This is a genomic window from Dyella sp. (genome assembly GCF_036746095.1).
Taxonomy (GTDB): domain Bacteria; phylum Pseudomonadota; class Gammaproteobacteria; order Xanthomonadales; family Rhodanobacteraceae; genus Dyella_B.
Genome location: NZ_DAIOEU010000014.1, coordinates 1 through 57,671, shown reverse-complemented (window position 1 = coordinate 57,671; position 57,671 = coordinate 1). Strand labels below are relative to the sequence as shown.

Genomic DNA, 57,671 nt, shown 5'->3' with positions numbered 1-57,671 from the left:
CAGCGTGACCTGCCGGGCCACCGCGCGCTGCAGCCGGGCGACCACGCCGCCGAGGTTGCTGCTGGCCGTGTCGATGTAGACGTAGGTCGCCAGCTGGCCGTCCTCGCTCTTCAGCATCGACGGCCCCGCCGCAACGGTGATGTCGGCGACCTGGCTCAACGTGAGCTGGGCGCCGTTCGCAGCCACGATCGGCAGCTGCCGCAGTGCCTGCACCGAATCGCGGTCCACCCGCGGGTAGCGCACCACGATCGGAAAACGCTCGCGTCCTTCGATGCTCTGGCCAACCGGATCGCCGCCGACCACCGTGGCGATCAGCTGCTGCACGGCTTCCTGCGTGAGTCCATAGCGTGCCGCCTCGTCGCGGCGGATATGCACGTCGACATAGCGACCGCTGGTCGGACGCTCGGCCACGGCCGAGCTGACCCCGGGCACGGTCTTGGCGACTGCTTCGATGCGATCGGCGACCGTCTGCAGCGTGGTCAGGTCGGTGCCCAGCACCTTGATGCCGATCGGGCTCTTGATGCCGGTGGAGAGCATGTCGATGCGGTTGCGGATCGGCGGCACGAACAGGTTCGTCAGACCCGGCACATGCACGGCCTGGTTCAGCGCGGCCTTGATCTTGTCCATCGTCATGCCGGGGCGCCACTCGCTCTTCGGCTTGAACGTGATGGTGGTCTCGAACATCTCCAGCGGCGCCGGATCGGTGGCGGTGTCGGCGCGTCCCGCCTTGCCGAACACGTGCGCGACTTCCGGCACGGTCTTGAGCATGCGGTCGGTCAGCTGCAGCAACTGCGCGGCCTTGCCGGCTGACAACCCGGGCAGTGCGGTGGGCATGTACAGCAGCGTGCCTTCGTCCATCGCGGGCATGAACTCGCTGCCGAGCTGGCTGAGCGGCACCAGTGCGGTGAGCAGCACCAAGGCGGCCAGCCCCAGCGTGGCCTTCGGAAAACGCAGCACCACGTCGAGGATCGGCCGGTACAGCGCGATCAGGCCGCGATTGATCGGATTGGCGTGCTCGGCACGCAGGTGTCCGCGTACCAGGTAGCCCATCAGCACCGGCACCAGGGTCACCGCCAGCCCCGCGGCCGCCGCCATCGCGTAGGTCTTGGTAAACGCCAGCGGCTTGAACAGCTTGCCCTCCTGGCCTTGCAGCGCGAACACCGGCACGAACGACAGCGCGATGATCAGCAGGCTCACGAACAGCGCCGGACCCACTTCCACGGTGGCCTCGGCGATCAGCGCCCAGCGGGCGGCGCCCTGTGGTTCTTGCCCATCGTGCGCGTCGCGCCAATGCTCCAGGTGCTTGTGGGTGTTCTCGATCATCACGATCGCCGCATCGACCATTGCACCGATCGCGATCGCGATGCCGCCCAGCGACATCAGGTTCGCGGTGACGCCCTGCAGGTTCATCACGATGAAGGCGGTCAACACGCCCAATGGCAACGTGATCACGGCGACCAGCGCCGAGCGCAGGTGACCGAGGAACAGCGCGCAGACCAGCGTGACGACGAGAAACTCCTCCAGCAACTTTCGCCAGACGTTCTCCACGGTGGCGTCGATCAGCTGGGAGCGGTCGTAGGTGGGCACGATCTCGACGCCCGGCGGCAGGCTGCGTTGCAACTGCGCCAGACGCGCCTTCACCGCCGCGATGGTGGCCTTGGCGTTCTGACCCGAGCGCATCACGATGATGCCGCCGACCACTTCGCCCTGGCCGTCCAGTTCGGCGAGGCCGCGCCGGAAGGTCGGACCGCGGCGCACCGTCGCCACGTCGCGCAGCCGCACCGGCACGCCGTTCGCGTTGGCGACGATCGGCACGTTCTCGAAGTCGGCGCGGGTCTTGAGATAGCCCTCGCTGCGCACCATCAGCTCGGCCTCACCCTGCTCGATCACCGAGCCGCCGTTGGCGCCGTTGGCGGCGCGCACGGCATCAACGAGCTGCGCCACGGTGAGGCCGCGCGCGGCCAGCGCCTGCGGATCGGGCACGATCTGCCAGGCGCGGTCCATGCCGCCCAGGGTGGCCACCTCGGCGACACCCGGCACGGTTTTCAGCTGGAAGCGCAGGTTCCAGTTTTGCAGCGCGGTGAGCTGGCCGATGTCGTGTCGACCGGTGCGGTCGACCAGCGCGTATTCGTAGATCCAGCCCAGCCCGGTGGCATCCGGACCCAGTGCGGGATTGACGCCGGCCGGCAGTCGATCGCGCGCCTGGCTCAAATATTCCAGCACGCGTGAGCGTGCCCAGTAGAGGTCGGTGCTGTCGCTGAACAACACATCCACGTAGGAGTCGCCGAAGAACGAATACGCGCGCACCGTGGTCGCGCCGGGCACCGACAGCATGGTGGTGGCCAGCGGATAGGTCACCTGATCCTCCACCACTTGCGGCGACTGGCCGGGGTAGCTGGTGCGGATGATGACCTGGGTGTCGGAGAGATCGGGTAGCGCGTCGATGGACGTATGCCACGCCGAGAACACACCGACCGCCGCCAGCGCCAGCGCGGCCAGCAGCACGAACACGCGATACCGGATCGAAACGCGGATCAGCGCGGCGATCATGGCCGCTGCTCCGGCATGGGCATACCCGGCATAGCGCTACTCGCCGTATGCGCCGGTTCGCTGCTCTGCAGGCGTTGCAACGCGCCAGACAGGCTCGCCTCCGAGTCGATCAGGAACTGGCCAGACACCACCACGCGCTCATCGCTGGAAAGCCCCGCGAGAATCTCTGTGTCGCCACCGGCCGAACGGCCGAGGCGCACCGCCACCGGCCGGAACTGTCCGTTGCCCTCGGCCACGATCACCCGTGGTGTGTCGCTGCCGGTGGCGATCACGGCGCCATCGGGCACCACCAGCTCGGGCCGGGCCGGTGGCGGTTGCAGCTCCACCGTGACGAACTGACCCGGACTCAGCGCGTGATCCGGATTGGGCAGCACGATGCGCGCACGCTGGGTGCGGGTCATCGGGTCGAGGTCGGGCAACAGGGCTTCCACCTGTCCACGAAACACCTGGCCGGGCAGCGCTGTCGCACGCACGGTCACCGGCGTGCCGGTGCGCACCGTCCCCGCCGCGGCCTGCGGCAGCGCCGCCTCCACCCACACCGTGGACAGGCCGTTGAGCGTCATCAGCGTCTGCCCGGCGCCGACTTGCTGGCCTTCGCGCACGTCCAGCGTCGTGACCACGCCGCCCTTCGGCGCGTGCAGGGTGATGTGGCCACCCCGTTCCGAAGCGATGTCCTGCGCGGTCAGGCCCAGCACCTGCAGCCGTTGCCGCGCGGCTGCGCGCAACGCCTGCGCGTCAGGGGACTGCGCGTGTTGCAGGGCGCGGTATTCGGCAATCGCGCTGCTCCACTGCGGCGCCAGCAGTTCGGCCAACGGCTGCCCAGCCTTGACGGCGGTGTACGGCGCGCGCACGTCAAGCCGCTCCACCGTCGCGTCGACGCGCGCGCTCACAGTAACGGCGTCGCGCAGGTTCCAGCTCACGGTGCCCGGCACTTCGAGTTGGGCCGCCAATACCCGGCGCACCACGGGTACGGTTCGCACACCCAGGTTCTGCACGGTGGCCGGATCAATGCGCACCACGCTCTTGTCGGTGCTGCCGTCATCCGCATACTTGGGCACCATTTGCATGCCCATCGGCGACACGCCGGGATGGTCGAAGTGCTGGTCGGGCACCATCGTGTCGTACCAGTACAGCACCTTGCGTTGCGTGCCTTGCAGGCCCGCCGTGGTGCTGGCCGGCATCGATGCCGAGCCCACATGGCGCCCACCGACATACCCCAGTGCCAGCAGCACGGCGGCACCCGCCAGCGCGCCGATCACGATACCGATCCGTTTCATGGCAGGTTCTCCGAAGATGGGGTGGATTCGGGCAACAGGTAGGCCAAGGCGGCCCAGGCGCGGGCGCGAGCTGCCAGCGCATCGGCGTAGTCGAGGCGCAGCGCGATCTCGTCGCGGCGCGCATCGAGCCACGGTTGCAGCGTGCCGCCGCCGCGGTAGGCGGCCAGCGCCACCCGGCTGCGATCGCGGGCCAGCGGCAGCAGCGCCGTGCGATCGCGTGCGATCTGCCGCCCCCAGCCCTGCCAGGCGGCGACGTCGCGCGCGACGGTTTCGCGTTGCGCACGGCGGGCATCCTCGTGCGCCGACTCGACCGCATCGCGTTGCGCCTGCTTCGCGCTGATGGCGCGGTCTTGCCGGTTGCGGGTGAACAGCGGCAGGCTCACACCCATCTGCACCATCACCATGTCCGACAGATACGGCGCGCGGCGGCCGTAGGTCACGTCCACGCTCCAGTCCGGATGCTTCGAGGCGCGCGCCTGCGCCAGTGCGGCATCGGCCACCTGCTCGCGCGCCTGCCACGCCTGCATTGGCGCCTGCCGATCGGTGTGCTGTTCGAGTTGATCCGGCGCGACCGGCAACTGGTCGAAGTCCGGGGCGTCCGCCAGCGCCGTCGGTGCGTCGCCCAGCCAGCGCTGCAAGGACGCGTTGGCCGCCTGCAGATCGGCGTCAGCGGCTTCGATCCGGTTGGCCAGCGTCAGCGCCTCGGCCTGTGCCGCCAGCACGTCCGCCGCACTGCCGGTGCCGCCGTGCAACCGCGCCGTGGCGACCTGCACCGCGAGGGTACTTTCGTCGCGCAAAGCTTCCAGCAAAGTGCGCTGCTGCGTGGCCGCCCATACGCCGATCCAGGCGTTGGCGATGCGCTCGCGCACATCCTGTGCGGTGGCGGTGCGCTCGGCCTCGGCGGCATCGACCTGCGCGGCGGCCAGCGAACGATCCGCCGCGCGCGCCGCGTGCGAAGGAATCGCCTGCATCACGCCGATCGTGCGCATGGTCATCGTGTCCGAGCGCAGGCTGAAAGCGCCCGGATCGGTGACCGGGTAGTTGGAGACGCCGAACGTCAGCGAGGGATCGGGCAAGCGTCCCGCGCGCACGGCCTCGTCGCGCATCGCGGCGAGATCGGCATCGCGCGCGGTAAGCAGCGGTGCGCGGGTCACGCCTTGCCGAACAGCGGCGTCAAGCGTCAGAGGTGGAGAGGCGGTTTGGGCAGCAGCAACGGTCGCCGATCCGCCCAGGACGATAAACAGCACCCACACGCGAGGGCGTTGGGCCAAACAGGAAAACAGCATGAGGGTTCACTCCCGTGATCGAACAAGCGTCGCGCCACGCAGGCACGACGGCACCTCGGCGATGGCCGGGAGGCGCTAGATCAGCAGGGAGCAGAACAACAACGTGGCCGATGGCGGTGGCGCTCGCAGCCGGTAGTAGCGTTCGGGGACGAAAGCCGCCGGCATGGGCGGGACGACGAACGGCACCGCAGACGGCAATGCCGCCAGCAGGTTGGGCGGCACCGTCAGAGGGCGGCTATCACTGGGCGCGGACACTTGTCGGACGCAGTGCTGGGCGCACAGGACGTGGTCGCTCGCCGCATGTTGCATCTCTGGGCAGGTGCCACGCATGGCGGCGTCTCCCGCGCCCGTGCCCATCGCCATGACCGACCCCATCATGGCCGGCGGCATCGTGCAGGCGTAGGCCGCCAGGGCCGTTTGCAGGCCCAGCATGAACAGCGCACCGACCAGCAGCAGCCCGCGTGTCAGCCCTGCGCGACGTAGGTCGCGCAGGCGCCAAGGGCGCGGTTTACGTGGCGTGGATCGGGTGCGTGCCATGTGAAGTCCGTTACGGATGGGTGTGCCCGTCGCCAAGGGGCTTCGTGCCGACCGAGCCGACCGTCGCGGGCGAGGGTGCGGAAGCGGCGCCTTGGCCAGACATGTCCATGCCCTTCATGTCCATGCCACCCATGGCTGCCGCATCGTGAGCATGCGCATCGCTGTCCCCGTGACTGTGGCTACCGCCTTCATCCATGTCCATGTCCTCATCCGGCGGCGCCTTCGCCACAATCGCCTTGTATTCGGCCGGCGTCATGCCGGGCAGCTTCTCCAGGAAGGCGACCATGCTCCAGATGGTGGGATCGTCGTGGCCCGCCTTGCCCCACGCGGGCATCGCGCTCATCTTGATGCCGTGCTTGATGACCCAGAAAGCGTCCTTCGGATCGACGTGCACCTTGGAAAGGTTGGGCGGCTGCGGATACATACCGACCCGCAACTCGGAGTCGTTCACGCCGGGCGACAGATGGCAACTGGTGCACATCGCCGCGTACTGGCCGGCGCCTTTCAGGATCAGTTGCGGATCGTCGAGATTCGGCACGGTCAGATCCTCCGAGCGCACGTGGATCGAACGATCGCGCAGGGTCTGCAGCACGGCGAACACCGGCTTGGTGTGGTGATCGTCCGCCCCGATGTTGTAAAGACCGGACCAGGCGAACACGCCGGCGCCGATGGCCAAGACACCCAAGGTAACGGCGACTGTGATGACGTGTGCAGTGTGCTTTTTCATAGGTAATCCCCTCAGAACCAGATGCGGACGCCGGCCACGAGCTGCCGGTCGAGTACGGGTTGATGATCTTGCCGGGCGTAGTCGGCGGTGGTGCCGACGCGGCGGACCCAGTTCACGCCGATGTAGGGCGCGAACTGGCGGTGGAACTCGTAGCGCAGGCGCAGGCCGAACTGCACGTCGGACACGCCGCTGCCGATGCGGCGCTGCGGGTCGTCCTTGCCGTACAGGTTGACCTCGGCCTCGGGCTGCAGGATCAGCCGCTGGGTGAACAGCAACTCATAGTCAGCCCGCAGGCGCGCGGCGGTGCGGCCGTTGGCACCGGCGTAACCGGTGGCCTCCAGCTCGAACCAGTACGGGGCCAGCCCCTGCACGCCGAACGCCGCCCACGTCCGCTTCGGGCCCTCGCCGAGATCCTGGCGCACACCGAGCTGGGTGCCCCAGTAGGTGGCGATGCTGTGGTTCCAGAACGCTTCGAGGTCACCATCGTCCAGCTTGCCGCGGCTGCGCCCGCCTTCGGTCCGTACCCACAGCTTGTTCGTGTCGTTGCCGTACCAGCCTTCGGCTTCCCAGGTCTGGCCGTTCGCGTCACGGCCGTGGAAGGCCTCCAATTGATCGATCAACACCATGCCCAGCGGCGTGTTGTCGGCCATGTCCATGCCCTGCATGGAGCCGTAGCCAACGCCGTCGGAGTAGTCGGGGCTGCGCGCATTGGGTGGTGGGCTGCCGCCCTGCATCGGGCCCATCGTCATGCCCGGCATCGCGCCCATGCCGGCCATGCCAGCGTGATCCATCCCCTTCATGTCCTCCGGACTCATGCCGGGCATCGACGCGTGATCCATCCCCGACATGTCGCCGGCGGGTGCCGCCGACGAAGCCGGCGTGGCGGGCATCGGCATGCCTTGCATCGCACTGTGATTCATCCCCTTCATGCCCTTCATGTCGCCCATACCGGAGCTGGCGGCGGGCTTGGGTGGCATCGGCATGGCGGGCATCGCAGGGTGACCCATGTCGTGCGACGACGACGCCGGCTGCGTTGGCGAAGACTTCTTGCCCGACTGTTTCACCTTCGATGGCGTCGCGGGTCTGGGCGCGCTGGACGAGGCCGCCGGCATGCTCATGCCGGGCATGTTGCTCATGTCCATTGGGGCGGTGCTGCTCGACGCGGGGACACTTTGCGCGTTGGCCGCCAGCGGTAGTGCCAGCCACAGCGCCGCGAGCAGCGCGGAGCGATTCAAGTGAGTGGTTCGCGAGGTCGGGCTCATGACACCACCACCTCGCGGAACATGCCCGCTTCCATGTGATACAGCATGTGGCAGTGATAGGCCCAGCGACCGAGGTTGTCGGCGCTCACTCCGTAGGTAATGCGCTGCGCGGGTTGCACGTTGATGGTGTGCTTGCGCACCTGGAATTTACCGTCCGGGCTTTCCAGCTCGCTCCACATGCCGTGCAGGTGGATCGGGTGGTTCATCATGGTGTCGTTGACCAGCACCACGCGCAGTCGCTCGCCGCTGCGGAAGTGCACTGGCGTGGCGTCGGAGAACTTCACGCCGTCGAACGACCACATGTAGCGCTCCATGTTGCCGGTGAGGTGCAGCTCGATCTCGCGGCTCGGTTCGCGCGGGTCGATGGAGCCGCCGATGGTGTGCAGGTCGGCATAGGTGAGCACGCGTCGGCCGTTGTCGCGCAGGCCAGTACCCGGGTCATCGAGGTTGGTGCGTGGCATGTCCACGTGCATGTCGACGCCCGGGTTGTGGTATTCGGTGCGGGCGTGATGCACCACCGGTGCGGCAGCTGTTGCCATGCCGCTCATGTCCATGCCGGGCATGTCCTGCATCCCGGCCATGCCCGCCATCCCGGACATGCCGCCGTGTCCGCCGCCCTGGGCCATCGCCCCCATCATGTCCACCATGCTCACAGGCATGCGCGGATCCATCGCCGGCACCACCGCTTCCATACCGGGCCGCGGCGCCAACGTGCCACGGGCGTAGCCGGTGCGGTCGATGGACTGGGCGAAGATCGTGAACGCCCGGTCTTCCTGCGGCTCGACGATCACGTCGTAGGTTTCGGCCACCGAAATGCGGAACTCGTCGACCGGCACCGGTGCCACATCTTGGCCGTCGGCGGAGATCACCGTCAGCTTCAGGCCCGGAATGCGCACGTCGAAGATCGTCATCGACGAACCGTTGATGAAGCGCAGCCGGACCTTCTCGCCGGGCTTGAACAAGCCGGTCCAGTTGCCGGCCGGGGCGGCGCCGTTCATCAGGTAGGTGTAAGTGTAGCCCGAGACGTCACTGAGATCGGTGGAGTTCATGCGCATCTGATTCCACATCTTGCGTTCGGCCAGCGCCTGGCGCAGGCCCTGTTCGCGCACGTCGCGGAAGAACTCGGGCGCAGTGGGCTGCGCGAAGTTGTAGTAATCGCTCTGGCGCTTCAGCGTGGCGAGGATGTGCTCGGGGTTCTGGTCGGTCCAGTCGTTGAGCATCACCACGTAATCGCGGTCGCTCGGGTGACGCTCCGGTCCGGCCGGCTCGATCACCAGCGAGCCGTACAGGCCGGTCTGCTCCTGGAATCCCGAGTGCGAGTGGTACCAGTAGGTGCCGCTCTGGTGTACCGGGAAGCGGTAGGTGAAGGTTTCACCCGGTGCGATGCCTGGGAAGCTGATGCCCGGCACGCCGTCTTCTTGGAAGGGCACGATGATGCCGTGCCAGTGAATGGACGTGGGCACCCGCAACCGGTTAGTCACACGCATCGTGACGGTGGTGCCTTCCTTCCAGCGCAGGGTCGGCCCCGGGACGCTGCCATTGACGGTGGTGGCCAAGCGCGGACGGCCGGTGTAGTTCACCGGCGTCTCGGCGATGTCGAGCGCAAAGTCGGTGCCGCTGAGGATGGCAGGTTGCCCTGCAGTGTTCAGTGCCCAGGCCTTTGACGGGCGCAGCAGCCCGAGGGCAGCGATGGTGCCACCGAAGGCGACACCCTGGACGAAACGACGCCGCGACAAGTCCATCGCGGGCGGGGGAAGGATTTTCATGGGGCCTCTCCAAGACAGGCGGCATCCTCGTGGTGATGCCGATCACAGCCGATGGCTACGAGGGTCGACACGCGACCGGCGTGAGCCATGCTCATCGAAACGATGGGAGAGTCAGACCGCCGGCGGTCGGAGCGGGGGCGCGTTCGTCCCCGAAGGGGCCGTCATGCCCGAGGGCATCGCGTAAGTTGCCGCTAATGCGATCGAAGCCGGCATCAATGCCGCCCTCGACAGAAGCGCCGTGGCACACATCGCAGCACAGGCGCACTGGCCAACCGCACCGTTGCAGCAGTCCGCCGAGTGATGGCAGCAGGAATCAGCGGCGGTGGACGTTGCCGCGTGATGGCAATGCATGCCGTGTGCTGCGGCCGCGGCGACCATCGCATGCTCGGCCTGGGCATGAGATGCCATCGGCATGCTCATGGGCGCGGCCGCCACGGATTGGATCACGAGCATCAGCCACGCCAACACGCTCATCGCCCGGAGGCGACGTGAACGCGCAAGCTGACGCAACGAGAATCTCATAGGCCGAGCTTACTCGGGCGATCTGGCCCCCTCAACTCTGGAGGTGGGTTCAAGGAGATTCACGGCTTGCTGAAACCCATATGCAAGGTGATTTTGTCGCCGGCTTTCAGGCCGGCCATGGCGGACGGTGGGAAATGCACCTTCAGGGTCATGCCCTCGGTCGTCACATCAACCACGCCGGTCTTCGCATCCGCTGCCGTCACGGTCGCCGGCATCATGTGCATGCCCATCATGTTGTGGTGCATGCCTTTCATGTCCGAGTGCATCGCACCCATCTTGTCCATGCCGCTCGTGGGCGTGCTGTCCTGAGCCACGGCGACACCACTGAGGGCCGATACGAGCGCCAGGGCGCCAAGCGCCGAAAGTAATGATTTGCGTGAAATGGTCATATAGCCGTCCCAACGATGCGTTGCCAGACGCAACAGTGGGAGCGTGCGCCCCATCGTGTGTACGGACGTTGAAATTCCGGCCGATCGTCCACTTTGCTGCAGGCCATTGGGTTACACCTTCAAATACTCCTCACAGGCCACGATCAGTTCGCGTATCTCGGACTCGGTGGCGTCAGGTCGTGCCCGAAGGATGGTGCGCAGCTGCGCAATCTGATCGTTATTCGGGATCAACTCCGACGGGCTTTCCCACATCCAGTCGATCACGATCGGCAAGAGCTGGGTGGCAGGCAATGTCGCCACCTCTTGGTGGGTGGGTACGTACATGCCCATCCGAAAAACCGGGCTATCCCAACCATGGCTATCCCGGGCAGCCTGGAATGCGCTCGCCGGCATGCCAAAGCGATCGTCGGGGTCGGTCATGGCACGTCTCCGTGAGGCATCGAGTTCCCGATGCGTGTTTTGGTGGTACTGGCATGTCGCGCATCTTCCTCCGCATGAACGTAAATCGACGTCGTGCCGATGGAGCTGTGGCGGAGGTTCTGCTGGATGTGGTGAATGGGGGTGCCGTCCTCGGCTTGGTGCGTGGCGGCCGTATGCCGCAGCCAATGCGTCGATGCGCGGCGCACGCGTGTGGCTTTGACCTCATCCTGCCGTTGCAGTGTCTCTGCGACGCGTCGGAAGGTGTCCTTGACGATCTGGTAGACCGCCGTGGGCGTCAGCGGGGACGAGCGTCCGGCGATGCCCAGAATGGCCGGGATGTTGCCGTCGCCCGAAGGCACTGCGGGCAGACCGTGGAAGCGCCGATAGCGTGCAAAGTCCTCCATGAGGCCATCGCCCAGGGGAATGGTGCCTTCAACGCCACCTTTCCCAACGGTGTGCAACCACCATCGGCCACGGAGAAGCTGGAAATCACTTTCATTCGCCGCTGCTGCTTCGGCGGCCCGCAGTGCGGTTTCGTAGAGGAAACGAAGCACCCAGCGAACGCGTTCGTAGCGTTGCCGTTCCCGCGCCGTGTCCTGTGGCCAACCGTCGACGACGCGCAGCACCTCTTCCCAGAGAGCCCGGTCCAAGTAGCGTTCGATCGTGCGCCGGGTGCCGCGGCGCGCCCGTCGCCGCTGCAGCACAAACGGGCTGCCGGCGAGATAGCCGGCGCGCACGAGGTAGTTGAACAGTCCGGCGAGGATGCCCAGCGCCTGGCGGCGACTGCGGTCGGCCAACGGCCCGGCGAACAGTCGCCGATGCTCACCGCGACGGGCGAGACCGGCGTCGCACCATGCCGCCGGTGGCTGCGCGAGGAAGGCTTCGTAGGCGATCACATCCTCGCGGGTGAGACTCGACACCGGCTTGCCACGCACTTGCGTGCCCCAGAGCAGCAACCGCTCGGCCTCCTTGCGGTAGCTGCGGAAGGTATGCGGCGAGTCGTGGTATTCCGCCAGCCACAAGCCGATCGCGGCCACGTCGTCGTTGGCGGCGATCTGCCGTGCCACGCTGGCCGAGGCGCGGTTGGTGCCGGCGCATCCCGAGAGGGTGGGCGGCAAGGCTTGGGGCAACGCCAAAAGGCTCGCTGCAGGCTCAGTCATGCTTTCCGATGTCCGATGCCACGGGAAACGCAGCGTACAGCCAAAAGACTTTCGATTATGGGAGTTATCGTAAATTTCCTGATCTTATCGTTATGAATATAACGTAATACTGTGATATACATGCTGCGAGTTCTGCAAAATTGACCCGCCGAGCGACTGGAGCCGCCATGAGCCGTGTCAGTGATACCCGCCAACGTACCCGCGAAACCGCCGCTGCCTTGGTCGCGGACGGTAGACGCCCCCACGAGCTGACCGTCGACCTGATCTATGCCGCCATCCAGCAAGGTAGCCGCACCACCATCAACGACGAGCTGAAGCTGTGGAAGGACGAACGGGCCAAGGCTGATGCGGTCGGCGCCGATCTACCGCCGGCGATCGCCGATGCCATGCGCTCACTCTGGGTGGCCGCTGTGGAACAGGGGGAGAAGGTATTCAACGAGCACCGCCAGGCGCTGGAATCTGATCTGGACGCACAGAAGCGTGCGTACGATGACGTTGCTGTCGAACGGGATGCGGCACAGGCCACGGTTCATCAGCTGCAGCACGAGGTCAGTCAACTACGCGAGCAAGGCATCGAGGTGCAGCAGCAGCTCACCCGGGAAACCGAGGCCAAGCGCGATGCCCTTGGCCAGGTTCAATCGTTGCAGCACGAGGTGGCGGCCGTTCGTACCGACATGGCTCAGCAACTAGAGGCCGCACGGCAGGCCCACGACCGATTGACCACCGAATTCCAAGCGACCGTTGCAGCCCGCGATGCTACCTTTCAGGTGGAACGGGACAAAGCCAACGCGCGCGTGGAGGCCGCTCAAGCCCGCATGCTGCAAGAAACCGATGCAGCACGGGAAGGACAGCGGCAGGCAGAGCAGCAATTGGCCAAGCTGCGGCAACGTAGCGAAGACCAGCAGACCAGCCTCACGGAATTGCGATTGAACATGGCGCGCATTCGTCGAGAATTGGCCGATGGCGAAGCGCGCTTGGCGGCGATGACCAGCGTCACCGGCGAGCGTGACCAGCTCGCCTTGGAGCTGGCTGCCACGCGAGGACAGGTCAGTGGCCTGACTTTGGCGCTTCAATCAGCGGAAGCCCGCGCAGTGGCCGCAGAGAGTCAGTTGACTGTGGGCCACAAACGCCGTCAATCCAAGCAAAAATGAGAACATGGTCAATACGAAATACTATGATCCGTAACGACTTTTCGTTCTTATCCCGGTTTTCCGTTCCATTGCTCCCCAAACCCCTATCCGGAGGGGTAAACCCCTCCACCCCGTCAAGGCAAGTTTTCGTCACGCGTGACTAATTAGCATGACGCTTGCCCAACTCTTTCAGGATCGCCCTCACCCCTTCCGGGTTAGCACGCAAGATATCGTCGCGGAGCGCGTCCAACAGCACCACATCGGAATAGTCGGCAATACGCCAATACTGGAAACTCTGAACCTGTTTCGCGTTCACCAGGCGATACATACGCGTGCGCTAATCGCGCCATGTACCGCTCGATCGGGAAGAGGAACAGCCCGCGGAAATTCACGAGGCTTTCCTGGATCGGCGCGATATGGCGCAGGTTCTCGGACACCGCCAGGGCTGCGATGTCCACGGGTAAGGTCGCGAGCGATTGCTGCATACGGGTAGCGACCGCAGTTGACCTGAGTGTCGAAGTCTCGACCCTTCTCATGGGCGTCCTCGCCACGGCGGCCAGGGCGAATTCTTCTCGGCTAGAGCTCGCCTAGAAGCCACCGCACGCTCGGAGCGTGAAATGGCCATCAGCCAGCACGCCATGGCGACTTGAAAAGGATTGCAGCTGGATTTGTATGGGCGAGGTGCGCCATCGACGCACCAGGGTTGGACCTAATACGTCCAAAGGTCTCCAGCGCGGTCAACTCGAATACGAGGCCTTGTCGATTAAATGCAACGAACCGGCAGGTGTAAGTTGCAAGCCCGCTAGTGTGCCCATCTTTTGTGACGGTGGCACAGCTCCCACCCATGGCACGCCGGACTTCGGGGGGAATCGATGCATAGGGGTGCCAGTCGGCGGTGAAGTCGAAGGCAAAGTCTTTGAGTGGCCGTGATTGGCGTCGAGGCACGCGAAAACTGTACGCCGTGCCAGTCTCAAAACCTTGGAGCGAGGCATATTGGCCGGTGCGTTGCACGCATCCAGTCGAAGACGAATATTCACCCTACCCTCGATAACGCGCCCTAATCGCCCATCCCTGTGGCCGCAGAGGGATGAACGGCGCGGCTTGGCCACCGTGCGCTTGGGGTGACGACATCAATCCGTGGCGTGCAACGGCCATGGCTATCATCGACACGGTCGTCCGCCACAAACCGACTAGCCAGTGCGGATGTACCCCAACACCTCGCAATGCGCTGGTCACTTCCTCTTTTACTCGCGCGTTCAGGGGCGACATATCTATTGCATGCGTGCGCGATGGGGGACGGTTGCAGTATGGCGAAACCGTTTATCTGCCCATCTGCCGCAGCCAGCGATAGTGCGAGGCGATTCCCGCGCCGAATGAGCGATTCGTTTGGTAGGGCACGCCGTATTCGCGGCAAGTTGTCTCGACCACGCGTGAAATGGCCGGATAGTGGACATGGCAGATGCGCGGAAACAGGTGATGCTCGATCTGAAAGTTCAGGCCACCGACCAACCAGGTGACCAGCTTGTTGTCGGGCGAGAAGTTCACCGTGGTCTCAAGCTGGTGGATCGCCCATGGCGTGTCTATGCGCCCAGATTCATCCGGAGACGGGAACGACGCTTCTTCCACGGCATGCGCCAGTTGAAACACCAGTGCGAGTTGCAGCCCCGTAACCATGGTGACCACGGCGTAGTACAGCAGGACGACGCCAATTGAATGAAATACCAGCGGTAACCCGAAAGCGAGGGTGAAGAAGACGACCTTGCCGAGTATGAAACCCATCAAATCCTTTCCACGTGGCCGTGGCATCTTGCGCTTGCCGATGGTGGCCGTGAGGATGTCGCGGAAGTCATCATGCAAATGCCAGCTGATGACCGTGAAGCCGTACAGCAACCACAGATAAATGTGCTGCCAGCGATGGTGCCAATAACGCTTTTGCTGCGGCGAAAGCCGCGCCAGCCAGCCAAGGCTTATATCGCTGTCGTAATCGTCAATGTTGACGTAAGTGTGATGGAAGTGAGCATGCTTCCAATGCCAGATGTACGAACTTCCACCGACCATGTCTAGTGTCCTGGCCATCCATTTGTTGACCGAACGGCGTTCCGAATACGCGTGGTGACCAGCATCGTGCTGGATGTTGAAACCGATCTGCGCCGTGGCGACACCAAGCACAGCGCTTAGGAATAGGCCCTGCCACCAGTTTGCTGCGAAAAACACCAGCAGTACATACGAGGCGACGAAAGAAACGAGGATGATCGTCGTCTTCAGATACATGCGCGCATTGTCGCGCTGCTTGTGTTCGTTGCGCTTGAAATAAGTATCGACTCGTCGCCGTAACTCGCGATGAAACGTGTTGTCGCCGCTAAACTTCAATCTGTTCTCGCGGGCATCCACAGGCTGGTCTCGAACGGCATCGGCCATTCGATGGGACGACTCAATGGGCATCATATGCACTCGGGGAAGTTAGTGCATGTTAATCGATCCTAGATCTTTTCGTTCATAAATTTAGATCTAAGCGCTTACCTGAACCAGGAGTGTTTGAGCATAGGAGGAAGTCCGATGAGCACCACCGCGTTTTACGCCGGCATTTAAATAAGAAGCCGTTAGACAGATCATGGATCGGAAGATGGCCGAAGGCCCAGCCGCCTGCCCTACCCTCGATAACAGTCCCTAATCGCTAGCCAATCCGCCGGAGGCAGGACTCGCCTCTGCATCATCATGAGGTTTCCTTGAAGTGTCCGTAGTGACGGGGTAGACCCAGGGTGTTGGTGAGTCAAGGCGAGTGCGCTAGCTGTCGTGGCTCACGAGCGATCGCTGGCGACGATTGTCGCTGTGCCCTACTCCGTTGTGCCTTTTTATCCACTCACATAGGCCGCCAGTTCATCCGGCGTCCCTCTCGGAAACGCTTCTCTCAAATAGTCCAGAAAAGCCGAGACGCGTGCGCTGAGGAGTCGACGCGTTGGATAGAGCGCCCACAGTTCGATCTCCGGTCCGTCCACCCTGCCCCACTGCACCAACGTGCCGGCGGCAAGATCGGGGCTGGCGAGCGACAACGGCAGGCGGGCGGCACCGGCGCCCATGCGCGCGGCATCGCGAATCATGAGCAGCGATGACAGGCCGATCACCGGCTTGGCGATGAGCGTGGACGGCCCGATGGGCGTGGTCATCGTCCAGGTTTCCGTCGGCTGCACCGCGCCACGGACGATGACTGGCACGGGCTCGTTGTCTGCGGTCTTGGCCAGGTTCGCACTGGCGACGACTACCAGTCGATCGCGCAGAAAGATACGTCCCACCAAGTTGGCATCGGGTTCGGGATTGACGCGAATGACTAGGTCGTAGGCCTCTTCGATCATGTCCACGGCGCGGTCTTCGGCAGTGATCTCCAGTTGCACCTGCGGAAACCGGAGCGCGAAGCCGGCCGCGAGCTTGCCCATCGCGGTCTGTGAAAAGAGAAGCGGCGCGCTGATGCGCAAACGCCCGCGGGCAGTGTGGCCGCCGGAGGCGATGGCCGTAGCGGTCTCATCGAGCTCGGTGAGCAGGAGCGCCGTGCGTTCGTAAAGCGCTCGGCCCTCTTCGGTGAGCTTGAGCGATCGCGCGCCACGCTCGAACAGGCGCAGATCCAGGCTGGCCTCCAGTTCGGCCACACGCCGGGACAGCGTGGCCTTGGGCCGGCCCGCTTCGCGCGCGGCCCGGCCGAGCCCACCATGGCGGGCCACGAGGTTGAAATCGGCGAGCGCGAGCAGATCCATGTGTTCCATCTGTGAGACGAGGCGTCCCACTTTAGCGGCTATGCCTGCGAATTTGGGTCGATAGCATGACGAGTGTGTTCCCAACCCACCCACTCGGAGTACATGCCATGACCATCCTCGTAACTGGTGCCACCGGCCGCGTCGGCCGCCACGTCGTCGACCAGCTCGCCCAGCGCGGCGCCCCGGTGCGGGTGCTCACCCGCGATCCCGCCAAAGCCACCTTCCCCGCCGGCGTGGAGGTGGCGAAGGGCGACCTGCTCGACCTCGACGCCCTACGCGCCGCTTTCGACGGCGTCAGCACGCTGTTCCTGCTCAATGCGGTGACCGGCGACGAGTTCACCCAGGCGGTCCTCACGCTCAACCTGGCCCGCGAGGCGGGCGTGAAGCGGGTGGTCTACCTGTCAGTGATCCACGCGGACCGCTACGTCAACGTGCCGCACTTCGCGGTGAAATTCGGCGCCGAGCGCATGCTGCAGCAGATGGGCTTCAGCGCCACGATCCTGCGGCCGAGCTATTTCATCGACAACGAGCACATGATCAAGGACGTGGTGCTCGACCACGGCGTCTACCCGATGCCGATCGGCCACAAGGGTCTGGCGATGGTCGATGCGCGCGACATCGCCGAAGTCGCTGCGATCGAACTGATCCGTCGCAGCGAAAGCCCGGACACCCTGCCGATCGAAACGATCAACCTGGTCGGCCCGGACACGCTCACCGGCGCGGACGTGGCGGCTATCTGGACGGACGCGCTGGGACGCCCGGTGGTGTACGGCGGCGATGACCCCGCCGCGTTCGAACAGAACGCCGCCGGTTTCATGCCTCCCTGGATGGCCTACGAGATGCGGCTGATGGCCGAACGCTGGGTCAGCGACGGCATGATCCCGGAACCGGGCGACGTGCCGCGCCTGACCCAGCTGCTGGGGCGGCCGCTACGGTCGTATCGCGGGTTTGTAGCGGAGGTTGCCGAGGCTGTTGCCTGAGCTTCCCCACGATGCTCGCGTGGCAGGGATTGGGATTCCCACCCGCTGCGCGGGCATCGATCAAAGGGATTGAGAAAATCGCCTTTGAGGCATTTCGTATGCAGCTTGTTGTCGGGTCAAGCGCTCGATGTAGCCGACCGACTGGCCGACTTCAGGACGACTGGCGCTCTTGTGGCGCTTATTCGCTTCGCGAGGAATGAACGCACTCTCTGCAGAGCGTTCGACGCAGGATGCGCCCTCGCTCAAGTGCTCAGCTACCACTCCGTAAACCCCTACTATTCAGCAATCGCGCCGAGACTTTGGAATGTCGTTTCTGAAGGCGTCCTTGAAGATCTCCACAAAGATCGCTTTCAATTTTCGCGATGCCGAGACGGATTTCAAAAATTTTCGAGTGTGCTATGCGAGCGCTTGAATAGCGCGGTAGCGCTTTATGGAGTCCATCGTCTTGCCTCCGGGCCTAGTTTCACTTGGGCAACGATCGTAGATATGAATCGCGAATGCATTCGTGGCTTCGCAACCCCTGGGCTTGAACGCCCCGACGCCCTTCAGTCTTTCTTAGATTTTGGCCCTACGAACCAAAGATCAACGAATGCGCTAGACAAGGATCCACTCTTCATCTTAACTGGCTCACAGCGTCCAGAAGAAAAGTGCAATTATGAAAGTCCGCACGAAAAAAAGTGAATGTTCTGAAGATTTCAACTGAATGCGAAAATAATTTCTGGCGAAAGATAAATGCATGCCATTTATTCATATGACTTTTTAGCGGCCTTGTGTTTAGCGCATCAAAACACCATGCCTTAAGAAAGAAACCTGACAACTTTTCATCTAGCTGGCCAGCATGCCGATGCAAGCACCGCCACCAGCTCATCCATTGAATAACGCATGTAAACGTTATCACGCGCCATCGACTTCCCTCCGAATAAGCTCTTTGTTGGGAATGACCGCTTGGATCACGACATGCCGCAGCATGCGGTGTGGGAGAGCGGTGTTCGCCCGAACCCTTGTGCGGCTTCCAGGCGAGGGTTTGATCACGCGAGCCAGCAGCGTCTAGCGTCATCACAAAGGGGACAATTAACGGAGGCAATCATGAAGGCGAAAAAAAGCTTGTATAGCTTGCCACTGCTTTTGCTACTCCCATGCTTCGCCCACGCCGGCGACGTACCCGGCACCTATGCCAAGTATCAATGGAGTTCCTCGGTTACCGGACTAACTTCGGTGGACTATGACATCAACGTGCAGGCCGATCCGGGTTATCGCGCGAATGTGCGTTTTGCCGACCATTTCCGCCTGGTCGGTAGCAGTAACGGCGGCTATGTCGGCATGGAGGACAACAGCCGTCTCGGCCCCAATTTCGTGTTTACAATACGGGGCGCAACGCAGTATCAAGCCGGCGATCCCGGAAGCAGCTGCGTAGTTTACAGCGGCGAAAATCCCCGTGTTACCTGCCGCATACCTATGTGGTCCACAGTCACTGATTATCAATTCCACGTTGCCTATGAAGGCGGCCAGTGGCTGGGGGTTACGGTTACCGACCTCTACAACCCCAGCTTGTCCTTAAAGCTAGGCAGCATCCTTACTGACGCCACCAGTCTTTCACCGCAGGGCATGGTGAGCCGGACGACATATCTTGAAGGCCGCTCGCCCAACGCGAACTGCTACAACCAACCCTACAGTGACGTGATATTCGACGCACCCAGCAGCAACGGTGTCCAAGCCACTGTTTCAAGCACCGGGACCAACACAACATGCAGCAACTTCAGCGAAGTCCTGAACGGTGAACAGTTCAATGCCTCGGGCAATTTGCTGCGCGGTTTGTATCAGGGCGACGATAACCTTTGCGTGGATGCGGGAAGTGGCCAAACCAACGTGCCGGCTACCACTCAGAGCTGCAACAAAAAGAAGGAAGCCCAAGCCTGGGTGCTTGGGAGGGACGGCACTATGCGGCTGCAGAGCAATCTTTGCCTGGACGTTGCCAATCCCGACTCGCCATCCGGCGCGGCGGTGATTGTGGATCAATGCACAGGCAGCGCCAGTCAGCAGTGGTCTATCGGGGGCGCCCGCAATCTTCTATTTAGCAATCTCGGCGGCAGCCAGTATTGCCTGGCGGAGGGGGCTGCCGGTACGCAGTTGACGATCCAGGAATGCACGGGAGCGGCCGGTCAGAATTGGTCTATGCCGGTGTTGCCGGTGCTGCCGTAGACATGGTTTTTTATATGATCGATTGCTCGAAGGAAGCAATGCTGGAAGATTGACCTTTTCTTGCAGTTGTTGGATATGGCGATTCGCATTAATTGATAGAGAGCCGTTCGTCATTCCCGTGAAGGCCGGAATCCATTTCCAATCCGGATGGATCCCGGCCTTCGTGCATCACCCGCTTTCCTGATGGCCGTACGCTATGTAAACGTTGTCACGCGCCATCGACTTCCCTCCGAATAAGCTCTTTGTTGGGAATGACCGCATAAATCACGACATGCCGCAGCACACGGCGTGGCAGCGGCGTTCGCCCGAACTCTTGTGCGGCTTCCAGGCAACGGTTGATCGCGCAAGCCAGTAGCGTCATCAACAAGGGGACAATCAACGGAGGCAATCATGAAGGCGACAAAGAGCTTGTACAGCCTGCCCTGGCTATTGCTGTTTCCACTCATCGCCCACGCCGGCGACGTACCCGGAACGTACGCCAAATACCAATGGGATTCCACGGTCACCTCGCTGACTTCAATAGATTTCGGCATCAACGTGGAGGCGGATCCGGGTTATCGCGCGAACGTCTTGTGGAGCAACCGGTTTGTTCTATCCGGCACCGGCGACATTGGCCGTGCGGGCATGGAGGACAATGCCAACCTGGGCCCCGGTTTCGTCTTTACGGTGCAGGGTGCCACGCATTACAAGAGCGGCGCAGCCGGCAGCTATTGCACCGTTCACGGTGGAGCTTCCCCGCGCGTCACCTGCCGCCTGCCCTATCACTGGCTAAATACTCTGAACTATCAGTTCCACGTTGCTTATGAAGGCGGTCAGTGGCTTGGCGCTACGGTTACCGACCCACATACCCAGCAGTCTTTCAAGCTGGGAAGCATCCTGACGGGTGCCACCAGTATTACGCCGCAAGGCATGGTGGGCCGAACGACCTATCGGGAGGCGAAATCCCCCAATTCGAACTGCTACAACCAACCCTATAGCGAAGCGGTGATCGGCGCGCCGACCGGCAATGGTGGCCAGTACGCCTCTACCGTCTCCAGTGCAGGCACCCTCGCGACGTGCGCTGGTTTCAGCAACACCAGCATCATCACCTACACACCCGGCAGTGATCAGCTCAACGGTTTCGGCAATTTGCCGCGCGGTGAAGTCGTGGGTGCACTGAGTGGCCTTTGCGCGGATGCGGGTGACGGCAAAACCAGTGGCGCGGCGATTACCACCCAGACATGCGACGAGAAGTCAGAGGGACAGGCCTGGGTATTTGCGAAGGATGGCACAGTGCGGCTACAGAGCAATCTTTGCCTGGATGTCGCCAACGCAGATCCATCGCAAGGTGCCGTGGTGATTGCCGATGCATGCAACGGTAGCGCCGGGCAGTATTGGACACTTCAAGGGTTCGGCAATCTGATACAGAGCAATGTCAGTGGGTATTGCATGACGGAGGGGAGTGCCGGTGCGCAGTTGACGATGCAACCTTGCACGGCCGACAACATCTGGCTCGTACCGCAGATCCCGGTGCTGCCATAGGTGGACGGAGCTACCCGGTGATTGATTGGACAGTAGTGGGCGAAAGCCAGAGCTCAGTGACTTTTTGGGGGCGCCTCAAAAAGACGCTGGGCCCCGGCCTTCGCCGGGCGACGATGTTTACAGTGGCTGTCACTGGCGCTACCCCCATGGCACTCACTCATGCATATCGCTGGCGGGCCGCTTCCATCACACCTGTCTGTCGATATTCATCAGCGCGCTAAAGCCCAAGCAACCCCACCCCAACCCTCCCCTACTGCCGTAAGGGAAGGGGTCGATCGCGATAAGCATCAAACGTTTCGGCTACGCGAAACGTGGCGTTGGCTGTTGTTTTAGACAACCCACCCATCGCGATACTCGCGCCGCAGAAACGCATTCGCATCCGGCTTGTTGGTGATGCGCATGTTCGCCGCGTCGTACTCGATCCTGCCGCCCGCGCGAAGGGAGACGATGCCCAGCAGCATTACCTCCGTCAGCCGTGCAGCGTACGAGAACGGCGAAGATGCTTCCGCCCTCCCCTTGCACGCGTCCACCCAATTCATCTCGTGCGAGGTCTTGATGCGCGCGAACAGTTGCGGAGGCGTGCCCACCGAATCATGCAGCGACTTCGGCAGCAGGCGCGGGTTCGCGCCGTAGGTCTCGTGGATCAGCTTGCCCTTGTCGCCAACGTACAGCACACCGCCGTCCTTGCTCATCTGCCCGGCTCCCAATGCTTCCAGCCCCGGCGGCAGCAATGCGCCGTCATACCAGGTGAGCTTCACTGGTGGCCTGCTGCCGAGTGCGGGGAACTCGTAATACGTCATCGTCGCCATGGGATACGACGCGCCGTTGAATGGCGTTGAGACGGTTTCCACGGACGTGGGAAAACCCAGGTCCAGCGACCAGAACGGGGAATCAATCAGATGCGCCCCCATGTCGCCGATGGCACCCACGCCCCAATCCACCCAGCCGCGCCAATTGAACGGGTGATACACGGGGTGGTAGTCGACAACGGGACCGGGGCCGAGGAACAGATCCCATGCCAGCCTTTCCGGCTTCGGATAATTGCCGGCCATGGCATTGGCGAGCCTATCCATCACTGCGTCTTCGTTCCAGTTCGCGTCGTCCGGCTGCGGCCTGGCTTGCGGACGTGGAATACCCTGTGGCCAATACGCCAGCGGACGATTCGTCCAGACGTGCACCTCGCGAACGTCGCCGATCGCCCCAGCCGCGATGTACTCGTTGATCAACCGGGCATCGTCGGTCGAGTGCCCCTGGTTTCCCATCTGCGTGACGAGCCTGGGATTGTCTTTCGCCTTCTTGGACAATGCGCGGGCTTCGCCGATCGACCAAGTAAGTGGCTTCTGCAGATACACATGCTTGCCATGGCTCATCGCCGCGCTGGCAATCACCGCATGCAGGTGATCCGGTGTCGCAATGACCACCGCATCGATGTCCTTCTGCTGTTCGAGCATCCGGCGGTAGTCGGTATAACGCCTGCTCGAATCGAACTTGCTGGCAAGCAGCTTGGTCTGCTCGATCTCGTCGTGCAGCTCCTGGCGTTCTTTGGCGGTTTGCGCCTTGTCGAGGCGTGCCTGCGTTTTCGCCAGGCCCTCGACCATTGCGCGAAAAGATTTCTCCGCATAGCGCCAGTCCACATCGCACAGGGCGACGATGTTCTCGCTGGCCAGAGCGCGCATGTTGTGCATACCCATGCCACCGACACCGATGCCGGCAATGTTCAATCGATCGCTGGGCGGCGTATGGCCGGGCCCGCCCAGAACGTGGCGGGGCACGATCATCAGTCCGGCTGCGGTGATGGCCGTACCGGTGAGGAATTCGCGGCGTGAGATCTTGCCGCTCGCCTCCGTATCTTCAACGGTGTCGTTGGCGCGGTGGCCGTGCTTCTGTTTCGCGATTTCATTCGTCATGGACGCTGCAACGCTGGGTTGGATATCGGTATGCGCTGCGCAGCATCCTGGCCGCAATGTGATCAGGCGGTCAAGGCCATCAAGATCGCGAAAGTCACTGGACCTCGGCCTTCGCAGGGGCGACGACTCGGTAGCGTTGCATTTGCAGGCGGCATGCGGACAGACAGGGCTGGTCCCAACAGGTTGAATTCAAAGTGATGGAGTGATGTCTGGAAGGCCCGCAGGCTGCACCGCGCGGCTTGGCAATACGGCCAGTCTTCCTGGCGCCACACAACACATGCTGCGAGCCGTCCCGACATCATGACGACGGCGATACTTAATCAATATTGCCTTAAAGAGCAGAACCCATTTTCTCCGGACAGCAGTGAGCGAAAGCGGGCATCCATTTGCATTGATGCAAAAGCAAAGTAAGGTTCCTGCTTTCCCGTGAATGGCGACCATGGGATTACGCGAAGAAGCGTTCGACAACCTCCGGCAGCATCGGCTCCACGGGGAGTGTGTAATGCGTGGTGTTGGGCAGGATCGCCAGCGCGTTTGCAGGTCGCAATGAGCCATCTTGCCCGGCATCGCGCTGGCCGCCTCCCAGTGCTTTCCAGAACTCGACCATGTGTTCGGGCCGGATGGCATCAGCGTCGGCAAAGACCAGCAGCGTGCGTGCCTGAAGCTTGGCGACGTCGGCGCTCCAGTCGAAGGGGCGTTTGGTCATGTCGCCGATCTTGCTGAAGAGCCTGGTCCAATCGACACCGGGATAGGTCCTCCCCAATGGCGATGCCTTGACGCCAGCGCCGAGCGTGGCGGCATTCGTCTCCAGTTGCTTGAAGGTTGTGACTACCTCCGGATAAAAGCCGTCCTGCTTCATCGTCGCGGAAACGAGTACGAGCCGGTCGACGGCGTCCGGATGGCGGATAGCGGTCTGCAAGGCGACGTCGGCGCCCAGCGAGTAACCCATCACGTCGGCCTTGCCGACATTCAGATGGCCGATCAAAGCGGCAACATCGTCGCCCATCGTTTCACAACGCAGTGGCCGGTCCGAATCCGGGGTGCGTCCATGTCCCTGCAGATGCACGGCGATCACCTGCCGGCGTTTGGCCAGTTCGGCCAGATTGCTTCCGAAGCAGTCCGGGTCGATGCCACCGTGGAGAAGAATGAGCGGCTTGCCGGTGCCATGCACGCTGTAAAAAACATGCTGGCCATTGACGTCGGCAAAATGCTCGTTCGAACCGGCAAGAATCTTCTTGGCTTGAACCGGAAGGACCGCAGTCAGCACTGCGGTCGCCATGGCGGTCTTCAGGAAATCACGTCTGAGCATATCGTCCTCACGTGGTGCCGAACTGGCCAGCGCGGCGTTACACGCCGGTGGCCGTGGTGTGGTCACGATCTGCCTGCGAGCAACTCATCCAGCTGCGCAAACTGTTCGGGCAGGCCTTCCGCCGAACCGGCGAGCGCTTCCTCGAGGGCCGCTGTCGTGGGGTAGAGCTCGTGAAAGGTGACCAGCGTCTTGCCGTCATTTTCTTCGAACGTCACCGTGGTCAGGGCACCCTGATCGTTTTCTTCGTTCGCCCATACGATGCGTTTGTGCGGCGTTACTTCTCTGTACGTGCCGAAGAACGCCATCGGTCGATCGAAGTCCGGATGGCTGAAGACGAGGCGATACGCGCCACCAGTGCGAACATCCATCTCGCACGAGAGCAGCGACATGCCCACCGACTTCGGAACCCACCAAAGCTTGAACAATTCGGGTTTGCTCCACGCTTCGAAGACGATGTGCGCTGGCGCATTGAATGTTCGCTTCACGACAAGTTCGAGATCGGACTTGCGTTCCACGGTGGTACGGTTCGTGGCGGAACTACCTTCTTTTACGTTGGGCATCTGCCTTCTCCTTGCGTTTCAAGTGTTCGACAAGCTCGTCCAGCGCATCGAAGCGTGCGCTCCAGAGCTGACGGTGTTGCTCGATCCAGGCGGCCTCTTCTTCCAGCCGGCGCCGTCCAAGCGTGCAGGTGCGAACGCGCCCGACCTTCTCCGTGGCAACGAGCCCCGCCTCTTCCAGGATGCTGATGTGCTTCTTCATGCCCGTGAGGGTCATGTCAAATCGCTGGGCAAGGTCGCTGATGGAGGCGTCTGCACTCCCGAGCTGTTCCAGCACGCCCCGCCGGGTAACGTCGGAGAGCGCGGCGAAGGTTGCGTCGAGGCGGGCTTGATAGTGAACCATATGGTTCACTGTAGAGCGCGCGTGGGGCATTTACAAGTGGCTGACCCCACGGACGCAAATCGCACCAATTTCTCCCTCCAGGTGGAAAAGCAGACCTAGGCCCTCCCCCCCGATTCCCTTATCACTACTACTCACCACGGTACGGCGACACGCCCGGCATCGACTAAACCTCCGGTAGATTTGGTTGAGGCGAACCCGAAACCCACCGTGGGTATCATCGCGGCGTTAGGATTCGTTACGCTCAGCCCCACTACTTGGATCCGCGAAATCCCACTGGAAAACGCTTGGGCGAGCGCTACCAAGCCCAGCAAGACGGTCTAGTTCGAAGTTATGGCAATGGTTTCATCACTACTCTGGAGCCCCATCTATGACCCGCGCTCTTTTGGCTGCATGCTTGGCGCTAGCCTTCAGCCTTCCCGTTTCAGCGGCCGTCAAACCATACCCGTCGACGTTCCAGGTGCGTGACATCAAGGCGAATGGTGCGACGATCCATGTCCGCGTAGGCGGCAAAGGTCCAGCGGTGGTGCTTCTTCACGGCTTTGGTGACACGGGCGATATGTGGGAGCCGCTTGCGGCAAACCTCGCTCGCGACCATACGGTAGTGGTGCCCGATCTACGTGGCCTCGGTCTTTCGTCACACCCCGATGGCGGATATGAAAAGAAGAACCAGGCAGCCGATGTCCAGGGCGTTCTGACGCAACTGGGCATCGGCCATGCTGTGATCGTGGGACACGACATTGGCACGATGGTCGCCTATGCCTACGCCAAACGATACCCCGGCAATACCGACCGCTTGGTGGTTATGGATGCCCCGGTGCCCGGCGTGCCGCCGTGGGACCAAATAGTGCGCTCTCCCTTGCTGTGGCACTTTGATCTTGGCGGCCCCGACATGGAGCGTCTCGTGGCCGGTCGTGAACGCATCTATCTGGATAGATTCTGGAACGATTTTGCGGGGGACCCGGCAAAAGTCGACGAAAGTACCCGGCAGCACTATGCCGAACTCTACGCTCGCCCCGGCACGATGCATTCCGCTTTTGCCCAGTTCCGTTCCATTCGGCAAGACGCCGAGGACAACAAGGCAACGTTGAGCCCCAAGCTGACCATGCCCGTGCTTGCTATCGGTGGCGCAAAGTCGTTTGGCTCAAACGAAGCCATCGTCATGCGCAGCGCGGCCGACAATGTCACGGAGCTGGTGGTGCCGAATGCCGGACACTGGCTTATGGAGGAAGCACCCGAGGCTACGATATCTGCAGTGCGCAACTTCATCGATGGAAAGCCCGTTTCAAGTGAAGGAAATGAATCTCCAAAAATCTAGGCAGTGATCTGTCGACGCATGCGCACAAAATTCTCGATGGCATCGATCGCGACGGCGCTGCCGTCTTCTGCTGCCATCTGGTGACCTAGCTTCGCGGCGCAAGCGCGCGCGTGAGCGCTTTCGGCAAACTCGATACTTTTTGCCAATGCCGAAACTGAAATTCGCTTCGCGCCGGTCGGCCGGTCTGCGATACCTGCGCGGTGGAGTCGCTCTCCCCAGAAGGACTGGTCACCAGCAAACGGTATGACAACCGACGGAACGCCTGCACGTGTCGCCGAATGCGAGGTGCCCGAGCCTCCATGGTGAATCACCAGCGACATCCGAGGAAGAAGCCAGTCGTGCGGCGTCTCGCCGATGACAAGGAAATTATCAGGCAACACCGAAGTACCCATGCCGCTCCACCCTGGATAAATCAAGGCCCGCCTCCCGTCGACGGCAGCAATGATCATGTCAAGCAACTTCTTTGCATCAAACCCCACCATGCTGCCAAACCCGACATAGATCGGCGGTGCCCCGGCATCCAGGAAATCGACGAGATCTTGAGGCGCGCGCCACTCTGGCGTTGCGTTGATCCACTGTCCACAGACGCGGGCGTTCGCTGGCCAATCCTCAGGTTGCGGCAAGAGGCTGGGAGATACGCCGTACAGCATGGGATGATCAGCGAAGACTTTACGCCGCGGCGGCAACCCGCAAATACTCATGCGCGCTGCATTGGTGGCCTCGCTGAAAACGCGCCATACAAGCGCGTTGACGAAGCGATGGCTCCATCGATTGAGCACGCGCGGCAGCAGCCTCGGCGGGAGAAAGGGCGAAGCGAACTCCGCAGTCGGAGTGATCGGTATGAGCCCCAGCCCAATCGCCGGCACACCCAAATGCTCCGCCGCTGACAATCCCGCGAAGGCTGCAAGTCCCGACACAAGGATGGCATCGCAACCCCGCCCAGTATCGACGATGTCACGTAGCCATGCAGCTGTATTGGCATTTGCAATGCGCTTGAACGCAGCCGCCAGGCTTTGGACGCTGCCGCTGTCTGAGGTAGCGTTCGCCTCCTGCACCATCGCCTTGATGTCGCCGGCAAGCGCGACAGTTGGAATGCCAAGCGCGACAGCGGAACCCAATGTCGCACCGTCCGCAAGCAATCGGACGTCGTGGCCCGCATCCATCAGGGCTCGACACAACACGCCTAGTGGGCGTGTATCGCCTTCCGTACCGTAGGTCACCACAATAAATTTCATTGGGCAACTCTACTACGTCGCCTCATTAGGCTTACATCATTGGCCTGCCCGCTGTCTGGATTCGGTTTCATCGTTTTTGATCAAGTGTGATCGCGGCCGCCGAAGCGATACGGACTGCCAGGTCGCTAACATCTATGCAGCATGGGCAGCAGCCGACGTCCACCCCAAATATTCGCACCGAGACTCAAAGTCATGCCGCGCCGCCCATTAATGGCCCGGATGGCTGGTGACGTAACTGACCACGGTCGAGAACGGCGCCACCCAAATGGTGTCGGCATGGGCTTTCAGATAGGCAAGGAGTTGAGCATGGGCTTCCGTGGATACGGAGAGATAATCGCCGCCCACACCATGGAAACCGAACACGATCATCCCGCCCTTACGCTCGGCATCCTGGACTGCGGCGATCAGATCGGCGCCGGTTGCGTTCGAGGGGAAAAAGCGGGCCGGCACATTCATCGGATCGAAAGGATGCTCTGACGGATCTGCAGCTCGGGTGTAGCGTACCAAGCCACTAGCGCGCAGCGCCGGAAGATAATCGACACCTCCGGCCAGGTGCTGACCACAGGGCGTGGCATAGCTGTGCTGCAGTTTGCCGTCGATCGCCGTCAGCATCGTGTTCATCGTGCGGATTTCTGTCAGCATGGTGTCGACGTCGTACGTTTCGCTGGTGTCGATCTTTTTCGCCGGCGGATAGTTGGCCTGTGGGCAAGCATGGCGAATGGTGTGGTTGCCAAGTTCGTGGCCTTCGGCTGCGGCAGACCGCCAGCGCGTAATCTGCTCCGGCGTAATCTTGCTGCCGATCAGGAAGAACGTTCCTTTGAGGCCGACGGCATCGAGCGCGGGAATCGCGACGTCGAGCTGCGAAACAAGCGTATCGTCATAGGTCAGCACCACGGCCGCCCGCTTGCCATCCGGCCAGGACCCGGCCACAGCCTGGGTAGCCATCGTAGCCATCATGATGGTTACCAATAAAACCGATCCGATTCGCATCATCGTCCTCACCGTTACGCCGCCAATTCAATTGTGCTGCTGGTCACTTTAGCTACCGTCCGCTTTAAGGCAACACTGATCAAGTATCGCATGCAACTCATGGGTGCTCAGCTGATCCAAGCAATTGTGCGTAAGCGGGGAAGCGGCCGAAAACGGCTTGCACTCGAGGATACTGCTCGCACACCTCTTTTACCGACGTCACGATGCGATCCTCCTGCAGCAAGCGTTCTGCCGTCTGGTAATGGAAAAAGATTGGCGTGGGCTGATCGCCAAGCTCAAGACTCCAGCTTGGAAAATTCCATTGCATGGGAAGCATGCTTATTTCCAGATTCAGTCTGGCAGCTGCGATCGTAACGCCAAACTGGTCAAGAAATCGGTTGCGTATCTTGTTCGGGATCCCAGGTATCTCTCTCAGTGTTCGACAGCTTTCCGCCCAGGTCTCTCCAAATGCCGGCACGTTACGCACGACAAGCAAGCCACCATTGAAATATGGAGGGGTCGGCTCCTGCGAGATCAACGTCAATTGGCGCCACTCCGGCATGTCCAGGCCGTATGCGGCATAGAAGCTAGCCCATTCGTGTTCCTTGGCATGGCTCAAACTTGCGGGGACGGCGCATAGCGGTCGCTCTGGGAGCACGTCATCGCCAAAGTCGCGCATCATCAATATGTCGCTGTCGATATACACCGTAGCGGAACAATCCGTCGGAATCGACAAACATTCCATCTTATTGCCATAGGGGTAGTCGCGGCCGACGCTGTTCTGGACATGGCTAAGGCGAACCCCAAGGGACTCAAGCGTCTGAAGAGTTTGCGGTTCGGGCTGGGGCCATAACTCGGCCGGCCCCGGAATGGCCGCCGTCAAATGGTGGTATCCATTCGCACGGCACCGGAACGATGCTGCAAACAGCACCGATTTCGCTTCCAGTTCACCGCCCTGACAAATAAATACAAAGTGATGTGGTTCCATTTTCATTTCCCGAGAGCGTCATGTCGTATCTATCCCGCCAAAAAGTTGGGAAACGTCCCCGGCAAAATCATCGCTTGATGTAGCCTGGGGTCGATCCTGGCGAAGCTTCGCCAAAGGCGCCTTGCAAATTGCGGATCCGTCAGCTCCGCTTCCAGCAGCGGATCAGGCACGCGACCATGGATGGCCAAATGGCTGCCAGCCTGCGAATCGGTTTCAAAGACCCGATCCAGGGCACGCAGGTTGTCCGCATGGACACCGCAACCGGCCAACACGACACGCACCACCCCCAGCCCGTTGTGTACCAGTTCCTCATAGCGAAGGGCGCCAAGCCATCGTCCGGTTTCGTGCTGATGCAAATAACGCAGCACGGGTCCCGCCCAAAGGGATGCCAGCAGATCATATGCGTCGACCATTGGCCCAAGGGTAGCCAGCAGCGGCGTCAACAGCGACCAGACGCGGCGCTCGCGCTCGTTCAATTGCCAGCCCGAAAGCGAGCGCCTCATGATGCGTGCGGTCGAGATGGCAACGTCCAGCGCATTGCGATACAGGAACAGGCTCTTTGCAGCAGGCAGCGCAGCGGCCAAATAATCGGCGTGCTCGCACACAACGCTCCTGAACTTCAACACGGAAAGATTCTCACTGCCTCGGCAGAACAGCTTCAAGCAATGACGATACAACCGTACGAATGCGTCACGCGTAGCGCCGTTCTCCAAACGCCCGGACATGGCAAGCTGGGTGAAGATATCTGGCTCGGACAAGGCCCTGACACCGTTGACTGCGTTGAGCGCCTTCGTCAACAAAGTGGAACCGCATCGGCCCGTCGAATGCAGCAACAATACGTGCGCGGGCATGGGCAGCGTCTCACAGGCGGCATTGAACTCGTCCAGGCCGATTGTGTACACGCGCTTCGCAAACCGATATTGCGCCTCGTATAAGAAGGGATAGGCAGAGAGATCGACCTCCGCCGGCAGCTCAACCAGCACGATGCCCTTCCCGAACAGATCGATGCAATAGGGCGTGATGTGCGGTGCGATGAGCAAGGTGTCGATCGCGATCCCTTCACCATCTTGCACAAGCAGGAAATCATTGATGGATGCTGTCGCAAGCGGATCGGTCCGCCTCCGTGCTTCGATGCGATATGCGATAACCGGCATGGTGTTACGTCACACCTGCCGGAGACCGGCCTTTTGCGTTGAAATGAATGGCCTAGATGACATCAGCAGCGACCGTGCCCGTGCTTGCCGCGAGGGTTGTGCCATGTCGCGCGTAACGCCGCCGCAAGTAGCGATTGAGCGGATTGCCAAGAAAGCGCGCCGCAGCCCAGGCCACCAGCGTGGACAGGACGAAGAACAGCACGAACATCGTCAGCTTGCGCTCCATCGTCATGGCGGTCCTTGGCACAAGCTCCACCATGATGCCCAGCACCACAATGTGGAAGAGGTACATTTCATAGCTGTGCGATCCCAGCCAGGCCAGCGGACCGGCCAGCCGACGCGCGAACGTGCCCGCCTGAAGCCGGGATACAGCCACTAGAAATATGGCAGTGAAAAGGCCGAGCCAGGTTGCGCCTAGCGCTTCGTTGCCAGGAATGCCGCGCAAATAAATCCAACCGGCGGCTATCAGGGCCGCTACGGCAAGCGGCGCACGCAGCGTGGCTTTCCATTGCACACTGCGGCTGATGACGGCCGCGATACATCCATACGTCAGCATGTCGACACAGGCAAGGTTGCCGTACATGAAGAACAGTTCGTTGTCCTTATGTATCTCGCGGTAGATGGGCGCCACTACCAGGCAGATGCCAGCCAGGCACAGCAGCTGCCATCGCCGGCGGAGTACCAGCAGCACCAGTGGATAAAGCAGATAGAACACCTCTTCCACGGACAACGACCAATAGATGTTCATGGCGTAATTGAAGTAGCCAACCATCTCCATCAGTACGTTGTGCCAGAAGGTAAGCACCGACAGGTCGGCAATGATGAAGTAGGCATTGCCCAGCGGGACCTTGTGCGAAATGTTGGAGAACTTCGACAGTCCGGCCAGCCCCAATGCGGTGATGATGATCAGGGCAAGCACTACCAGCGGGTAAAGCCTGAATAGGCGAAGCTTATAAAAATGCAGCACGTCAATGCCGGACAACGACTGGTAGCGAGTGATGATGTTGGAAGTGATAAGAAATCCGGAAATCACGAAGAACATCGACACGCCATAGTTGCCGTTATAGAAAATGGCATGCAAGGTGGGAGCGGGAATCCACTTCCGTAACGGGCTGGACACCAACCGATAGGAAAGCGTGTAGTGCAATAACATCACCAGCAAAATGGAGACGCCGCGCAGCATGTCTATGTAGAGATTGCGCCCGTCGCGCTCACGGTTCGGAATTATTTGTCCATTCATGGAGTCTTGGCACCTTGTATGGGTTGAGCGGCAGCCAATCGCTGCAGGCGAGTCGCGGGGTAGGATCCATAGCATTGTGGATCGACGGCAAACAGAGCATCGGCCGGTGGCGCTCCGCAACGCAGCGCGAGCTCGTAATCGGCGGTGGCAGCCTGCTCGTCGTCGAGCATGAGATGAATGTCCCCGCGCAGGCAGTGCCCCTCGGCATAGCGGGAATCGGTCGCGATGGCTGCATCGACCGCTTGCAGTGCTTCATGATAGCGATCGCTGAGAAATTGGCACACAGCCAGGTAGTAACGCGAGTGAAAAGCTGACGCCGCACCCGGGCGCGCCACCTGTATACAGGTGCGATAGGCCTCAATCGCGGCGTCAAACGCATGCACGCGCCGATGCTCGTTGCCAAGATAGAACCAGGACCGCGAATCACGCGGGTTCTCTTCCAGTCCCATGCGCAGCAAGCGCAGGTTCCTGGCCGGAGACGATTCCTTGCCGGTCTTGTCAGGGTGATTTTCGATCACAATGTCGCGAGCGGCCACGTAACGTCCTTGGAAATCCAGGCGCTCGTGCACGCGCCCGATGTAACCGCGGGCGGCGCTGGCGCGAAAAAAGCGCGTTCCCACCCAGGCGGTCGACTCATTGCTCAAGGTAATGCCAAGCACGTCGGCATCGTCACGTCGCATGACTTCGCATAGCGCCCTGTGCCCTGAGCGCAATACCTCGTCGGCATCGATCTGCAGGATCCAGCTGCCGCGGGCCAGCCGCAAGCAGGTGTTGCGTGCTTGCGCGAAATCGACAATCAGGCCGTCATCGCCGTTGCACGAGGTATCCGTCTCGACCAGGGCGCCCAACGATTGCGCCACGTCGATGGTGGCGTCGCGCGAGCCGGTGTCAAGCACGCGAATCTCATCGCACAAACCCTGCAGCGAGGCGATGCACCGCGGCAATGTCGCTGCCTCGTCACGCGCAATGATGCATGCGGACAACAGAGGTTTGGCGCGATTCACTCCAGTCCTCCATGCACCGCCACACTGTCGGTAAAGTCGGCGTAATTTACGCAGTCCTTGCCGAAGCTCCCCATGAAATTGGCATCGTCATAGTTTGCCAGTGCCGTGCGGAACATCCGGTCGCGACTCTCCCAGCGCGAGGAGACTGGCGGGTAGGCCGCAATGCGCCCAACGTCATCATGCGAAATATGCAGGGCATGTCCTTCATTGATGCGCGTCAGCCCGGCGCCAAGTGTCAATCTGGAAATCATGTCCTGGTCTTCCCAGCCCCAGCCATGCAATTGTCCGTTGTAGCCGTTGACGCGGTGGAAGTCGTCCTTGCGCACAAACAACAGCCCGGGTGCCTGGCGCGTGCCATCGGTGGCGTCTTCTTCGTTGTCCACGATCCGCAGCCGGCGACCGTCGGCAGTCTTGATGTCCAGTTGATAGCCAAACGAAACGACGTGCTGGCCGCCACGGGAATTGGTTTCGGTTTCGCGCACGCCGGCAAGGGTAGCGAAATGCCCCGGCGAGGCCAGCACGCGCATGGTGAGCGCGGACACCAGTCCTTCCGGAAGGATGATGTCGCAGTCGCAAAAGAACAGCAGCGCGTGCTGAGCGAAATGGGCACCCAGATTGTTGGCCACAGCTTTGTGGAAATAACGCTGCGGCGGCCCGCTGATGACGCGCACGCGATCGGCAGAATTTTTCAGTTGTGCATCCAGGCGCTGCGCGTCTCCGCCGAAATTCACGATGATCAGCTCGCCGTTGACGCTATCTACGGAAGCGAGCATCGAAGGCAGCGCGCGAGTCAGTTCATCCCGGTCGCGCCAAGTGACGATGAGACTCAACATGCTTGCCTCCTTTCGGGTTCCACACAAGAAACGGCATGCAGCAGGCCTACGGCATCAAGCATGTGGGCACGGCGAAGGTCCTCATCGCTGCCAGACGCACCAGCAAAGCTGACCGGCCAGCCAAGCTTGGTGACCGCTCGCCGCGGAAAGCGGTCCTGCAAGAGAGAACCCAGCCCACCAAGCACGACGTGATCTTCGATGCTGATAAGCGTGTCGACGTCTTCGAGCAAAGGCTCCAGGTCAGGCAAGGGTTTCAGCTGCGGCAGGTGGATCAAGCCGATTGTTTCGCCTTGCGCAACCAGTGCCTTGACCAAGGTCGACGCCCAATGTGTGGCCAAGCCTGTGCTTATGATCGTGCGCGACGCGGGCGGTGCCAGCACTCGTATCGGTCCGGGCTCGCCGCCCAGCATGGGCAACGCATCGATATCGGCGCGTGGCAGGCGCAGGTAGGCCGCGCGCGGATGCATGCTCAGTTCTGGCACCAGCCAGGCAAGGTCCGCATGATCGGCCGGTGCGTACACATGCATGTGAGGCAGCGTGGACATCAGGGCGATGTCGTTCAAGGTGGCGTGTGATTTGCCGTTGCGTGCGGCGAGTGCGCCGGCATGTGAGCCAACCAGTACCACTGGCTGCCGGGACTGCGCGATGCCCACGCGGATCTGGTCGTACGCGCGATACACCAGGAAAGCAGCAAACGAGAACGCCCACGGCTTCATCCCGGTACTGGCCAGACCCGCGGCAACGCCCAGCAGGTTTTGCTCGGCAATGCCAGCCATCAGGAAGCGTTCCGGGTAGAGAACTGCAAAGCGGTCGGCACCATCGGAATCGGCCAGGTCGCCATCGAGAACGAAAAGCGCTTTGTCCTCGTTCGCACGTGCGCATAGCAGGTCGGCAAGATGTTCGGCGAGTTTCATGGCTGCTCCAGCCCGGCAAGGATGGCTGCATGCTCATCCGCGGAAACGTCGGTACAGTGAAAACGCGCCGGATCGCTTTGAGTCAATGCAGCACCCTGTCCCTTGCGTGTTGCCGCGAGAATCATGCATGGCCGCGCGCGCGCCATCGATTCGCTGCACGCCAGGTCGATGGCCTCTATGTCATGGCCGTCGCATTCGATGACATCCCAACCAAAGGCGCGCCATTTCTCGGCCATATCCGGTACTGGCTCGATCGGTGATGCGTGCTGCTGAGCCAGGCGCCAGCCGAACTCCTGGTACCGGTTCAAATCCACGATCACGTGCAGGTTGTCCGGCTTGAGCAGGCCTGCGAGCATCGCCGCCTCCCACACTTGTCCCTCCTGGCATTCTCCATCACCGAGCAGCGCCCACACATGACGGTTATAACGGCGCAAACCGATCGCCATGCCTAGTGCAGCTGACAGACCCTGCCCCAGCGATCCGGTCGACCAGTCGACCCATGGTGCCGCAGTCATGTCGGGATGCCCTTCCAGCGGCGAGCCAAAGGTGGCGTAGCTGTCAAGCGGCTCTTCCAGCCATCCCAGGCTGCGCAACACGGCATACAGCCCGATGGCGGCATGTCCTTTGGACAGTACAAAGCGGTCGCGCGCAGGATCGTGGAGACGTGCAGGATCGATGCGTAGATGACGCGTGTAGATCGTCAGCAAGAGCTCCACTGCACTGAAGCTACCGCCGTAATGCCCGCCACCCGTGTGATAAAGGGCTTCGGCAATGTCCCGGCGAACTGCTACGGCGCGGCGACGCAACGCGTCGGCCCAGTTTTCCTCGCCGACCAGATCTGACACTTTGCAGGCGATGCTGACCATCATCCGATCTCCTCGTTGCGAATCCATTTTCGATACCACGCCACGAGCGTGATCACCGCCCATAGTTGTTCGGCAGCCGCTGGTGGCGATGCGTGCGGATCGAGCGCTGCAACGTGACGCACCAGCGCATCTACCCACTTCCTATCAAGCAAACCCTCCGGCCACGCGCCATCGCCTTCCAGCGTGGCGTCGATCAGTTGCCGGAATGAGCGATCTCCCAACCAGGCCACGAAGGGTGCCCCGAACGTCATCGCCGCACGGTCGAAGACTTCCTGCGGCAAACGGGTAGCCGCGATTCGCCGTAACGCAACCTTGTTCTTCCAGACTTCGCCAACCAGATTGAATCGCTCCGTGGCCCCCAGGCGACATGCCAAACCGGCAATATGCGATGCCAGGAATGGGTAACGTACCGCCATACCCAGCCGCGCAGCATCCACATCGAAGCCAGACAGCAACAGGTCCGGCACGCGGTGCTGGCATTCGTAGGCCACCATCAATTCGAACAGATGCGCACGCGGGCGTATTTCACGTGCCTCACGGTAGAAACGGATGGTCTCGCCCACGTGTGTCCAACCGGCCAATTGCGGGCCGAGCGCCTGCTGCATGGCTTCGTCATCCAGGAAGCGCGCCACACCCGTGTACAACGTATTGCCAGCCACGTCATGCCGCGCGAGCACGTCGTCCAGGCATGCCTCGTAATCCTCGTCATCCTGCGCATCGAGCAAGGCGCGAAAGCGCAGATAGCTCCGGATGTAACGTGCGTAACCCCCGAATACTTCGTCCGCGCCAAGACCTGAGAGCAGCCGCCGGTGGCCATTCGCACGAATGGCGTCGAACAGATGCGCATGCGTCAGCGTCGACCATGCGCTGCGTGGCTGAGACCCGCGCAACACTTCCGGCAACCGTGCCACCGCATCGGCGGTGCTCATCGCTATGCTGTGATGGCGGATGCCTGCACTGGCTGCCGAACGTGCCGCCGCCTCGCACTCATGCTTTACGCCAGGCGTGATGAAACGTACGGTGTAGGCGTCAATGTCGTTGGAGGCTTGTGCGTCGCCCAGCACGTGCGCCATGTACCCTGAATCGATACCGCCCGACAACAACATGGCAGCGCGCCCGGTGACGGCATGGCGGATGGACGCATCGAGTTCATCGCGCAGCTCGTGCTCGTCATCACCTTCAAGCACCTTCACGCCGGGCACAGCCAGCGGCGACCAGTAACGGCGCAAGTAGGGTCCTTCACGCGAACGCACGTGCAACGCGTGCGCGGCTGGCAATGCACGCGTACCAGCTTCCAACGTGCGGCCCAGTCCGGCCGTACCGAATGCCAGGTAGTGACACGCGGCATTGCGGTCAAGCCTGCGCTGCCATCCCGGGCGCGTCAGCAACACATCCAGGCTGGTACATGCCACCAACAACTGCCCGTTGTCCTGATAGAACAAGGGAAATTGCCCTAGCGGATCGCGAAACAATTCCAGCGCATGTCCGCCACGACGCAGCACCATGGCCACAAACGGTTGCGTGGCGGCCGCGAGGGACGTCTCGTCCTGATCGGCGAGCGCCATAGCCAAAGCCGTGTCATCGGCATCGCTGCGCAAAGCCACCAGGTCGTCGCCTTTTACATGCAGCGCCGCGTTGGATAGCAACCCTGCTGCGCCCTGCTGGAAATGACGTGCATGACGCCCTTGCGACAGGCCCTCAAGCCAGGCTTGCGTCACCGGATCGATCGGACGAGTGCCATCGCGCTCGGCGCGGCGAAACCAGGCCAGGCAGAATGCAGGTGCTGCGCTCATGCGGCTAGCCGACTGGTCAGCAAGGCAACACGGGCCGCTTCGCTTTGTCGGGACAAAGGCTCGGCCAGTTCAGGGGCATGCATGGCGAGGCTGGCCTGCGCCGCTGCCGTGAAATGCACGGTACCGTCGGCATCGATCGCCGCAATACCGTCGCCCACGGCGGCACGGCGTTGATAAGCCAGACCCCGTTCGACATCGATGTCTGGCGGCAGATCCAGGCGGACTTGCCTGGCTGACAGTTGCACCGGCCATCCGCCCGGCAACCCCAATGGGCCAGGCGCCGACGTGCGCAGCACACTGTCCTCAGTCAGCAAGCTGCCGATGATGGCGATCGCGTGCGAGGCGGTCAGCGCGTTGAGCATGCGGCCCGAAGGCAGTGGACCGGTCACGAATTGATCGATGGATGCAGGTTGATCATCCAGGAACAACCAGGGCGCTTCGCCTGGCGCATAGCTTATATGGCGCGCAAAAGGGGTGACTTGTGCATGATGCGCGAACAGGTATGGCTTCGCGCTCAACTGACGCGCACGCAATTGACCACGCAGGGTTTCGTACAACATGCCAGCGTTGCCGACGCCGATGGTCGGCTGCAAACCTTCCGCGGCCAGAACTGGATGGGTGGCATCGGGATAAGAAGCATTGACCACCGGGCAATCGAGCTCGAGATCGCGCACGGCGCGCATCACGTTTCGGATCAACGGAAGCTGCGCGGGCAGCATCAGTGCAAATCCAGCTGACTGCAATGCTTGCGAAAGCGGTGATTGAAGTCCGGACAGCAACCACGGCGACAACAGGGAGGCCGCGTGGAAAATGATGTCCGGACGCTCACGGCCGAGCAGTCCAGCCACTCCGCCGGCATCGCGCAGGTCAAGCGTGGCGTGCCGCACGGACGCCGGCAGGCAACCGCCGAACAGGCGTGCCAGCGGTTCTCCCCGCGCAGTGTCGCGCGTAACCAACAGCACTTCGTGCACCGAAGCGACGGTAGGCAGCAACGCAAGTACACGCAGCGCAAGATCACCACCACCGAAGACAATGAGTTTCATACGGTCCCAAAAAACGAAATGGTGCCGGCAGGGCTGGCCGTGCAGGAACGCGAACGCGGAAGTGGGCGTGGCGCGAGGCCACGCCCGTTTACTTCACCAGCTCAACGGATACCTTATTCGGCACCCTTCCCCGTGCATTCCGGCACCACCAGCAGGCGGCCCGCCAATTCCCCCTTCTTCGTGGCGGCACCACCGCTGATGTGCTTGAGCAGGGCTTCTTCGATCACGGTGATCTTGTCGTTCTGGCTCACGTTCTTGTCGTTCATGACTACTCCTTTAAGTTCAATGACAACATGGGACGCGATTTACCTTTTCCTCAGGCGGCGGATCGCGTCAACGGGATATGCCTGAGGAAAATCGCGGTACCAGGTGAGAAATGCTTCTTCACCCAATTTTTCGTGGATGTCGGTGTATTTCGCGCGCTTGCGTACCATGGTCTGCGCGAGCGTGTCCTCGACGACATTGTCGCCCTCGGCAAGCACATACCGGGCGCCGTATTCCTCGGCACCGGCAAAACCCGGCGCGTGATGAATGTAACGGCCGAACATCTGGTCGCAGAACGCCATGTAGTCACGCGTGATCAAGATGAAGGTGTGCCACATCTCGTCGATGATGAACATGGGTTCGTCGATGGCATGCGCCTCCGGGTTCTGCTCCGTTGGCGTCGTGGTGGCGATGTACCAGAGCCAACGCTTGACCTCGAGGAAGATTCGCTCGGCCTCTTCCCTCGACACGTCCATCTTGCTGGTAAAACTGTTGATCACCAGCTCGTTGCGATAAGCCAGTACCTCTTCCAATGGCCGTGGAGGCTGGCGTACAGGAGTCTCAATCATCGACGCTCTCCGCATGAATGCGTGCAGATGCATTCGCCGGACCATGCCGGCGATGCCGTACTTGCGTAACTGCGCCATCGCGCACCTCGATGCGCGAGTCGGCGAAAGCAATCGTTTCAGGACGGTGCGCCACGGAGACACGCGTGATGCGCATGTGCGCTATCGCCTCCATGACATGCCGCTCGTTATGGATATCCAGATGGCTGGTCGCCTCATCCAGCACCAGCAGTGTGGGCGCGCGGTATAGCGCTCGCGCGAGGATTACCCGCTGGCGCTGTCCTCCCGACAAGGCAGAACCCATGTCACCGATCAAGGTGTTGTAACCCATCGGCATGGCGACGATCTCGGCATGCACCGCAGCGGCGCGAGCGGCAGCCTCAATCGCCTCCAGGCTCCCGCGCTCGTCGAAGAAGGAGATGTTATCGGCCACCGAGCCGGCGAAAAGATGGTCATCCTGCATCACCGCCCCCACGTGCTCGCGATATCGCCGGTGACCCAGCCGGCGCAATGGCACGCCACCGAACAATATCTCGCCTTCCTCCGCCTCCAGCAGCCCAAGCAGGAGCTTGGCCAGCGTCGTCTTGCCGCAGCCCGAAGGACCGGTGAATACCACCGACTCGCCGGAAGCAATCGTGAACGAGCAATGCCTGAGCACCCACGGTTCGTCTGGCGAGTAACGAAAGCTCACGTCACGAAATTCGATATCACGCCCTTCCAGCGTGCCCTCCCATTGCCCATGCGCATCACTTTCTGGCGGCGCAAGTGCAATGTCGGCAATGCGCTCCCCATGCAGGCGCAACATGCGGAAGTCCACCCATTTGTCCACCAGCCCCACAGCGCGTTGCGTAAACTGATCCGCATAAGCAACAAACGCAATCAGCATGCCGGCCGACAAAGCGTTGCTCAGTACCAGCGTCGCCGCAGCCCAAACCAGCACGACGCGGCCGATGCCGAAAATCAACTGACTGCCCAGGGTGAACTGGATCAGCAAGCCCTGGATGGACTGGCTGCAGTTCATTGCCGTAACGGTGGCGTTGGCAAAACGGGTATGACGAATCTCCTGCTTGTTCGCCAGCTTGATCGGCATGGCGCCACGCACCGATTCCAGCAACTCGCTCTGTTGCCGCGATGAGTGCGAAATCTGCTCCTCCGTCGCGCGCCGCAAGGGACTGAAGAAGATGATGCGAATTACCGCATATGCCAGGAACAGGCCGACGATCAAGAGACTCAGCGGCAAGCTGTACAGCGCCATTACGGTCAACGTCATGACTGACATCAACCCGTCCAGCATCGAGCCGATGAACTGCGTGGTGAGCACGCGCTGGATAGCCTGGATTGAGCCGAACCTGGAAAGAATGTCGCCAACATGGCGCTTCTCGAACCAATCCATCGGCAAATGCAGCAAATGCCCGAACAAGTTCGAAGTCCACTGCGTGTTGAGCGAGGTGCCCATGCAACTCATCGCCCACGCGCGCGCGGCTGTGATGAGTGAGGAAAACACCGTCACGCCCAGGAATCCGATCGCCAGCATGCCCAGCAAATCCCGATCGGCCGAAGTGAGAGCCTGGTCTACCGTCCATTGCATGTAGAAAGGCGCGACCAGCGTGAGCACTTCCAGGCCGAGCGACATCGCCAGAATCTGCGCGAATGAAGGAACCAGCCCGCGCAGGCGGCCAGTGATTGTCGCAAGGCTGATCCTGCGATGTTCCCGCGCAGGCGTGAAATTCGGCTGCGGGAATAGTTCAAGCGCTACGCCGGTAAAGTGTGCCGATGCGGCCTCGATCGTTATCCGCCGCACTCCGTGTGCGGGGTCATGGATCGTGATGTGCCGTCCCTTGACGCGCTTGAGCACCACGAAATGATTGAGATCCCAGTGCAGGATGCAAGGCGCAGCAAGATCCCGCAGCTGTTCCAGTTCCAGCCGCACCGGACGCGAATGCATGTTCAGGCGTGCCGCCATGATCACCAGTTGCTCGAACGTAGTCCCCTTCAGCGAAGATGGAAAACGCCGGCGTAAACTGGCGAGGTCGATCGCATGGCCATGGAAACAGGCGATCATCACCATGCATGCCAGCCCACACTCGGCCGCCTCGGTTTGCAGCACGCACTGCAGCGTTCCACGCCCCAGTGCGGACACCCTCATGCCTTGCCTCCCGCCCTGCGTGCGGCACCAAACACTGGTTCAAATACCCATTCCACCAGGCGGCGGCGCTCCATGAGGATATCCGCGTCCAATGCCATGCCCGGCATGAGGCTTTCTTCGTGACCGCTGACGTCGATCGCCTGCCGATCCAGCGCGACCTGAACCGCATACATGGGCTCATCGGTTTTGAGGTCGGCAACCGTACCCACTTCCGAGGGCGTCAAAGCGCTGCGCGATACTTCAATCACGTGTCCATATTGCAAGCCGAATTTCTGGTAAGGAAACGCCTGATAACGCAGCACCACACGATGCTGCTTCTCGACGAAGCCAATGTCCCGGCTAGGCACCAACAGGCGCGCAATCAGCGATGCGCCATCCGGCAGGATCGTCAGCAAGGTCTGGCCTGCAGCCACAGGCTGACCGGGGTGGCTCAGCAAGGCCGACACCACTCCATCATGCGCCGCACGCAAAACCACGCCACGATCGACCTCATTGCGTGCGATCGCCTGCGCCACATCCGCCAGACCTCGCTCCGTTTCGTTGCGCTTGGCCAGGCTCTGCATGGGCAATTGTGTGCGCTCACTGACTGCGGCGTTCAGATCCTGCCCTAGCGCGGTGCGCTGTCGCATCAGGTCGCGCAAACGGCTCTGCGCTTCCAGCAGCGTGGTTTCCTGTTGCTGGATCTGCGTTGCCGATATGTAACCGGGTATGGCAAGAGGACGGATTTTTTGCAGCAGATCCGCATTGCTTTTTACCAGATGCTGCTGCATCGCAATTTGTGCATCGATATCGGTAGACTGCTCGCGCAGCGAACGTATGCGGTCGTTGATGGCGGCAAAGCGATCGTTAGCGAGATGGCGCTGGTTGGCCAGATCCGATTCCAGCCCCGCACGTTGACGCTCCAGTTCGGCCGCCACGCGTCCGCCGGCAGAGCCGAGGCTTGCGCTATCGCGATCGCTGGAGATTTCCAGTAGTACATCGTTGGCCTTGACGCGTTGGCCGACATGTACGTGCACGCTGATCAAGGTGCCGGGCGCTACGGCCACGACATTCATCAGCCCCGTATCAGGAACGAGCACGCCCGACACTGTTTCTCGCCGCGTGTAATGCGCAAGGCAAAGAAAAGCAAAAATAAAAATACCCAGCGACAGAGATAATGCAGCGATGACCCAGAGCCGCAATGATCCGGCCAATAATACTGAACCAAGCCAATCGGCTTGGCGAGCCTGGGAGACTTCGTGACGAAAAAGGGGGCGACGGGAAGCAATATCAATGGCAACTTTATGGGCCATCCATAATCCCCTTCGTAAATGCCTTATCCCCGCGTTGCCCGAATATATCCAGCAGGCCGAATCGCGTCAATCACCCTTGCCATGTTTCGATTGCAATGGCGACACGTGCCACGGTCAATTAATAAGTTTGCATGACCCAAGCAACATATTTTGCGAAAATATATGCCTTGTATTCGAAAAACCTGGCAACCCGCTGCGATCAATTGCACAAGGAAGGCTGCATTTTCTAATAAGCGCAAAAAACCACCACGAAGGTTCGCTACAACCATTCGTGAAACTATTGCGTTTGTTCTTCCTGCCCGTTCGCAATGGATCAAATATCACCTGGATAATTGCCATTGGAAATCTGTCTAACGGGATCAGGAATGCCCCCTGCACTCTCCCCTTGATATTCATCCCAAGCGATGGACTATCGAGCGAGGAATGTGAAGACTATGTGATGCCCAGGCTTTGCCCTTGGCCGATGCGGGCGCCTCGCACGAGTGGGGTAACGTGCGAAAGCGGGAATGACGGCCAAAGAACCCGCCCTGCTCTCCGCATACCTCAACACAATCCCGTTCTGCTGCTTCCGAATTGCAGAAAAAAGAAGCGCCCCGGCCTTCGCCGGGGCGCTTCTCGTTTTCTAGATCACCCAAGGAACGACCGGAGTATTCCGGCCCTGTTCCGTTGCCTATCACGCTAGTTCCAGGGATTGGCGGATTGGTCGTTGATCGCCGTCCAGAACCGCGTAGTGCCGGCAGGAATCGCACCGTAGCCCCAATAGCTCCAGCCGCCACCGCCGTCGTGGAACTCCGCCATGCGCCAACCGCTGCCGAAGGTGGCGGAGCATTTGCCGTCCGCCACCGCGCGGCTGGTCAGCTGCGATCCCAGCACCGCCCCGGTGAACGCCAAATTGCCGCTTGCCCAGCCGTCGGAGGAATCGGTGGTGATGCCTGAAGGCACCGCAGCTCCGGTTACGTCGATGCACAAGATGGGCAAAGACGCACTGGGAGGCGTGTCGCCGTTGTACGGATTGGTGGTGTTGTCGCGCCCGACATGGATCACCGTGGATGTTCTTACTGTCCACGTCATCGCTTTTCCTGTGGTCGTATTCCACGGGTTGGCCGGCTGGTCGTTGATGGCAACCCAATAACGGCCCAGCCCGCCGGGAGTCATACCGTAGCTCCAATAACTCCAGCCGCCGCCACCATCATGGAATTCGGCCATGCGCCAACCGCTGCCGAACGCAGCGGAGCATTTGCCGTCCGCCACCGCGCGGCTGGTCAGTTGCGTCCCCTGCACTGCCCCGGTGAAAGCAACCGTACCGCCCGTCCATCCATCGTAGTAATCCGTGGTGATGCCAGAGGGCAATGCACTGCTGCCAACACTCACGCACATGATGGGCAGTGCCGTGCTTGTTGCGGTATCTCCGCTGTAGGGATTGGTGGTGCTGTCGTTGCCGACATGCACCAGCCCCGCTGTGTTGGCCGGAAAGAAACTTGCCCACGTCATGCCCAGATGGGTGGCGCTGCCGGAGCCGCCTGAAATGAAGCCAGGATTAGCCGTGATGAAAGCCTTGGCGGAATGGATGTCGAAGCTGCCCCAACCCGTTGCATTGTCGCGTCCCGCGGTAGCTGAGTAATAGCCGTTGTTGCCGGCCGTCACGTCGTGGAAAGGAAACGTGCCGGCATAGGCACTGAGCGATGGCGGAGCGAAACCCAGCGCATTGCCGTTGGCTGTTTCCAATCGCGCCCAGGCGCCGACGAACAATGGCGAGGCCAGGCTGGTGCCGCCATTGGCGTAGTAGCCGGACGAGTAAATGCCTGCCGAGGAGCTGGCGGTGAAGTAGGCAACGATCGGCGTATTCGTCCAGTCTGCGTCGAAGGCGATATCCGGCAACTGGCGATAAGAACCAGACAGCGAACTCTGCCAGGCAGGCTTGGCTTCATGCGCACTGATGCCGCCGCCGCTGTACGCCCAGGACGATTCGGAGATGTAGCTGTCCGCGGTACTGGTGTTCAAGGTCGTGCCGCCAACCGTCACCACATAGGGTGAAGAAGCCGGATACCCGACGCCGAGAGTGGTGCCGTAGCTGCCGTTGCTGGAAGCACCGCAGGCATAAGCACCGTTGTCGCCACTGGCCGCGGAGAAGGTCTGGCCCTGCGCGATGCCCAGCTCAAACGCGGAGTCCGCCCAACCGGTGCTGGAGTCTTCGCAGCCGGGCCAGCCCCACGACATGTTGATGACCCTGGCCGCGTTGTCGCTGACCACGCGATTGATCGTCTGCAACATCAGGCCCTGGTCTTCGTCGCCGCCCGCCGTGTAGAAGATCAGCTTCTGCACGCCGCCGCTGATGCCGACGATGGCTTGCGCATCCATGCCCCACTCGCCCTGGCCGGAATCGTCGCCATTGTCGCCGCCGAGGATCACCACCTGGGTCGGCACGGCCGCAAGGCCCTGCCCGCTTTCCATCTGAGCCAGATCGTTGACCGAATTGGTCATGCTGCCCCAACCGATGATGGCAACCGTCGTGTTGGTCGCCGCGGGTGCGCTGCCGGCGTCGTACACGGTGGCGAATTCCTGCGGATAGTAGCCATGCGCATTGGGATTGCCGTCAGGGCTCGTAACGATGTGGTAGCCGGGGGTCGGGTGCGATGCCGCCACAGGCTGCATCGGGCCATGCCAGGAAAAGGTCTGCGCATGATCCAGCGTTTGCAGGCCAAGTACGCGGTCGACCGTACTGCTTAGCGCGGCGGGCACCTGTATATCGAGAATATTGGCGATGCCACTGCGCCCATTGCGACTGAAGTGACCGATCTGCGTGCGAAACGCCGAGCGCGCATTGCCGACGGTGCCGTCTGCAGTAATGAGCAAGCGGTTCGGCGCGATCCTGACGTTCGTGTAGCCCTGCTGCCGCAGGTAGCTCGCTACCGCCTGGGCCTGTTGCTCGGTCGGTGCATAGGCGGCAGTGGTTTCCGCGCTATTGAGGAACTGGTGATAAACCAGACTGCCCGGCCGATGCAGCTCGCGGACGAATCTATCCAACCCATCCTTGTCGCGCAGCTTCAGTGTCACGGTGATCGAGGCCGGCTCCTGGTCTGCCACCAACCCATCGAATGTGGCATTGCCGGTTACAGCGGCGCGCGTTTGCGTCGCCGACCATGCAGCCGTGTTCTGGGCCTGCGCCGATGCTTCGTACGTCACCACTTGCGCACCCAATGCAAGCATCAACGCAACTGCCAACCGCGATCGCACCGAAGTAGATGGCAAGGCATGCTTTAGTCGTTTCATGATCAAATACTCCTTTATTCGCGAATAATCGGACATGGCGACATTGCGTCGCCCCTATTGATCGAACATCGCTTGCGGCAACAATTTTTCCGTTTGCAATCCAGCAAAAAGATCAGTGGCGCCAACCACGCACACGGACGTCAGACACGACGTCATCACTCATGACCGATCCGCCATGCGAGCCGGTTGCCATGATGGTTTCTGAAGATTCCCCGCCGGGCGCGGTTGTTGCAGGACTACCAACGCAGTGCACACATCCCGGTTGCCGCGTGTGGGATCTTACGACGGGAGCGTGGGGAGTGCATTCGAATTTATTGGTTGTCGCAGGAAGTTGCGATAGCCCTTGCCTGCTGGGATTTGCCGTTCGCTTTTGCACAACAATCAACTACGACAAGTGTGGCCATATGGCGTGCATGGCCCCTGGAACATCTGTATATGTCGTCGTCACCGTGGGGACATTTCTCAACGGCTTGGCTTTGCATTGATCCGCCGTCCGATTGCATAAGAAAAATCGAGTGTGATGCTGGCGTCCAGGAGCTTGACGGGTCCCCCCAATTCTTGTTCTCATCCCGATGACACGCCCGCCATCTCGGGACGAGTAACGGACAGGGGAACAACGGATGGTTATCAGTCGAACAGTCGGCGCCGCCGGATGCGTGCTAGCGTTTTTGGTCAGTGGGCTCGTTCACGCCCAGCAAAACGGCACCGTGACCTACGTCTATACCGATCCCCAAGGGACTCCTTTGGCAGAAGCGGATGCCAATGGCAACATTATCGCGACGTATGACTACACACCATACGGAACGACTGCGTTGGGCGCGTCACCCAATGGGCCTGGATACACCGGCCATGTGGATGACCCCGAGACCAATCTCGTCTACATGCAGCACAGATATTACGATCCAGCAACTGGGCATTTTCTTAGCGTTGATCCTGTCGTGCCTACAGCAGGTAACACCTTCAGCTTCAATCGTTACAATTACGTCAACGACAATCCAGTTAATCACATTGATCCCGATGGGCGCTGCATATGGGATGGCTGCATCGCCGAGGTTGCTTTAGCGGGTTTTATAATTGGAGGTGGGATTGATATAGGGGTTCAAAAATACTTCCATCCGAATCAACCCATCAACAAAACGGAGGTTGCGATCTCAGCAGTGGCAGGAGCGGTAACCGGGGGCAGCGGAGCAGCACTGACGGGTGCCGCGACGACAGGCACAATCACCGTTACGCAAGCTGTATTGCGTCAAGCAGCAGTATCCGGCACGGTGGGCGCTGCATCATCGGCCGCTAGTGACGTTGCTGGAGGCAAAAAAATATCGGGTCAAACGGCTCTAAATGCAGCCGGCGCCAACATCGTCGGCAGCCTCCTTAGCTCAGGCATAAGTGCAGCAGCGGGCGACTTTGCCGGAGCAATGGAAAGCAACATGATGAATAGCATGTCAAAAGCAGCAGTCAATGAACCGGCAGGGATTGGATCAACGATTGTTGACACCACAAAAGCAGTAGGAAACACCGCGGTAAAGCCGGGGATAATGCAGAGTATCGCTTCGCAAACGAGTAGGACCGGAGATGTTGTGGGTGCGGCTGGCACCGAGAAATTGAACGAAAATCAAGGCCAATAAATCCGCCTCATGCTCTCCACACTAAAACGAATTCTCTTTCTAGAAATACTCGCGATTATATGGGCGGTGGCAATAACCGCGATCATCGTTTTTATTTACAGCGAATATGACCAAGCTAGGAAGTTATTTGTATTCTGGTTAGTCGTCTCTCAGCTATTCGTACTTCTGCATTTCAGGCGCGTAAAAAAAACATAGAGCGCAAGCACAGCCACGATAGGTTACGCTGGTTTATAAGGCAGGGCGATCATCCAGCATGCGGGCAGCCGGATTAGCGGGCACGCCGCCAGCTTGGAAGTATCCGATCACACTGCCCCTCACCCGGTACCCGGTCATCGCCATGAGTGCTGGCGATGCAATACCCTTGCGGCCACCTTCGGTGACAATGCCCGAGCGCAGGCTGTGTTCACCAACCCTGGCTGAGATTGGGCGTGAAGTACCTTCACGATAGCTGCCCCTTATGCCATATTGGAGACTTGCTGTACTGCTCTCCCCAGAGTCCACGGACAACGCGCAACGTCAATCGTTTGAACTGGTTCTACGACCACAAACACCCCATCACCCCCGACTCTCCGCATACGTCAACACAATCCCATTCTGCCTTTTCCGAATCGCAGAAAAAATCCGCAAGAAATACGCCACCCCAATCACAGCCTCAAACATCGAGCCAATCACCCAGCAAGTGGGAAGAATGCCGGGGTTGCCAACGTGGGTAGTGGTGATGGCGTAGATGGTGGGGATGCTGATGAGCCACATCATCACCAGGCGGGTAACGAACAGGAAGCGGGTGAGGCCGAAGCTTTCCAGTACTGCCGCGCCGGTCATGGAGAAGGCGAAGGCCAGCGAGTAGGTCCATAGCACGCGGGCGGTGGCGATGGATGCCTTTTGGATTTCCTGCGGCTTGTCGGCCAGGCCGAAGGGGCTTAGCAGTGCGCCAGGGGTGGCGATCTGGAAGAACGAAATCACCACGATGTAGGTGAGTTCCAGCACCAGCGTCACCAGCAGGATCCTGGGTATCAGTGCGTAGTTGTTTTCGCCGATGGCGTTGCCGCATAGCACGCTGCAGCCTATGCCTAAGCCCAGCACCGGGATGATGCCCATGTAGTTCACGGTGAGGTTGATGTTGTTGGCGGCCAGTGCGATCGACCCCAGCACGGCGATTACCCACACGAACACCGCGTTGCCGAAATTGTCGATGCCGGCAGTGGTGCCCAGCACCATGCCCTTTTTCAGGCGCGGCAGCACGTCGGTGCGCAAAAATCCTTGAGGCCTGGTAACCAGGTGGCTCAGGTTGCGCCATACCTCGCCCGGCATAAAGGACACGTAGCACACCGAAATCGACAGTGCGCCGATCAGCGTGCCGATGGCGGCGCCGCGCATGCCCAGTTCCGGCAGGCCGAATTTGCCGAACACCAGCCCGACGTTCATGCCGGCGTCTACCGCCTGCCCGATCAGGCCGGCGACAAGCGTAATGCGCGTTTTGCCGATGCCGTTGAAGTACGACGACAGTGCGATGTTGAAGGTCATCACGCCGCCGAAGAACGCCGACCAATACAGGAACTGCGATTCCAGAGACGTGATGGCGATCGGCCGGTTGCTGAGAAACGGTATGCGCTCGATCAGCGGCGCCAACAGCATCAGCACGACGGACAGCGCCATGCCCACGAAGATGCCCACCGCGCCTTGATAGGCGGCTTCGCCCTTCCCTGCCCGCCCGAATGCCTGCGCCACGCACGAGCGTGAAAACCCCACCACGGCGAGAAAGAAGCCGGTGATCGCCGAGGCGGTGTAGATCGCTGGCCCCGACGCGATCAGGGTGTCGTTGGAATAGCGCGCCAGGCAAACGCGGTCGATGAACAACATCAGCAGGCTGCCCACCATCGAACCCATCAGCGGCAGCGAAACATTCAAGACACGCTTGGCGATCCCCAAGTCCAGGCTCGCATGGCCAATATCTTCCTTGTCGAGCGATGGGTCGCTCATCAGCGTTGGCCCGCCACGCTGCGCAGCTTGAGCTTCACCGGCACCGTGCTCGGGCCCATGAAGAAATTCATCACCTGCTGGATCGGCGGCGCATTTGTGTCGAATTCCAGTTCGAAGTTGTGCAGCAGCATCGAGATCACCAGCTTGATTTCCGTCATGGCGAGGAAGCGGCCGGGACACACGCGCGGGCCGTCGCCGAACGGCAGGAGTTTGCGTACGGGGTTTTCTTCCTTCTGCGGGCGATGATCGAAAATCCAGCGCTCCGGCTGGAAGCTGTCGTTGTCGGGAAACTGCGCTTCATCCAAACCTTCCGCCGTGGTTGAAACGACGAACGCGGTGTTTTTTGGAAAGAACGTATCGGCCACCACGCAATCGGCGTTGGAGACGATGCCGATGAACGGAGCCACCGTGCGCAAGCGCTGCGTTTCGCTGTGCGCCGCATCGATATAGGCGAACTGCTTCATCAGCTCCCAGTCGCGCACCAATGGTTCGTCGCCCAGCACCGCATCGGCTTCCGCGGTTGCCGCCGCGGCGGCTGCGGGGTTTTGGGCCAGCAGGTTGATCATCCATGCCATGGAATTGGCGGTAGTGTCCTCGCCGCCGATCACGCTGAGGATGGCGTTGCTGATCAGGTCCTGGTCGGTAAAGTCGGAGTCGGGATCGTCGCTCGCCGCAATCATCGCCTCCAGCATGTTGGTGGGCTTTTCGCGCAACTCCGGTTGCAGCGCCATGCGTTCGCGCGTGTTGCGGATGAAGCCGATCACGGCCTGCTCGATGTTCTCCGCGGATTGGTCGACTTCCCGGTCGGCCGGCAGCTTGAAGTGCCGCCAATACGGGAACAGCGCAAAGCTGCGCGCGCCCAGGCGTTGAAACATGTTGTCGACGTCATGCTGCAACGGGCTGCCGTCATGGTTGACTACATCCAGGTCGTGCCCCATTGCCAGGCCCACGGTGACGTCCAGCGCAAACGCCTTCAGGTCGCGGCGCAGGTCCACCTGCCGGCCTTCCGCCAGCGTGGTTTTCCAGCGCAGCAGCATGCGTTCGGCCATGGCCGACATTTTGGGAAAGAAGTTGCGGATCACTTCCGCATTGAGGCCGCCCATCACCAGCTTGCGTTGCCGCCGCCAATCGTCGCCTTCAGCGGTGAACACGCCGCTGATGTTCAGTTCGTTCATGACGGTCTTGAGGCCGCCGGTGCGGCGGAATTGTTCGGGACGTTCGCGCAGCATCGTGCCGGCAGTGGCGCGGTCGGCGATGACGACCATGGCGCCGCCCGGCACGCGCACCTTGAACATCGGCCCGAACTCGCGGATCCACTTGGCCAGCGTCAGGTGCCATTGGCGCCCGGTCATGCTCAGCGCGTTCCCCACCAGCGGCAGGCCTTTCGGGCCGGGAAGGTCCGCCATCATGCGCGCGTATTTCAGCTCGCTGATGGCTTGCTCGTTCAATGCTGAAGCTTCGATGGTCGAATTCATGATGGCTTTCCTTCCAGGCAAATGTGAAACAGCCAAGCTCTATGCATGTCCAAGATGCGCCACGTCATGCCAGCGACAGTTCGCCGCTCGGCGAATGGCTTCTGATCCTGCGTGTAATTTCGCGCGCTAGTTTTTCGATGTGCGGTGGTTTCACGATCGAGTGATGGCTGCCGCCAATTCGCACCACGTCCAGCCGTGGCCCGAGCAGGTCCTGCCAACCCGAGGTGAGATCCTCGCCCTCGTCGCGCTCCGCGGCGAAATAAGTCACCGGCACGTCCACCGCCTGCGCTTCGTATGCTTCGGCGGCGTTGGCGCCGGCCTGGTAGACGGCCAGCATCCGCCGCACCAGCGCCATGTCCAGGTGCGACGGCAACAGCGATTCGCGCTGGCAGGTCGCGATCATCGCGTCGACGTCCTTGCGCTCCATCAGCGCCATCAACTCGTCGTAGGCGGCATGCTGCCGCGCATCGGCAATGTCCGGATGCAGGTCGACCAGCCAATGCAGCAAGGCGCTGCAGGCATCGAGTTCGAAGATGCGCTCTGCGAAGACATGCTCCGCATGCCGTTGCGCGCGCAGCGAACGGCTGCTGCCGGTATCGACCAGGCCGACGAAGCGCACGCTTTCCCCGTCGTTGCGCAATTGCTGCGCCATGTCATAGGCGATCATGCCGCCCAGCGACCAGCCGCCCAGCTTGTACGGGCCGGATGCCTGCACCTGGCGTATCTGCTTGAGATAGCACGCCGCCATCGCACGGATGCTCTCGTGCGGCGTTTCTCCCACGGCAACACCGTTGGCCGCCAGCGCATACACGGGCTGGTTCGCATCCAGGTGCCGCGCCAGATCCACCGCGTACTGCACTTCGCCGCCGATGGGGTGAACCAGGAACAGCGGCGTCAAATCCCCGTCTTTCCTGATCGGTACCAGGTTTGATGAAGCACGCTGGCTTGACGGCGCAAAAGGTGCAGCACCGATATCGATATGCTCGATCTTTGCCGCCAATGCCGCGACGGTCGGCGCTTCGAACACGGCGCGCAGCGGCAGCTCCACGCGCAGGGTGCGTTTGATGCGCGACATCATCTGCGTAGCCAGCAGCGATTGCCCACCCAGGTCGAAGAAATCATCGAACACGCCGACCTTGCCGACGCCGAGCACATCCGCCCAGATCTCCGCCATGACCTGCTCGGTCGGCGTGCGCGGCGCAACGTAGTTGCTGTCGCTATGCGTCTGCGTGGGATCCGGCGCTGGCAGCGCCTTGCGGTCCACTTTGCCGTTCACGGTCAGCGGCAAAGCGTCCAGTACGACGAAAGCACTGGGCACCATGTATTCCGGCAAGCGCTGCGACAGGCCCGTGCGACAGGCCGCCACGATCGCGGCATCGTCCTGCGCGCGCTCCTGCACGGGCACCACATAAGCAACCAGCCGTTTCTCGCCGGATGCGTCTTCGCGCAACGTCACCGCGGCCGCTTGCACGTCTGGCAGCGCCGACAATTGCTGTTCGATTTCGCCCAGCTCGATGCGGAAGCCGCGCAGTTTCACCTGATCGTCGCAACGGCCCAGGAACTCCAGCTCGCCGTCCGTGCGATAGCGCACCAGGTCGCCGGTGCGATACAGGCGCGCACCCGCAACCCCACTGAACGGATCGGGCACGAAGCGCGCTTCCGTCAACTCCGTGCGCCGCAGATAACCTGTCGCCACGCCTGCGCCACCGATATACAGCTCGCCCACGCTGCCCAGCGGCTGCAGCTGCATACACTCGCCCAGCACGTACAACTGCGTGTTGCCGATCGCGCGCCCGATCGGCGCCGCCGTGCCATCGAGCGTGTCCAGCACCGCTGCATCCGACAGACACCACACACAGCAGCCCACCGTGGTTTCGGTAGGGCCGTATTCGTTGACGAAGGTCGCCGACGGCAACAGCTTGCCTTTCCAGCGGCGCAAGGTGGACAGCGTAAGCTGCTCGCCACCCACCACGATGCCATGCGCGGCTGCGCCCGGCATGCCCGTTTCATCTACCGCCACGGCTTCATTGAGATAAGACAAGGCTTCCAGGTGCGCCGGCGTGATCTTGAACAGCCATGGCGCGCCCGGCGTGAACAGGCGCGCCGACAGTTGCGGCAGCGTACGCTCGTCGTCCGGCAGCAGCACGATCGGCTTGCCCACCAGCAACGGCGGCAACAAGGTGGTGACGGTGGCGTCGAAACCGAGCGGCGAACTCACCACCGCGCCGGCGATGTCATCGCGCAGGTATTCGCGCACGCAATGCCAGGCATAGTTGAGCAGCGAACGGTGCGGCACCAATACGCCCTTGGGCTTGCCGGTAGAGCCGGAGGTGTAGATCACGTAGGCCGTGTGCTGTGGCTGCGTGTGGTTGGGCACCGGGTCGTCCGTGTAATCGCACAGCACGCCGGCGTCGTCATCCAGGCAGAACACCGGCACATCCGGCAACATCGGTACACGTTCGCGCACGTGCTGCAACGTCAGCACCGCCGCAGGCGCGGCATCGTCCAGGATCATCGCCAGCCGCTCCGGCGGATACGATGGATCGAGCGGCACGTAGGCAGCGCCGGCCTTGAGGATGCCGAGCAGCGCGACGATCATCTCGACGCCGCGTTCCATGCACAAGCCGACCAACTCGCCAGGGCCGGCGCCAAGCACGCGCAGATGTTGCGCAAGGCGGTTGGCGCGCGCGTTGAGTTGCGTATAGCTCAGCGATAGATCCTCATACATCACCGCGACTTCCTGCGGTGTGCTCGCGGCTTGCGCTTCGAAGCATTCGTGCAGGGTCTGCGGTTGCGCGGGATACGCCGTGGCGGTGTCATTGAGCGTGCGAAGCTGATGATGGCGCTCGGCCTCGCTCAGCATCGCCAGCTTGCCGACGGCGCAGCGCGGTTCGGCCACGATCGCCTGCAACAGGCGCGTGAAGTGATCAGCCATGCGCGCCATCGTGTGCCGTTCGAACAGGTCGGTGCTGTATTCCAGATGGCCCTTCAGGCCATCCCTGCCCTCCATCAGGCTCAGCGTCAGGTCGAACTTGCTGGTCACGCTTTCGTGATCCAGCAATTGTATGGACAGCCCCGGCAGCGCCAGCTCGCCCATGGGCGCGTTCTGCAGCACCAGCATCACCTGGAACAGCGGCGAATAGCTCGCGTGCCGTTCCGGTTGCAGTGCGTCCACCAGATGCTCGAACGGCACGTCCTGGTGCGCATACGCATCCAGCGTGTGCTGTCGCACCTGCTGCAGCAGCGTGTGGAAATCCTGCGTCAGGTCCACCTGCGTGCGCAGCACCAGCGTGTTGACGAAAAAGCCGATCAGGCCTTCGATGTCGCCATGGTTGCGGTTGGCGATGGGCGTGCCGATGCAGATGTCCGCCTGCCCCGCATAACGCGCCAACAGCACATTGAACGCGGCGCACAAGGTCATGAACAGGCTGGCGTGGGATTGCCGGCTCAATGCCTTCAGTTTTTCGCTCAGTGGCGCCGGTACCGCGAACAGCAGCGACGCGCCATCACGGCCTTGCACCGGCGGGCGCGGACGGTCCGTTGGCAAAGTCAGCAAGGAAGGGCTGCCTGCCAATTGCCGCTTCCAATACGCCAGCTGCTGCGCCAGCACGTCCCCGCTCAGCCACTGCCGCTGCCAGCTGGCGAAATCGACGTAGCGCATGGGCAGGTCCGGCAAGGCCAGCGGCACGCCGCGCGCATGGTGCGCATAGAACGCCGCGACTTCCCGCATCATGATTCCCATCGACCAGCCGTCCGACACGATGTGATGCATGGTCAGCAGCAAGAGGTGTTCATGCGCATCGCATTGCACCAGCGCGCCGCGCACCAGCGGCGGGGTTTGCAGATCGAACGGTACGCGCGTTTCGTCGACGATCAGTTCCTTCGCCCTGGCCTCACGTGCGGGTGGCGCCAGGTCACGCAGGTCGTGATAGGCCAGCGGCCATGCCATGCGCGACAGGATGCGCTGCACCGGCATGCCATCCACGCCTTCGAAGCAGGCGCGCAGCACGTCATGCCGCTGCACTACGTCGTTGAGTGCACGCTGCAGGGCGTCGCGATGCAGTTCGCCTTGCAGCCTGAGCGTCACCGGCATGTTGTAGGCGGCGTTGCGGCCTTCGAACTGATCCAGCAGCCACAACCGCTGTTGCGCGAACGACAGCGCAAAGGCCTCGCCCGCGGGCGCCGGTGTTTGTGGCGGCGTGTCGTCTTTCGTATTGGCGGGCGCCACATGCCGGACCATCTCGAGCAAGGTCGGCGCATCGAAAATCTCATGCAGTGATACGCGCACCTTGAACACCGCGGCAATGCGCGACGCCAGTTGCGTGGCCAGCAGCGAATGGCCGCCCAGCTCGAAGAAATCGTCGTGGATGCCGACCTGGTCCAGCTTGAGCAAGTCCATCCAGATGGTTGCCATCCGCTCTTCGTCCGGCGTGCGCGGGGCGATGTAAGGCTTGTCGCTTTGCATGAGATCAGGCGCCGGCAACGCCTTGCGGTCGACCTTGCCGTTGGCCGTCAACGGCATCGCATCGAGCATCACGATATGGCCCGGCACCATGTAGTCGGGCAGCTTGCTCGCCAGCAGCGCGCGCAGTTGCGCTTCATCCGGCAAGGCTTGTGCATCGTGCGCCACCAGGTAGGCAACCAGGTGCGCGATGTTGCGCTCGTCCGTCCGTGACAGCACCACCGCGTCGCGCACGCCCTGCACCGCGGCCAGCGTGGCTTCGATTTCGCCCAGTTCGATGCGCAGGCCGCGGATTTTTACCTGATGGTCGCTGCGCCCCAGGTACTCGATGCTGCCATCCGGCAGATAGCGCGCCAGGTCGCCGGAGCGGTACATGCGCGCGCCGGGCTCGGCACTGAACGGATTGGGGATGAACGCCTGCGCGGTCAGTGCGGGCTGGTGGATGTAGCCGCGCGCCAGGCCCACGCCGGCAATGTAGAGATGGCCGACCACGCCCACCGGAACCGGGTTGAGTGCGTTGTCCAGGATATGGATCTGGATGTTCGCAATCGGCCGCCCGATCGGTACGCAACTCAACGCGGCATCGTTGCGGCAGGTCCAGGCGGTAACGTCCACCGCTGCCTCGGTCGGGCCATACAGGTTGTGCAGTGCCACGTGCTGCCACTTGGCGAAGAAACGCTGCTGCAATTCCAGCGGCAGAGCCTGCCCGCTGCACATCACCTGGCGCAGCGAGCGCCCGCATTCGCCGGCTTCGTGCAGGAACACGTCGAGCATGGGTGGCACGAAATGCAGCGTGGTGATCGATTGCGCATCGATCAGCTCTGCCAGGTACGCCACCTCCTGATGGCCGCCCGGGCGCGCCACCACCAGCGTGGCGCCTTCCAGCAGCGGCCAGAAAAATTCCCACACGGACACGTCGAAACTGAAAGGCGTTTTCTGCAGCACGCGATCCGATGCGGTCAACGGATAGGCATCCTGCATCCATTGCAGGCGATTGACGATGCCTTGTTGATCGATACCGACGCCCTTGGGCTTGCCGGTGGAACCGGAGGTGTAGATCACGTAGGCCAGGTGATGCGGCTGCACGTGATGATCGAGATCGTCCGTGGCGTAATGCGAAAGCGAGGCCGCCTCGCCGTCCAGCGACAATACCTGCACGCCCGGCACCTGCGGCACTCGTTCGCGCACGTGCTGTTGGGTCAGCACCACGGCAAGCTTGGCGTCCGCCACGATCGTGGCAAGGCGGTCGGCCGGGTAGCCTGGTTCCAACGGCACATACGCGCCACCCGCCTTCAGGATGCCGTACAGACCCACGATCATGTCCAGCGAACGCTCCATGCACACGCCAACCAGGCTGTCCGGCTCCACGCCCAATGTGCGCAGATGCCGCGCAAGGCGGTTCGCCTGCGCGTTGAGTTCGGCATAGCTCAATGACACACCCTCGTAGATCACCGCGATGTGCTCCGGCGTTCGCGCGGCTTGCGCTTCGAACAGCTGCTGCAGCGTGTGCATGCCGGAGCGCACGTTCGGATAGATCTTGGCGGTGTCGTTGAAGCCATGGAGCAGTTGCTGGCGCGCGGCGTCGCCCAGCATATCCAGCTCGCCGACGGCGCGGTGCGGCTGCGCCACGATCGCCTGCAGCAGGCGCG

At 61.6% G+C, this 57,671-nt stretch carries 41 protein-coding genes and 2 pseudogenes (1 of these 43 running past the window's edge); 6 read left to right on the top strand and 37 right to left on the bottom strand.

All coding sequences use genetic code 11. From position 1 onward, the window contains the following. From V7M64_RS08645 to V7M64_RS08600, 10 genes and pseudogenes are all read right to left on the bottom strand, one after another. Positions 1–2,550: the 5' portion of a CusA/CzcA family heavy metal efflux RND transporter gene (locus tag V7M64_RS08645; RefSeq protein ID WP_333678595.1), read on the bottom strand. It extends 630 nt beyond the left edge of the window; the window shows 2,550 of its 3,180 coding nt (coding positions 1–2,550); the start codon lies at positions 2,548–2,550; the stop codon falls past the left edge of the window. Then, a complete protein-coding gene (locus V7M64_RS08640; protein WP_333678594.1) occupies positions 2,547–3,827 on the bottom strand; it encodes an efflux RND transporter periplasmic adaptor subunit in 1,281 nt (426 codons plus the stop codon). Before V7M64_RS08640 ends, V7M64_RS08645 begins: the two co-directional genes overlap by 4 nt. After that, the gene (locus V7M64_RS08635; RefSeq protein WP_333678593.1) at positions 3,824–5,113 is read right to left on the bottom strand and encodes a TolC family protein; all 1,290 of its coding nucleotides are present in this window, start codon (positions 5,111–5,113) and stop codon (positions 3,824–3,826) included. Before V7M64_RS08635 ends, V7M64_RS08640 begins: the two co-directional genes overlap by 4 nt. 75 nt (positions 5,114–5,188) lie before the next feature. Next, positions 5,189–5,650: a hypothetical protein gene (locus tag V7M64_RS08630; RefSeq protein ID WP_008214637.1), complete on the bottom strand. Its 462-nt coding sequence runs from the start codon at positions 5,648–5,650 to the stop codon at positions 5,189–5,191. Between the two features lie 91 nt (positions 5,651–5,741). Then, positions 5,742–6,377: pseudogene (locus V7M64_RS08625) on the bottom strand (cytochrome c); the annotation flags it as partial. A gap of 11 nt (positions 6,378–6,388) precedes the next feature. Further along, complete coding sequence (locus V7M64_RS08620) at positions 6,389–7,639, bottom strand: copper resistance protein B (protein ID WP_333678587.1); 1,251 nt, start codon at positions 7,637–7,639, stop codon at positions 6,389–6,391. Beyond that, a complete protein-coding gene (locus V7M64_RS08615) occupies positions 7,636–9,405 on the bottom strand; it encodes a copper resistance system multicopper oxidase (RefSeq protein WP_333678586.1) in 1,770 nt (589 codons plus the stop codon). The genes V7M64_RS08620 and V7M64_RS08615 overlap by 4 nt, the downstream gene beginning before the upstream one ends. 581 nt (positions 9,406–9,986) lie before the next feature. After that, positions 9,987–10,316: a hypothetical protein gene (locus V7M64_RS08610; RefSeq protein WP_333678621.1), complete on the bottom strand. Its 330-nt coding sequence runs from the start codon at positions 10,314–10,316 to the stop codon at positions 9,987–9,989. Between the two features lie 111 nt (positions 10,317–10,427). After that, positions 10,428–10,736, bottom strand: a complete 309-nt coding sequence (locus V7M64_RS08605) for a hypothetical protein (protein ID WP_333678585.1) — start codon at positions 10,734–10,736, stop codon at positions 10,428–10,430. After that, a complete protein-coding gene (locus tag V7M64_RS08600) occupies positions 10,733–11,896 on the bottom strand; it encodes a tyrosine-type recombinase/integrase (RefSeq protein ID WP_333678583.1) in 1,164 nt (387 codons plus the stop codon). Before V7M64_RS08600 ends, V7M64_RS08605 begins: the two co-directional genes overlap by 4 nt. A 167-nt stretch (positions 11,897–12,063) precedes the next feature. Here V7M64_RS08600 and V7M64_RS08595 point away from each other — a divergent pair, with 167 nt between their 5' ends. Beyond that, positions 12,064–13,047 carry a DNA-binding protein gene (locus V7M64_RS08595; protein WP_008214616.1) on the top strand — a complete coding sequence of 328 codons (984 nt, stop codon included), beginning with the start codon at positions 12,064–12,066 and terminating at the stop codon, positions 13,045–13,047. A 139-nt stretch (positions 13,048–13,186) separates the two neighbouring features. Here V7M64_RS08595 and V7M64_RS08590 read toward each other — a convergent pair whose 3' ends face one another. The 3 genes from V7M64_RS08590 to V7M64_RS08580 form a co-directional block, all read right to left on the bottom strand. After that, positions 13,187–13,354 (bottom strand): hypothetical protein, encoded by a 168-nt coding sequence (locus V7M64_RS08590; protein ID WP_333678581.1) that lies wholly within the window; start codon positions 13,352–13,354, stop codon positions 13,187–13,189. A 992-nt stretch (positions 13,355–14,346) separates the two neighbouring features. Continuing rightward, entirely contained in the window at positions 14,347–15,396 is a 1,050-nt protein-coding gene (locus V7M64_RS08585) for an acyl-CoA desaturase (RefSeq protein ID WP_333678579.1), read from the bottom strand. 482 nt (positions 15,397–15,878) lie between these two features. Then, positions 15,879–16,772: a LysR substrate-binding domain-containing protein gene (locus V7M64_RS08580; protein ID WP_333678577.1), complete on the bottom strand. Its 894-nt coding sequence runs from the start codon at positions 16,770–16,772 to the stop codon at positions 15,879–15,881. Positions 16,773–16,879: 107 nt separating this feature from the next. Between V7M64_RS08580 and V7M64_RS08575 the strand changes: the two genes are divergently transcribed. The 3 genes from V7M64_RS08575 to V7M64_RS08565 all read left to right on the top strand — a co-directional run bounded on the left by V7M64_RS08575 (position 16,880) and on the right by V7M64_RS08565 (position 21,472). Further along, the gene (locus tag V7M64_RS08575; protein ID WP_333678575.1) at positions 16,880–17,752 is read left to right on the top strand and encodes an NmrA/HSCARG family protein; all 873 of its coding nucleotides are present in this window, start codon (positions 16,880–16,882) and stop codon (positions 17,750–17,752) included. A 1,086-nt stretch (positions 17,753–18,838) separates the two neighbouring features. Beyond that, a complete protein-coding gene (locus V7M64_RS08570; protein WP_333678573.1) occupies positions 18,839–19,951 on the top strand; it encodes an RICIN domain-containing protein in 1,113 nt (370 codons plus the stop codon). Between the two features lie 390 nt (positions 19,952–20,341). Then, positions 20,342–21,472, top strand: coding sequence for an RICIN domain-containing protein (locus V7M64_RS08565; protein WP_333678571.1), 1,131 nt, complete (start codon positions 20,342–20,344; stop codon positions 21,470–21,472). 329 nt (positions 21,473–21,801) lie between these two features. Here V7M64_RS08565 and V7M64_RS08560 read toward each other — a convergent pair whose 3' ends face one another. The 4 genes from V7M64_RS08560 to V7M64_RS08545 all read right to left on the bottom strand — a co-directional run bounded on the left by V7M64_RS08560 (position 21,802) and on the right by V7M64_RS08545 (position 25,588). Further along, positions 21,802–23,379 (bottom strand): Gfo/Idh/MocA family oxidoreductase, encoded by a 1,578-nt coding sequence (locus V7M64_RS08560; protein ID WP_333678570.1) that lies wholly within the window; start codon positions 23,377–23,379, stop codon positions 21,802–21,804. Positions 23,380–23,824: 445 nt separating this feature from the next. Then, on the bottom strand, positions 23,825–24,658 hold the full coding sequence (locus V7M64_RS08555) for an alpha/beta hydrolase (protein WP_333678569.1): 834 nt from the start codon (positions 24,656–24,658) through the stop codon (positions 23,825–23,827). 92 nt (positions 24,659–24,750) lie between these two features. Beyond that, positions 24,751–25,203 carry an SRPBCC family protein gene (locus tag V7M64_RS08550; protein ID WP_333678568.1) on the bottom strand — a complete coding sequence of 151 codons (453 nt, stop codon included), beginning with the start codon at positions 25,201–25,203 and terminating at the stop codon, positions 24,751–24,753. A gap of 22 nt (positions 25,204–25,225) precedes the next feature. Then, positions 25,226–25,588, bottom strand: coding sequence for a metalloregulator ArsR/SmtB family transcription factor (locus V7M64_RS08545; RefSeq protein WP_333678567.1), 363 nt, complete (start codon positions 25,586–25,588; stop codon positions 25,226–25,228). 367 nt (positions 25,589–25,955) lie between these two features. Between V7M64_RS08545 and V7M64_RS08540 the strand changes: the two genes are divergently transcribed. After that, positions 25,956–26,903 (top strand): alpha/beta hydrolase, encoded by a 948-nt coding sequence (locus tag V7M64_RS08540; RefSeq protein WP_333678566.1) that lies wholly within the window; start codon positions 25,956–25,958, stop codon positions 26,901–26,903. Here V7M64_RS08540 and V7M64_RS08535 read toward each other — a convergent pair. The 16 genes from V7M64_RS08535 to V7M64_RS08460 form a co-directional block, all read right to left on the bottom strand. Next, entirely contained in the window at positions 26,900–28,138 is a 1,239-nt protein-coding gene (locus V7M64_RS08535; protein ID WP_333678565.1) for a glycosyltransferase, read from the bottom strand. The two genes, V7M64_RS08540 and V7M64_RS08535, sit on opposite strands and share 4 nt — an antisense overlap. A gap of 207 nt (positions 28,139–28,345) precedes the next feature. Then, the gene (locus V7M64_RS08530; protein ID WP_333678563.1) at positions 28,346–29,131 is read right to left on the bottom strand and encodes a polysaccharide deacetylase family protein; all 786 of its coding nucleotides are present in this window, start codon (positions 29,129–29,131) and stop codon (positions 28,346–28,348) included. Positions 29,132–29,225: 94 nt separating this feature from the next. After that, positions 29,226–30,095, bottom strand: coding sequence for a hypothetical protein (locus V7M64_RS08525; protein ID WP_333678561.1), 870 nt, complete (start codon positions 30,093–30,095; stop codon positions 29,226–29,228). A 29-nt stretch (positions 30,096–30,124) separates the two neighbouring features. Further along, positions 30,125–31,249, bottom strand: coding sequence for a hypothetical protein (locus tag V7M64_RS08520; RefSeq protein WP_333678559.1), 1,125 nt, complete (start codon positions 31,247–31,249; stop codon positions 30,125–30,127). Positions 31,250–31,301: 52 nt separating this feature from the next. After that, positions 31,302–32,489, bottom strand: a complete 1,188-nt coding sequence (locus V7M64_RS08515; protein ID WP_333678557.1) for an acyltransferase — start codon at positions 32,487–32,489, stop codon at positions 31,302–31,304. Further along, a complete protein-coding gene (locus V7M64_RS08510; RefSeq protein ID WP_333678555.1) occupies positions 32,486–33,493 on the bottom strand; it encodes a glycosyltransferase in 1,008 nt (335 codons plus the stop codon). The genes V7M64_RS08515 and V7M64_RS08510 overlap by 4 nt, the downstream gene beginning before the upstream one ends. Next, a complete protein-coding gene (locus V7M64_RS08505; protein ID WP_333678553.1) occupies positions 33,490–34,326 on the bottom strand; it encodes a galactosyltransferase-related protein in 837 nt (278 codons plus the stop codon). Before V7M64_RS08505 ends, V7M64_RS08510 begins: the two co-directional genes overlap by 4 nt. Next, the gene (locus V7M64_RS08500) at positions 34,320–35,240 is read right to left on the bottom strand and encodes a transketolase C-terminal domain-containing protein (protein WP_333678551.1); all 921 of its coding nucleotides are present in this window, start codon (positions 35,238–35,240) and stop codon (positions 34,320–34,322) included. The genes V7M64_RS08505 and V7M64_RS08500 overlap by 7 nt, the downstream gene beginning before the upstream one ends. After that, entirely contained in the window at positions 35,237–36,109 is an 873-nt protein-coding gene (locus V7M64_RS08495; protein WP_333678549.1) for a transketolase, read from the bottom strand. The genes V7M64_RS08500 and V7M64_RS08495 overlap by 4 nt, the downstream gene beginning before the upstream one ends. Then, positions 36,106–37,899: an asparagine synthase-related protein gene (locus tag V7M64_RS08490; protein ID WP_333678547.1), complete on the bottom strand. Its 1,794-nt coding sequence runs from the start codon at positions 37,897–37,899 to the stop codon at positions 36,106–36,108. Before V7M64_RS08490 ends, V7M64_RS08495 begins: the two co-directional genes overlap by 4 nt. Next, the gene (locus V7M64_RS08485; protein WP_333678545.1) at positions 37,896–38,942 is read right to left on the bottom strand and encodes a hypothetical protein; all 1,047 of its coding nucleotides are present in this window, start codon (positions 38,940–38,942) and stop codon (positions 37,896–37,898) included. Before V7M64_RS08485 ends, V7M64_RS08490 begins: the two co-directional genes overlap by 4 nt. 113 nt (positions 38,943–39,055) lie before the next feature. Continuing rightward, on the bottom strand, positions 39,056–39,208 hold the full coding sequence (locus V7M64_RS08480) for a hypothetical protein (protein WP_333678544.1): 153 nt from the start codon (positions 39,206–39,208) through the stop codon (positions 39,056–39,058). A 39-nt stretch (positions 39,209–39,247) separates the two neighbouring features. Next, positions 39,248–39,853, bottom strand: coding sequence for a hypothetical protein (locus tag V7M64_RS08475; protein WP_333678542.1), 606 nt, complete (start codon positions 39,851–39,853; stop codon positions 39,248–39,250). Then, positions 39,768–41,918, bottom strand: coding sequence for a peptidase domain-containing ABC transporter (locus tag V7M64_RS08470; protein WP_333678541.1), 2,151 nt, complete (start codon positions 41,916–41,918; stop codon positions 39,768–39,770). Before V7M64_RS08470 ends, V7M64_RS08475 begins: the two co-directional genes overlap by 86 nt. Beyond that, entirely contained in the window at positions 41,915–42,973 is a 1,059-nt protein-coding gene (locus tag V7M64_RS08465; RefSeq protein WP_333678540.1) for an HlyD family efflux transporter periplasmic adaptor subunit, read from the bottom strand. The genes V7M64_RS08470 and V7M64_RS08465 overlap by 4 nt, the downstream gene beginning before the upstream one ends. A gap of 915 nt (positions 42,974–43,888) precedes the next feature. Continuing rightward, positions 43,889–46,480: a S53 family peptidase gene (locus V7M64_RS08460; protein ID WP_333678539.1), complete on the bottom strand. Its 2,592-nt coding sequence runs from the start codon at positions 46,478–46,480 to the stop codon at positions 43,889–43,891. 620 nt (positions 46,481–47,100) lie between these two features. Between V7M64_RS08460 and V7M64_RS08455 the strand changes: the two genes are divergently transcribed. Beyond that, entirely contained in the window at positions 47,101–48,105 is a 1,005-nt protein-coding gene (locus V7M64_RS08455; RefSeq protein ID WP_333678537.1) for an RHS repeat-associated core domain-containing protein, read from the top strand. Between the two features lie 228 nt (positions 48,106–48,333). Here the strand turns inward: V7M64_RS08455 and V7M64_RS08450 are convergent. From V7M64_RS08450 to V7M64_RS08435, 4 genes and pseudogenes are all read right to left on the bottom strand, one after another. Next, a pseudogene (locus tag V7M64_RS08450) lies at positions 48,334–48,513 on the bottom strand (integrase); the annotation flags it as partial. 147 nt (positions 48,514–48,660) lie between these two features. Then, positions 48,661–50,085 carry an MATE family efflux transporter gene (locus V7M64_RS08445; protein WP_333678535.1) on the bottom strand — a complete coding sequence of 475 codons (1,425 nt, stop codon included), beginning with the start codon at positions 50,083–50,085 and terminating at the stop codon, positions 48,661–48,663. After that, the gene (locus V7M64_RS08440) at positions 50,085–51,560 is read right to left on the bottom strand and encodes a cytochrome P450 (protein ID WP_333678533.1); all 1,476 of its coding nucleotides are present in this window, start codon (positions 51,558–51,560) and stop codon (positions 50,085–50,087) included. Before V7M64_RS08440 ends, V7M64_RS08445 begins: the two co-directional genes overlap by 1 nt. A 64-nt stretch (positions 51,561–51,624) precedes the next feature. After that, on the bottom strand, positions 51,625–57,651 hold the full coding sequence (locus V7M64_RS08435) for an amino acid adenylation domain-containing protein (protein WP_333678531.1): 6,027 nt from the start codon (positions 57,649–57,651) through the stop codon (positions 51,625–51,627). Between the last annotated feature and the right edge of the window lie 20 nt (positions 57,652–57,671).

Bases quoted from the DNA above. Each gene is read 5' to 3' on its own strand.
- V7M64_RS08640 (WP_333678594.1), bottom strand. From the start codon at position 3,827: ATGAAACGGATCGGTATCGTGATCGGCGCGCTGGCGGGTGCCGCCGTG.
- V7M64_RS08635 (WP_333678593.1), bottom strand. From the start codon at position 5,113: ATGCTGTTTTCCTGTTTGGCCCAACGCCCTCGCGTGTGGGTGCTGTTT.
- V7M64_RS08630 (WP_008214637.1), bottom strand. From the start codon at position 5,650: ATGGCACGCACCCGATCCACGCCACGTAAACCGCGCCCTTGGCGCCTG.
- V7M64_RS08620 (WP_333678587.1), bottom strand. From the start codon at position 7,639: ATGAGCCCGACCTCGCGAACCACTCACTTGAATCGCTCCGCGCTGCTC.
- V7M64_RS08615 (WP_333678586.1), bottom strand. From the start codon at position 9,405: ATGAAAATCCTTCCCCCGCCCGCGATGGACTTGTCGCGGCGTCGTTTC.
- V7M64_RS08610 (WP_333678621.1), bottom strand. From the start codon at position 10,316: ATGACCATTTCACGCAAATCATTACTTTCGGCGCTTGGCGCCCTGGCG.
- V7M64_RS08605 (WP_333678585.1), bottom strand. From the start codon at position 10,736: ATGACCGACCCCGACGATCGCTTTGGCATGCCGGCGAGCGCATTCCAG.
- V7M64_RS08600 (WP_333678583.1), bottom strand. From the start codon at position 11,896: ATGACTGAGCCTGCAGCGAGCCTTTTGGCGTTGCCCCAAGCCTTGCCG.
- V7M64_RS08595 (WP_008214616.1), top strand. From the start codon at position 12,064: ATGAGCCGTGTCAGTGATACCCGCCAACGTACCCGCGAAACCGCCGCT.
- V7M64_RS08590 (WP_333678581.1), bottom strand. From the start codon at position 13,354: ATGTATCGCCTGGTGAACGCGAAACAGGTTCAGAGTTTCCAGTATTGG.
- V7M64_RS08580 (WP_333678577.1), bottom strand. From the start codon at position 16,772: ATGGATCTGCTCGCGCTCGCCGATTTCAACCTCGTGGCCCGCCATGGT.
- V7M64_RS08575 (WP_333678575.1), top strand. From the start codon at position 16,880: ATGACCATCCTCGTAACTGGTGCCACCGGCCGCGTCGGCCGCCACGTC.
- V7M64_RS08570 (WP_333678573.1), top strand. From the start codon at position 18,839: ATGAAGGCGAAAAAAAGCTTGTATAGCTTGCCACTGCTTTTGCTACTC.
- V7M64_RS08565 (WP_333678571.1), top strand. From the start codon at position 20,342: ATGAAGGCGACAAAGAGCTTGTACAGCCTGCCCTGGCTATTGCTGTTT.
- V7M64_RS08560 (WP_333678570.1), bottom strand. From the start codon at position 23,379: ATGACGAATGAAATCGCGAAACAGAAGCACGGCCACCGCGCCAACGAC.
- V7M64_RS08555 (WP_333678569.1), bottom strand. From the start codon at position 24,658: ATGGCGACCGCAGTGCTGACTGCGGTCCTTCCGGTTCAAGCCAAGAAG.
- V7M64_RS08545 (WP_333678567.1), bottom strand. From the start codon at position 25,588: ATGGTTCACTATCAAGCCCGCCTCGACGCAACCTTCGCCGCGCTCTCC.
- V7M64_RS08540 (WP_333678566.1), top strand. From the start codon at position 25,956: ATGACCCGCGCTCTTTTGGCTGCATGCTTGGCGCTAGCCTTCAGCCTT.
- V7M64_RS08535 (WP_333678565.1), bottom strand. From the start codon at position 28,138: ATGAAATTTATTGTGGTGACCTACGGTACGGAAGGCGATACACGCCCA.
- V7M64_RS08530 (WP_333678563.1), bottom strand. From the start codon at position 29,131: ATGATGCGAATCGGATCGGTTTTATTGGTAACCATCATGATGGCTACG.
- V7M64_RS08525 (WP_333678561.1), bottom strand. From the start codon at position 30,095: ATGGAACCACATCACTTTGTATTTATTTGTCAGGGCGGTGAACTGGAA.
- V7M64_RS08520 (WP_333678559.1), bottom strand. From the start codon at position 31,249: ATGCCGGTTATCGCATATCGCATCGAAGCACGGAGGCGGACCGATCCG.
- V7M64_RS08515 (WP_333678557.1), bottom strand. From the start codon at position 32,489: ATGAATGGACAAATAATTCCGAACCGTGAGCGCGACGGGCGCAATCTC.
- V7M64_RS08505 (WP_333678553.1), bottom strand. From the start codon at position 34,326: ATGTTGAGTCTCATCGTCACTTGGCGCGACCGGGATGAACTGACTCGC.
- V7M64_RS08500 (WP_333678551.1), bottom strand. From the start codon at position 35,240: ATGAAACTCGCCGAACATCTTGCCGACCTGCTATGCGCACGTGCGAAC.
- V7M64_RS08495 (WP_333678549.1), bottom strand. From the start codon at position 36,109: ATGATGGTCAGCATCGCCTGCAAAGTGTCAGATCTGGTCGGCGAGGAA.
- V7M64_RS08490 (WP_333678547.1), bottom strand. From the start codon at position 37,899: ATGAGCGCAGCACCTGCATTCTGCCTGGCCTGGTTTCGCCGCGCCGAG.
- V7M64_RS08485 (WP_333678545.1), bottom strand. From the start codon at position 38,942: ATGAAACTCATTGTCTTCGGTGGTGGTGATCTTGCGCTGCGTGTACTT.
- V7M64_RS08480 (WP_333678544.1), bottom strand. From the start codon at position 39,208: ATGAACGACAAGAACGTGAGCCAGAACGACAAGATCACCGTGATCGAA.
- V7M64_RS08475 (WP_333678542.1), bottom strand. From the start codon at position 39,853: ATGGCGCAGTTACGCAAGTACGGCATCGCCGGCATGGTCCGGCGAATG.
- V7M64_RS08470 (WP_333678541.1), bottom strand. From the start codon at position 41,918: ATGAGGGTGTCCGCACTGGGGCGTGGAACGCTGCAGTGCGTGCTGCAA.
- V7M64_RS08465 (WP_333678540.1), bottom strand. From the start codon at position 42,973: ATGAATGTCGTGGCCGTAGCGCCCGGCACCTTGATCAGCGTGCACGTA.
- V7M64_RS08460 (WP_333678539.1), bottom strand. From the start codon at position 46,480: ATGAAACGACTAAAGCATGCCTTGCCATCTACTTCGGTGCGATCGCGG.
- V7M64_RS08455 (WP_333678537.1), top strand. From the start codon at position 47,101: ATGGTTATCAGTCGAACAGTCGGCGCCGCCGGATGCGTGCTAGCGTTT.
- V7M64_RS08445 (WP_333678535.1), bottom strand. From the start codon at position 50,085: ATGAGCGACCCATCGCTCGACAAGGAAGATATTGGCCATGCGAGCCTG.
- V7M64_RS08440 (WP_333678533.1), bottom strand. From the start codon at position 51,560: ATGAATTCGACCATCGAAGCTTCAGCATTGAACGAGCAAGCCATCAGC.